The sequence below is a fragment of the Methylobacterium sp. FW102-HT35C08 genome (genome assembly GCF_058790235.1).
Genome location: NZ_JBYTCL010000002.1, coordinates 4,922,499 through 4,978,707, shown reverse-complemented (window position 1 = coordinate 4,978,707; position 56,209 = coordinate 4,922,499). Strand labels below are relative to the sequence as shown.

Genomic DNA, 56,209 nt, shown 5'->3' with positions numbered 1-56,209 from the left:
GGCGCGGCCTTCGCGCGCCGCGTCTCGGACTGGTTCCTGCACACCGCCGTGGGCGCCGCGGACGACCCGCAGCGCGCGTCCGCGGCGGAGCGGTATGGCGTCCACCACCCGGCCCTGCTGACAATCCTCGAGACGATGGAGAAGACGGTCGAGGCGCCGCTGAGCCGTCAAGCCATGGCCCGCCTCGCCTCGGTCAGCGCGCGTCACCTCGACCGGCTCTTCCTCGACAAGCGGGGCCTGCGTTTCTCGGCGCAGTACCGTGCCATCCGCCTGGCCCACGGCCGGCGCCTGTTGCGCCAGAGCCCCCTGGCGATCGGAGAGATCGCGACGGCCTGCGGGTTCTCGAGCGCGGCGCATTTTTCCCGCAGCTACCGGTCCCAGTTCGGGTGCAGCCCCTCCGCCGACCGAGTCCTGTCGGCCAAGACTGTCGACCGCGCGTGTTGATCGGCCGGAGCCGCGCGTGGGGTTGCGGGCGTCCGGAATCCGGGCGCGGCGTCAGGCCAGAGGCGCTGAGGGCCCGAGCCCTCCGCTCAGGCCGCCCGGACCCAGACCGCGGTGTCGTGGAAGGCGGCGCCGTCGTTGGGCGCGGCCGGTGCGGAGCCGATCAGGGTGTTGATCCCGCTGCCGCCCGCGAAGGAGGCGCTCGGCCACAGGCTCTCGACCACCACGACGCCCGGCTGCTGCCCCTCGGCGAGGCGCGCGTGCAGCCGGACCCGGCCGCGGGTATTGCCGATCTCGACGGTGTCGCCCGTGCCGATCCCGAGCCGCGCGCCGTCCTCCGGGTGGAGCAGGCAGGTCGGCCGCCCCTCGCGGCGGAGCGACTCGGCCACGTTGGTGAAGGTCGCGTTGAGGAACTGGCGGGCCGGCGGCGCGATCATCCGGAACGGGTGCTCCGCGTCGGCGGGCTCGGCCGTCGGCCAGTGATCGGGCAGGCTTGGCATCCCGGCCGCACGGGGGCCGAGCGCCGCCCAGTCGGGGGCGAAGCGGAAGCGCCCGTCCGGATGGCCGAACCCGTTCAGGAAATGGCTCTCGGCGAAATCCGGCTGCGCGTCGATCCAGCCGGCCGCCTCCAGCCTTTCGAGGCCGCCCCAGCCCGAACGCGCCAGGGTCGCGTCGGCGAGATCCCGGGCGCTCAGTCGGAAGCCGGCATGGTCCGCGCCGAGCCGGGCAGCGAGCGCGCCGAGCAGCGCGTGGTTCGACCGGCACTCGCCCGGGGGCTCCAGGATCGCCGGCCCCGCCTGGATGTGGCTGTGGCCGCCGGCCCCGTAGATGTCGTCGTGCTCCAGGAAGGTGGTGGCCGGCAGGACGAGGTCGGCCAGCGCCGCGGTCTCGGTCATGAACTGCTCGTGCACGGCCACGAACACGTCAGGCCGCGCCAATCCGGCGCGCACCCGGGCGCTGTCGGGGGCCGAGACGGCGGGATTGGCCGACTGGATCAGCATGGCGCGCACCGGCGGCCCGCCCTGCAGGGGGTCGGGATCGTCGGCGAGGATGGCGCCGATCCGGCTCATGTCGAGCTCGCGCACGCCTGGCGCCTTGACGTCGAGCCCCTCCGTCAGGGTCTTGTCCCAGTTGAAGATCGCGGCCTGCTGCCAGAGGGCGCCGCCGCCTTCGTGCTGCCAGGCGCCGGTCACCGTCGGCAGGCAGGTCACCGCGTGGAGGTTCACGGCGCCGTTGCGGCTCCGGGTGAAGCCGAAGCCGCAGCGGATGTAGCTGCGCGGCGTCCGGCCGTAGAGGGCCGCGAAGGCCTCGATCGTGGCGGGCTCGAGCCCCGTGATCGACGCCGCCCATTCGGGGGTGCGCGACGCGAGATGCGCCTCCAGCGCCGCCGTGTCCTCGGCATGGGCAGCGAGGTAGGCCCGGTCCGCGTAGCCGTCGCGGAACAGGACGTGGAGCACCGCGCAGGCGAGCGCCCCGTCGGTGCCCGGCCGGAGTGCGAGGTGGAGGTCGGCGGCCGCCGCGGTGCCGGTGCGGTAGGGATCGACCACCACCAGCTTGGCGCCCCGGCTCTTCCGGGCGCGGCTGATGTGGGTCATCGCGTTGACCTGGGTGCTCACCGGGTTGCCGCCCCAGACCACGATCAGGTCGGACGACGCCATCTCGCGGGGATCCGGCCCGGCGATCCGGCCGATTCCGGCGCTCCAGCCCGCGATCGCGATCGCCGTGCAGATCGTGCGCTTGCGCCGGGAATAGCCCATCGCGTGGGTCAGCCGGTGGATACCGTCGCGCTGGACGAGGCCCATCGTGCCGCCCGAATTGTACGGCCAGACCGCCTCCGGTCCCCAATGTTCCGCCGCCGCCGAGAAGGCTGCGGCCAGCCGGTCGAGCGCCGCGTCCCAGGCGATCCGCCGCCACTGCCCGCTGCCTTTCGGGCCGACGCGCTCGAGCGGGTGGAGGATCCGGTCGGGATGGTGGACGCGCTCGCCGTAGCGGCTGACCTTCGCGCAGATCACCCCCGCCGTGTAGGGGTTGTCGCCGCCCCGGACCGAGACGACGCGGCCATCCGCCACCTGCACGTCGAGGCTGCAGGCGGAGGGGCAATCATGCGGGCAGACGGTCCGGACCAAGCGACGAACTCCCGTGGCGCCGGCAGGGATGATGCAAAGCTCGTGCGTTTTTGAGGCGCGCACGGTCCAGCATAGCAAATGGCTTCGGCAGGCGGACGGATTTCACGGGCATGGCGGTGAAGGCGCTGTCGCGGCGCCTGGCCCGTCCCCCGCGCACGGCAGGCTTGCCGGCGCGGGGAAAGCCCGGCCGGGCGGCCGTGTTAGACGGAGAGGCGCGCCGCGCGGCGGGCGTGATCGCAGAGAGGTCCCGATGGAATACAGGCAGTTCGGACGATCCGGCCTCACCGTGCCGGTGCTCAGCTTCGGCACCGGCACCTTCGGCGGGACGAACGCGTTCTTCCAGCGCTGGGGACAGACTGATGTCGCGGAGGCGACCCGCATGGTCGACCTCTGCCTCGATTCCGGGCTCAATTTCTTCGACACGGCCGACATCTACTCGGCGGGCGCCTCGGAGGAGATCCTGGGACAGGCGCTCAAGGGCAAGCGCGACCGGGCGCTGATCTCCACCAAGGCGACGTTCCGCAACAACGACGACCTGAATCAGGTCGGCTCGTCGCGCCATCACTTGGTTCGCGCCTGCGAGGCCAGCCTCAAGCGGCTCGGCACCGACCATATCGACGTCTACTTCATGCACGGCTTCGACGCGCTGACCCCCGTCGACGAGACCCTGCGCGCCCTCGACGATCTCACCCGCTCGGGCAAGATCGGCTATATCGGCGCGTCGAACTTCTCCGGCTGGCAGCTCATGAAGGCGCTCGCCACGTCCGAGCGGTACGGGCTCGCCCGCTATGTCGCCTACCAGGGCTACTATTCCCTGATCGGCCGGCACTACGAGTGGGAGCTGATGCCCCTCGGGATCGACCAGGGCGTCGGCCTGATGGTCTGGAGCCCGCTGGGATGGGGCCGTCTCACCGGCAAGATCCGCCGCGGCCAGCCGAACCAGAGCGGCCGCATCGCGGCGGGCGGCGCCGAGGGCGGTCCGCCGGTCTCCGATGCGTATCTGTTCGGCGTCGTGGATGCGCTCGACGCCGTGGCGGCCGAGACCGGCAAGACGGTGGCACAGGTGGCGCTCAACTGGCTGCTGACCCGGCCGACCGTCTGCAACATCGTGATCGGCGCCCGGACCGAAGACCAGCTGAAGCAGAATCTCGGCGCGCTCGGCTGGACGCTGGCGCCCGAGCAGGTCGCGCGGCTCGACGCGGCGAGCCAGGAGACCCCGATCTACCCCTACTGGCACCAGAAGGGCTTCGACGAGCGCAACCCGAAGCCGACGACCTGGTAGGCGCCAGCCCCGATGGCGCCCGCGCGGGACGCGGGCCGATCGCGAGCCGTGCGCCGCCATTGGCGGCCAAGCCGGCGTGGCGGGTGGGACGTGGCGTGCGGTGGCGGTGAGCGGCCGCGCAGGCCGCAACACGCGCCACCGCGAGCCTGGGCTGTCGGAGAGGTCGCGTCGGCGGCCATTCCGCGCCCGGATCCGTCGGACCGGCAGACCGGCCGCGGCGGCGGAGGTCGGCTATTCGGTGATGAGGGGCATCCTCTCTACCCGCGCGCACCGACCGATCGCGCTTCCAGGCGACGCGGATGTCGTCTGGCCGTCGGCACCCAGGCGTCCGGCGCTGCTCCCGATCGCTCCTGCCGGCCCCGCCGGCAACGCGCCACATCCAGGTCCTATGGTCTTCGATTGCCGCCGATGAAGGCGATCGCGCAATGAGTATTGACCCGAGCAGCGGCGGTCCTTCGCATCTCTGTCGCGAATCCATGCTGCTGTGTTACAGGCCATTCCGTTGAGGATTCGCATCGCATCGAAACTGATGATTTCGGCTTATGATCGATCAAGTCTTTTGTGCATAATGATACGTAATCCTCGACGACTTTCCTGACTTGAACATTCGCGGCGGCAGGGGCCGCAGAAATTGCCGATGCAGACACTGTTCTCGACCGAGGGCCTCCCGCCGAGGAACGGCTTCAAGCTGTGGCGCGAGCTCCTGGGCGAGCGGCTCGTGCCGATCGAGGTTGAGCGCCTCGACGACGATGGCCCGTTCCAGGGCAGGCTTGACGTCGCCGAGATCGGCCCCCTCCACATCTCGCGTCTGACGCAGAGCGCCCTGCGGTGCGAGACGACGCCCAGTGCGGCGCGGCGCCACGACCGGTCCGGGATGGTCGTGGTGCTGTTCAAGCTCGCGGGCCTGTCGACGAGTCTCCAGGACGGGCGGGAGGCGGTGCAGCGACCCGGCGATATGGTCGTGCTCGACCATCGGCCCTCCGTGCTGACGACCCACGTGAACAGCCAGGCCCTGTTTCTGGAGCTGCCGCGCGAACGCCTGGAGCGCGTGCTCGGCTCGACGCGCCTCTACACGGGGCTGTCCGTGGGGGCGGATCTCGCGTCCACCAAGCTGACGACGACCTTCCTGCATGAGCTGATCCGGGTGCGCCACCAGCTTACACCCGATGCCGCGGAGCGCATGGCGGCGGTCGGCGTCGATCTGATCCTGGCCAGTCTGGCCGAGCGGCTGGCGCGGGAGGCGCCCCGGCCGCTCCACGGCAGCGTCGTGGTCCAGCGCGCCAAGGCCTATGTCGAGGCCAACCTGCAGGACCCAACCCTCGACCCGCCACAGCTCGCGGTCGCGACGGGCGTGTCGCTGCGCCGGCTGCAGGAGCTGTTCCACGAGCGCGGGCAGCACATCTCCGACTGGATCTGGGAACGCCGGCTGGCGATGGCGGCCAAGCGCCTGGCCGATCCGGCCTGTCTTCACCTGCCGATCGGCACGCTCGCGTATGGCTGCGGCTTCACCAGCCAGGCTCACTTCGCGCGCCGCTTCAGGAAGCGCCACGGTCTGACCCCGCGGGAATACAGGGATGCCTCCGCTCTGAAGGGAGCCGGCACCCTGTCGCATCCGTGAGCGCTGAGAGGACCGGCAAGGATCAGTCCGAACGCCGCAAGCCGCTCACGTTTTGCGTGTCCGACGCCGGGATCCGACAGGCCGGGGGCTGCCGGCCTCTGCTTCACCGCGGCGAACGGCCAGGGAACGGGACGGCGGAAGACGGCCGCAGTCCGAATCGACCGGCCATGTCTCTGGCCCCGCGCCAGATCCCCGAGGCGGCCGACCTCCGCGGCGTCCGGGAACAAGGGCTGGCGACCCCGGTAGGGCTCGAACCTACGACCTGCCGCTTAGAAGGCGGCTGCTCTATCCAGCTGAGCTACGGAGTCAGGAGGTCAGGAAGCCCCAAAAGCCACGGGTTCCGCCCTCGGTCAAGCGTTTCCGCCACCACGCACTTTCCGTCTTGGAGAGAGGCTGAAAATGCCAAGCTCATAGCGGTAAACCGGTTTTGGCGGTGGATCCCCGTTTTGCCGGTGAACGATGTCCCTGGCCGTCCGAATACCGTCCGAGTTACGCATTGGCCGGAAGCGGCAAACTCGGACGGTCAGGGCCATAGGTTAGGAAAAGGAAGAGCTCGTCGGTCTGGGGCGGAGGACCTCCACTGGCGCCGGTCCCCGTGGAGGATGCGCTCGCCGGGACGGTCTGGGAACCCGCGCCCCCGAAGCCCAACGCGAAGCACCGCTCGCTCAGGATGCCGCTCTTCGACAAGGGCGTCGCCGACCTCATAGAGGCGTGGAAGCTCGGCGACCTTCAGGGGACCGCGGAGATCACGGACACCCTGCACCAGGGGCTCAGGCTCCGCGTACAACCTCGCGGGCCGACCTACTTCGCCCGCGTCCAGCACGCCGGGCGGGAGTACCGTGTTCGTATCGGGCGCGTCGACGCCTGGAGCCTAGCGCACGCCCGGCTGGCCTGCACCGCCATCCTCTCGCATGTCGCGACGGGGAACGGGCCGCCCTCGGACGTGTGGATCGACATCACCCCTGCCAGCGTCGCGCAGGAAGTCGAGGAGCTCCGGAAGGCGGGCAAGCGCACGTAGGCCGCCGACGTCGTCAGGAAGGTCCGCATGCTCTGGCGCTGGATGCGCACGCCAGACCGGGAGCGAGCCTCAGGCATCAAGACGACCGACATGGACAGATTGAAGGGTCCGAAGTTGGTTGGGGTGAAGGGGCGGCGGCATTTCCCACCCCTGGAAGAATGCGCCCTCATCCTGGCCACGGCACGGTGCGGCGTATTGAATCCCGCCGTAGGCGCGGCGGTGCAGCTAACGGCCTGGACGGGGCAGCGCCGCATGTCCATCGTGACGGCCTACCGTGACGACTTCGAGCCATGGGAGGACAGCCCGGGCTGGGGGCTGTGGCGGTGCTGGCACCGGACGGCAACGGGGAAGAAGGGCCGCGAGCACGTCATTCCCTTGCCACCGACGGCCTGGGCGCCGCTCTCGGCCTACTTGGCCTGGCACCGGCTGGGGTACGGCGAATCGACGGTTTGGGCCTTCCCGCAGCAGCGGCCGGCGGTGGTGGGCTCGGAGCGCCCTATGCGCCATATCGCCGAAGATACCCTCACGCACACCGTAACCACTCTCCCACGCTCGAAGAGCTCGCCGCACGACCTGCGTCGTGGTCTGTCGTCCACCGTCCAGGAGAAGGGTGGCGTGCACGTGGCCCTGGTCGGCTACATCCTCGACCACAGCGACGAGACCGCGACCGTCCGCCAGGCAAACGGCATGACGCGTCGCTATACCGAGGCCGAGCTATTGAACTTCAAGCGTCCGGTCATGGAGGCCTGGGAGCGTTTCCTAGAGCCGGCCGCGCAGGCCGCTGTCCTCCTGCCCCGAGAGGAGCTCAAGGCCGAGCTCGTCCGGCGCCGGGCCGAGCAGCGCAAGGTCGACCTGAAAGCGGACCGAGAGCGGTTACGAGAAGTCGCAGCAGCGCAGTACGCGGAGGGCCGCACGCACCGCCAGCGAAAGCGGGCCGCGCAGAATGCTCCGACGCCGACAGGCCAGGGATAACCTGCCGCCCTCCATTGCCCCCGAAATCCCGAGCTGCGATCGCTGAGCGCAGCCGCACTTACCCAGTGACTTGAGCGAACGGCGATATCGCCCAAATGGAAGGGTTTTCCTGATCTTTCTGCGAGGCCCCGTGAAACGTGTAGCGCGCCCCACCCCGAGCCAGAGACTAATCCCGGGGGCGTGACGCCACGCGCGCAGCCCCCCGCCACGGAGGCTGCCATGACGATCTACTTCACCGCCGACACCCACTTCGGCCACCAGGGCATCCTGAGGAAGTCCATCTTCGAGGGGGAAATCCTTCTAATGCCTCCGCGTTTTCACACAGCCTCGGTGGTGAGCCGTCGTTGGGTTGCCGCCCGAAAGCCGACATTCCGTTTGGCGCCCATTGCCGCCGTACAGCCTCACTTCAGCGCATCTCGGAAGCAGACGCCTCTTCAGCCGTCGACACGCCGCGGGTTTGGAAGCCGCGTGCACGTACGCACTCTGGTCGAGACCATGAATGTGAAGGTGGCAATGGCCGACTGCGAAGAGCGCGTCATCGGTGAGTGAGCATCAGCGGTTGTGAGGCGAGGCGCCGATGATCCGACGCAAAACCCGGCCAACCTGCGCGGCCGAATAGGGCTTGTGGATTAACTCGAAGCCGTGGCTGTCCTCCTGGGCCAGGACATGGCTGTAGCCCGAGGCCAGGATCACCGGCAGGGTCGGAATGCGCATGCGCAACGCTCTGGCGAGCTCGATCCCGCCCATACCTGGCATGACGACGTCGGAGAAAACGGCCTGAAAGCCTGCACCGTCCGTCCCGAGACGCTCGAGCGCCTCTTCGGCGTTGACGACCCACTCGGGTGCGTATCCGAGATCCTCCAAGATCTGGGTGCAGAAGCCTCCGACCTCCAGGTTATCTTCCACGAGCAGGATGCGCTGACCGAGACCGGCCGGCGACAGAGCGGCGTCGGGGTCAGAGACAGGGGCTTCGGCAGCCCGGGTCGAGACTTCGGGCAGGTAGAGGGTGAATACCGTCCCCTGGCCGCTCTCGCTTGTCACGTCCACGTCGCCGCCGGACTGCTTGGTAAACCCGAACACTTGGGAGAGCCCGAGACCCGTGCCGCGCCCGACATCCTTGGTCGTGAAGAACGGCTCGAAGATGCGCCCGAGCACCTCCAGGGGGATGCCAGAGCCGGTGTCGGCGAGCGAGACCGCCACGAACGGCCCCCGCGAGCCGGCGTGCCCCCGGATCATCGGCATGGCCCGCCCGGCCGCCACCCGCATCGTCAGCGTACCGCTGCCGTCCATGGCGTCGCGGGCGTTGACGGCGATGTTCACCAGGGCCGTCTCGAACTGGTTGAGGTCGGCGCGTACCAGGGCGGGTCTGTCCGACATCTCGACCCTGACTTGGATGCGCGCGCCTGTGATGGTGTCGAGCATCTCGGCCACGCCGCGCAGGCGTTCGCCGACCTCGAACACCTCGGGCTTCAGGGACTGGCGACGTGCGAAGGCCAGGAGCTGTCCGGTAAGCTTGGCGGCGCGGTCGACGGTGTCGGAGACGGCGTCCATGTAACGCTTGCGCCGGTCTTCCGGCAGATCCGGGCGACGGAGGAAGTCGACGGACGAGCGGATGATAGTCAGCAGGTTGTTGAAGTCGTGCGCGACGCCGCCGGTCAATTGCCCGACCGCTTCGAGCTTCTGGGATTGCCGCAGGTCCTGCTCCATCCGCTCGCGCTCGACCGCCTCGGCCAGGAGCCGGTCGTTTGCCTCAGCAAGCTCGGCCGTGCGGGCCGCCACTTGGCTTTCCAGGAGAACGCCTGCCTCGCGCAGGAGCACGGCTTGCGCCTCCAACTCGGCATGGAGCGCGACCACGCCCCGGTTCGTCTCGGAGAGTTCCTGATTCAGGCGCTGGGTTTCCTCCTCGCGCTCGGCCAGCGCGGCGAGGCTGCGCAGAAGCTCCCGGTTCTGCTCGCGCAACGCGACCAGCGGTTCCTCAGTCCTGGCTCGGGCGACATCCTCGGCCAGGGTCGCGAGACTCGGTCCCGTGAAACGTCCGGTCCCGGATGGGAGCCGCTTCCCGAACGTCACGACAGTGCCGTTGCCGGCCACCGTGTCGACCTCGAAGCGGTCCATCAGCCGCCGTGAGCCGGTGATGCCGATGCCGAGGCCCGTCGTCGAGCGGAAGCGACCTTCAAGGATGGCGTCGAGTTCGGCGATGCCCGGTCCCTTGTCGCTCACCCTGATGACCAGGAACTGCTCGCCTCTGTCCCGATCGAGCTGGTCGAGGCCGTACTCGATGCGACCGCCCCCAGCGTAGCCGTAGGCGTTGCGCGCGATCTCGGACACTGCCGTGGCGATGCGGGTCTGGTCCTGGATCTCGAAGCCCAGGCGCTCGGCCAGCCGGCGCACGCGCTGGCGCACCGTCGCGATGTCGTCCTCGTGCTGGATGGCGCTGGTGAGGAGCGGCCACCTCATCGCGCGCCCTCCCGCACGACGAGCACGGTGGCATCGTCCCGGGCCCTGGCGAAATCGCGATAGATCACCCCGGCCACGAGCGCCGGATGGGCGGCCGCGAGGCCGGGGTGGGCGTCCAGCGACCAAGCCGTGGCGATCCCGTCCGAGCACAGCACGAACAGGTCGTCCGGGCGCATAGGGTACTCGAACTCCTGGATGCGCCGAGCCGCGTGCCCCGCCGTCCCGGCGAGGCTGACCGTCCGCTTGGTCACGGTGCCGGAGACGACCGCACCCAGCACGTTGCCGATGCCCGCAAACGCGAGAGTGCCCCGGTTCCGCTCATACCGCGCGACGGAGATCGCACCGCCTCGCGTGTGCGACAGGCCTGCATGGATGGCGGACAGGATCGCGGCGGGCGGCTTGTCCTGGTGTCTCCGGAACAGCTTCAGCGCCTCCTCGGAAGCCTTGGCGGCCTCCGGCCCGTGGCCGAGGCCGTCCGACACCACGGCGGTCCAGCCGTCGGCGCGCTCGCGCACGGCGTAGGCGTCGCCGTTGGCGGTCTCACCCTTCAGGGGGACCGCCACCGCCCCATAGCCCGGCACGGCGTCCGAAACGGTCTTCCTATCGATTGACAAGCGCGCCAACACCGCCGTGCCCAGCCCGGGGCGGGACACGATGTCGAAGGCGTCGGAGATGCGGCGCACCGCGCCGAGGCCCTCGCCCGCGCTGCCGCCCGTGGAGTGTCCGTCCGTCAGGGCCAGGCCGAGATTTGAGAATCCTTCGCCCTTGTCGAGCACGAGGATCTCGACGCCCGAGCCGGTCCCGTCCTCGTAGGTGCCGACCAAGACCTCGCCCGGCACGCCGTACTTGACCACGTTGGTGGCGAGTTCGGTCACCACGAGCGCGATGCGGCCGGCCGCGGTCTCGTCGAAGCCGATGGACTGAGCCACGGCCACTGCTCGTCGTCGGGCCTCGGCCACCTGGCTCGCTTCCGTGACGGTAACCCGGTCCATGTCATTTCCACCGGGCGATCATGACGCGCGTGCCGACGCCGGGCGTCGACTCGATATGGAACTCGTTCGAGAGGCGCTTGGCCCCGCCCAGGCCGAGGCCGAGGCCCTTGCCGGAGGTGTAGTGGTCCGTCATCGCCTGCTCGATGTCGGCGATGCCGGGGCCCTGGTCCTTGAAGGTCAGGCGCAGGCCCTTGCGCGTCCCGGCCTGGACGCTCTCCGCTCGGACCTCGCCGCCCCCGCCGTAATCGAGGGTGTTGCGCGCGAGCTCGCTCGCAGCGGTGACGATCTTCGTCTGATCGACGAGCCCGAGGCCGATGTCGATGGCGAGCGCACGCACGCGCTGCCTCACGCGAACGACGTCGTCACCGGACCGGACGGGGATGGTCTCAGTCTTCGAGACCGTCACGGTCGCTCCCATACCCAGCGCCGTCCCCGGCCAAGCGCGCCTTCAGCAAGGCCATGCCGCGCTCGACGTTGAGGGCCGTCCTGATGCCGGTGAGCTCCAAGCCGAGCTCGACCAACGTGATGGCGACCGCCGGCCGCATACCGGCCAGGACCGTTTCCGCGTCGAGGACGCGCGAGACGGCCGCGATGCTCACCAACATGCGCCCGATGAAGGAATCGACGATTTCCAGCGCCGAGATCTCGATGAGCACGCCGCGCGCGCCGGTGCGCGCGATCATCGCCGTCAAGTCCTCCTCCAGGGCCAGCGCGAGGCGGTCGTGCATGTCGACTTGGATGGTGACGATCAGCGTGCCGCCGAGCTTGAGGATCGGGATGCGGTCCATGGCCTCAGCGGCGCTCCTCAGCCGCCTGCTGGCGCATAACCTTGCGCCCGGTCCGCCTCAGGGCGAGCGCGAAGGCGTCGGCCAGCGTCGCCTTCGAGATGACGTTCAGCTCCACGCCGAGATGGACCATGGTCTGCGCGATCTGCGGCCGGATGCCGGAGACGATGCAGTCGGCGCCCATCAGGCGGGCGGCCGCCACGGTCTTGAGCAGGTGCTGCGCCACCAGGGTGTCGACGGTCGGCACGCCGGTGATGTCGATGATGGCGATCTCGGCCTCTTCGTCGACGATGGCCTGGAGCAGGTTCTCCATCACGACACCGGTGCGGGCACTGTCGAGGGTGCCGATGAGCGGCAGCGCCAGGATACCGTCCCAGAGGCGAACCACGGGCGTGGAGAGTTCGGCGATCTCCTGCCCCTGGCGCCCGATGACCTCTTCGCGGCTGGCCAGGAACACCTCCATCGTGAGCAGCCCGAGCCGGTCGAGCACCTTCCCCGCCGCCCATACGCCGGCGGCCAAGGCCGAGGCGTCCGCGGCCGACTTGCGCCGCAGCGCCTCGAAAATCGGCTCTTTGAGCGAGAAGACGAAGTTGGCGGTGTCGGTCGGCGTGAACCCCTGGATCGCCCGCGAGCGGGAGATATCGGCGAGGTTCTCACGCAGCGGGGTATAACTTTCCGCGTCCGCGTCGACCCCACCGGACGAAAGTCCGTCCCGAAGCTGACCGAACACGGCCTTGGCCTGGGTCTGGAGCTCTGCCTCTCGGATCCGACCGCTCTGCAGGGAGGTCCCTTCCCGGAGAGATATGTTCCAGGCTTCGAGGATGGCGGCCTCGTCTTCCGTGAGCGTCCTTTTCAGGACCTCGGCGCCGTCCATTCGCATCAGGTTTTTCCCATCGTTATGATGCAGTCTCTATCCCGATATTGAGCCTCTCGATAGGCGGCATCGCTACAAAGGAGCTGACCGCGGCAAGTTATTTCCCGCCTTCGGCTCTACTTCTTGTCTCGTTGATTTCGGCAACAGGGATCGCTGCATTGCCGCCGCGGACGCCTCATGTCCCCTGGGCGCGGGTCCCAGACCAAGATAACTTACACAAAGGTGAGGCCTGACCGGTTATCGAAGATTTTATCGATGCGGCGGAAGCGGCGGCGACAGGACAGCGCCAGCATATGAGAAGGCGGCTTCCTGGATCGACAGGGACTATCCAAATCGAAGCGGTTGCTTGTGGAGCAGCGCCTCTGCTCTCCCGTCCGACCTCCTCCGGAACTTTCCAGCGGCTGACGCCAACTTCAGGCGATCAGATAACCCGCGGACGGCCGTCTCCAAGAGCTACTTCCGGTCGCGAAAGACTCTCGCATCAGGTACGAAACGCCAGGTTCGGAAGACTACGTTCTCAACTGTTTCGGGTGTCTCTCGTCCGGCAGTGTTTTGCGGACATGATGCCGGACGATCTCGGCGCTGAACGGTTTGCCGATGAACGTCGCGCCCTCCGGCAGGTCGCCGGGCTCAGGCGCGGCCCGGCCCGAGGCGACCACGACCGCGATGTGTGGCCAACGCTCGTTTGTCTGCCTTGCCAAGTCGAAGCCGTCAGCGCTCCCCGGCATGTGCACGTCAGTAAATAGAAGTTGAACCGCGTCGTGATGCTGATCTAATATTCGCAGAGCCTGAACGACGTTCATCGCCTCTAGTACCTGAAACCCCGCATCCTCAAGGATACTGGTCGCCTCCATCAGGATCAGGGCGTCGTCATCGACGACGAGGGCGTGGGGCGCATCGCCCTTAGAATCATGGGTCACACAGCTAAAGCCCGCTCGGGAGTGGAAGGTTGCCTCCCGATGGAACCGGGATCTGGCCAAATCGACCGATTTTCAGGTCCAGGACGTGGCAGGATCCATGCTAAGCTGCCTCGGGGCAGCCTGCGTCCCCTGCACAGCCGGGCCGGACCGAAGGGATAGATCTTTGATCGACCTGCGTATCCGCCACCGGACGACGTACCGCTATCGCCAGCCCGTCAATCTCGGACCGCACCGGCTGATGATGCGGCCGCGGGAGAGCCGCGACCTGCGCCTGCTGTCGAATGCCGTTACTCTGTGGCCTGACGCCACCGTCACCTGGGCCTACGACGTCGCCGGCAACGCCGTGGCGACGGCCACGTTCGGGGCCTCGACCGATCGCCTCGTCGTGGAGAGCGTATCTCGGGTCGAACTCTCGGCCGAGCCTTATCCCGTCTTCGCCATCGCCGCCGGCGCCATCGCGTTCCCGTTCCAGTACACCGATGACGAGTGGACGGACCTCGGCGCCCTGACGATCCCGCAATATCCGGAGGGGGAGCCGAGCCTGCGGGCCTGGGCGCAGGGGTTCATGGCGTCCTGCCCAACCGATACCCTGTCGCTCCTCAAGGATCTGAACGCCGAGGTCGGTGGCACCATCGCCTACCAAGGTCGAGAAGACGAGGGCACGCAGTCGCCGAGCGAGACCCTATCCCTGGGGATGGGGTCGTGCCGGGACTTGGCGACGCTCTTCGTCGAGGCGGTGCGCAGCCTCGGCTTCGGAGCCCGGGTCGTGTCCGGCTACCTCCACGACCCGTCGCGAACGCTGCTCGGCTCCGCCGATGCGGGAGCCACGCATGCCTGGGCGGAGACCTTCCTGCCGGGTGCCGGGTGAATCACCTTCGATCCGACGAACCGCAGCGTCGGCGGCGCGAACCTGATCCCGGTCGCGGTCGCACGCGACATCAGACAGGCCATGCCGCTGGTCGGAAGCTTCGCCGGGTCGGCGGACGCCTTTCTGGACATGTCCGTGGAGGTCAGCGTCGGCGTGTAGGCTTGATGCAGCCAGAATTCGTCGCCTCAGGCAGCGGTCCGTCTGAGCCGGGTCCCCGGCATGGGGATCGACATCGCAACGCTCCGGCGATCCAGAGGCTGGCACGCCGGACGGGGCGCATGCGTACGGGAGACGGTTCGACCCGTCACAGCGCCCTGGCCCGGCGACGGCTCGGCTCGTGCGGCACCAAGTTCGGGTGTACCCGCGCGGGCGAACGATGCCGTCGGTGCCCCCTTCGACCAGGGTCCCCTACATCGTGAGCAGTCCGCTGTGTGGGCGATCGCGACCGCACCCGTAAGGTCAGAGATGCGGATCGTCGGCCGCTCGAAGCCTGACCGCCGCGATGGCGTCCCGAAAGGTCCGATAATCCTCCGCGTTCCGTTCTCCGTAGGCCATGGCCCAGTCGGCCAGGGCCTCGCGCAGATCGGCGCGGCCGTCATGACCGCAGTAACCCGCGATCGCGGCCGCATCCCCGGTTCGTGCGTGCGCCTTGGCGAGCAGCGCTCCGTACGCGTGCGAGAATTACAGGAGTGACCGACCTGTCATGCGCGAGACCGGGATCTCGCCCTTCATGTTTTTTATCTGCCGCACGTAGAACGGCCGCCCTTCGATTTTCGTCCATCCCAGCAGCGGATCACCTACGACCACCGCTGGTGCGGTCGCGTTGCCATCACCCGGAGATTACCTGCCCCGCCTTCACGAGCCGGCGCCCGGTCTGCTCATCGACCTCGGCGGCCAAGGCCGCGGCGTCGGTCTTCAGTCAGCGCTGGGACGCGCTATGGCGGCGTATATCGCTACCGGCGATGCTCACAGCCTTCCGCTGCCGCTGCATGCCCTTCATCGCCTGTACGTCTCGGCGATCATCGCTTGGTATCGCCTGAGCGACGGCGGTGTTCGCTGACAGGTCGGGGTTATCCAAGAAAAAGACGTTTGGCCGGAGTCGGCCGACCGTGGACCTGCCGCAGTAAGGCGAATCCGGCAAGGGCTCGATCCAAACTCAGGAGCTTCGACACTGCCGCGCCCGCTTCCGGAATGCGCCCATATCAGCCATCGGGCACGTCATCGGTTGAACCCAGAAGCGGACATGGCAGCGGACGACAACCAAGGCCGCGAGGATCTGCTCCGGATGATCGAGACCGCTTATCGAGTGCCGAGCAGCGGCAGCTAGCCGAACACGCGCAACTCCTGTCCACGCTCTGCTGCTTCGAGTTGGCTCTACGCCGCCGCACGAAGCTCGGCGTCGACGGTCGCCAAGGCGGCCTCTCGCTCGTTGAGTTTGAAAGCAGTGCGGTTGAGCGCCTTGATCCGCTCCTCGACCACCTTCAACGCATCGAGGCGCTCGGTTCGGGCAACGAGGTCCGGATCTTCGCGGGCCGGCTCGCAGTCAAGGATCTGCTCCAAGACGTAGTGGTGTTCGACCTTGGGCAGGTTGCCGACGACGAGCCAGATTAGCCCGATCAGGAATGCCGCGAAGAATAGGGCGACGAGCCACAAGCGGCGTTGAACCAGCGCGTGGAAGGACGTTTGCCGGTGCCCAAGCGATCAGATCCCTGTATGCGCCGCTGACAGGTGCACGCGGGCGCGAGAGGCCGCGAGGTAGCGTCCGACCAGCACGGCGAAGGCGTCGGGCTTCAGGCCGCGCGCGCCCAGAGACTGCACGCTGACGTGACGTCGCCGTCGGCTAACACGCGCCTGCGAGAACAGGTGCTTGGCCCTCGGCAGCGCGGCGTCTGGCGCGAGTGCCAGCGTCAAGGTGAGCCGCTTGCCGTGCGTGACCTGGAAGTCCGCCACATCCTGCCACGCGACCGCGCCGTCGAGCAGCGGCGAGCGCAGCACGTCCGGCGTCAACACCAGCAACGGCGTCCGGCCGCGTCGATGCACGTGTGCGGCGACGATGCCTGCCAAAGCGACACCCGCCGCGGCGACGGCGGCGAGGATCTGCTGGGCCAGCGCATCGTGCGCGATGCCGAGTGCGCGGGGGTACAGCAGCAGGCCGGCGCCGGCCCCGGCGGAGAGGAGCGCTAGGATGCCCATCGTCCAGACCATCGGCGCACCATTCTCGTGCACCAGCGTCTCCTCGACTGGCACTGCCGCCGCGGTCTCCTCCAAGTATAGCCGCTCGGCAGCCCGGTGCTCCCGTGCCCCGGTGAGGAAGTCCGCGCTGAGCCAGCGGCACAGGCCAGCCCAGTCCGCGACCAGGGCGGCCGGCCAGGCGCGGTCCCCTACGGTGAGCGGCCGGGCGGCGCGGGCGAGTAGCTCGGCGTCGAGCGGAACGCCGAGCGCCGCGATACGCTGCCGATCGGGCGGGTGGGTGTCGGTGGGGTGCGCCTGCCGGTCGTCGAGGTGCGCCCCCGGGTCGGGGAAGCCGGCAGCGGGGATTGCGTCGAGTACGCCCGCGACAAGATCGTCGGGCGCCGCGTCAGGCTCGCCGTAGGCGGATCCGAGCGTCTCGCCCACCACCGGGCCGAGGACGCCGACGCGCAGCAGGGCGGAGGCAGCGGGCGGTGCTCCAGAGACCTGGGCACCGCGCCGGTCGGCCTCGAGCTCGCGCGCCCGGCTCCAACGCGCCACCGCCGCGTCGAAGGTGCCGAGGCTGCGGTGGCCGACATAGGCGGCTGGGCGGGTAAGCAGGTCTCCGGGACCGACATTGCCCAGCGCGGTCAGCGCGCGATGTAGGCCGGCGTAGATCGGGGTGAAGCGCCGACTATAGGCGGTGTCTTCGCCCGAGAAGTGCGCGAGTTCGTGCCCGATCACCGCGGAAAGCTCGCGCCCGTCAAGCACGCCGAGATAGGGGGCCGGCAGGTACAGCGTGCGCCCAGTCAGCGTCCGCCCGTCTGGACTCAGGCGCACGGCGGACTCTGTGACGAAGAAGCCACCGGTCAAGCCGACGACCGCCGCGTCGGGGACCAGCGCTTCTCCGCGCCCGGCGAGCTCGCGCACAAGGCGCCACAGACCCGGTGCATCGGCCTCGTCGAGGACGCGGCCGCGTACGTCGATGGGCTCGGGGGTGAACAGCGCGAACACCCCGCGCAGGCTGCGTACCGCCGCGACCGCGGCCCAGGCCGCCAAGGCGGCGATGACCAGCGCGCCGAGCAGCAGCTTGGCTTCGCCGGCCGAGAACCGCTGCGTGAACCACAGCCCGGTGGCCTCGAACAGAGCGGCCGCGAGCACCGCGAGGCTCAAGCCCACGATCTGCAGTCCAAGCAGCACCGGCAGCACGCGGCGCACGAGGCCAAAACTGGCGAGCAAGGCGTCGCGCGAGCGCCGCGCCCACAGGCCCGCGGCTCCGCCGCCGGCCAGCGCGACGAGACCGGTCAGCAGTGCGAGCAGCGCGCCGCCGAGCGTCGCGTACGGCACCCACGCGCGAGACCGGGCCAGCGGCAGGTCGCGTGTGGCCGCGGCCAGCGCCTCCTGAGCTTTGTCGGCGGCCAGTGCCGCCCCGTAGGCGGTGCGCCCGCCTTCGAAACGGACTGAGGCGTAGGGATCTGTCGCCGCCAGCAGCCGCAGTTGGACGACGGAGACCGGCAGCTCAACCAGTCGCCGCGTATAGCTCTCGGCGCTCGCCAGCCCGCGCTCGACCTCCCAAGCCCCGAGCCCGCCGAGCAATGCCGGAACGCCGACGACCCAGGCGACGAGCCAGACGACGGGAGGAAGCCGGCGATTGCCGCGGCGGTCCTGATGAAGCGGCATGATCATCTGCCCCTCGGCGTTCGATTGTCGGTGGCTGCCAGCCTGCGCTGTGCCAGCGTCGGTCAGCTCGGCCGCACCCTATTCTCGTACCGCTGGCAGGATTCGAGATCGCGCACCGAGCGGTTGTAGGCGTCGTTGAACAGCCGCGCCGGCTGGCTCGGGTCACCTTTCGCCTTGATGTCTCGCGCGACGTCGCGGCCGTGGCCGATCACGCTCGCCACCGTGTCCGCGTATCCGGTGCACGACGAATTCGCTTTGGGGTTCATGCCGTCGAACGCTGCCCCGAGCTGTCGATTCGCGGTCGACACGTCGCTGAGAGCGGCCAGGAACAGGGCGGTATCGGACCTTGGCGCCAGGGCCTCGAAGCGCTGCACTGCCCGGCGTAGCGCCAAGCTGGTGGCGAGCAGTCGGCGTGCTGGGGCGTCCTCCGCCAGCGACGCCATCCGCCGCTCGTCCCGGGCGAGCTCGCGCTCGAACAGGGCGGTGCCGTAGGCGTCCATCGCCTTAGCGGCGGCTTCGACCTTGGGCACGAGGATCGGATGCTGTTCGCGGGCGAACTTGTAGCCGTCCTCCTTGAACTCTCGCGTGGTCTGATAGCGGGTCAGCGCCTTCAGTACCGGGTTGAGCTCGCGCAAGGCTGCGAGCAGCCGGGTGGCCTGGGAGTCGACCTCGGGAATGGTCCCCGGCAGGGCGGTCGCTTTGTCCAGTTCGTCGATCACCCCGTCAAAGTCCACGATGCCGAAATGGTACCAGGCGTTGGCACCCAGCTTCGTGCCGAGCTTGAGCACGCGCTCGTTGTCGCGTCGGTATTCGGCGAGCTGTCGTTCCAGGGGATGGGAACGCACGAGGTGGTTCTGCACCTCGGTGTAGGCGTTCACCTTGGCCACCTCCTGCATCTCGGGGCTTGGCGGGGGTGGGGTGGCGCGCACGGCCCCCCGGGCCGGCGCTTGTGCCGAGGCCGCGGGTGGCGCGGCCTGCAGCAGAGCCTGGGAGGCCGGCGGCGGAGCGGGGAAGTCGCACCTGAAGGCGTCGACCATGCTCTTACGCACGGCCTCATGGGCCTGCGCGCACTGGTAGGCGACCGTCGGGCGGGCGGCCGTGTTGCGGCTGATGGCGTCGCGGAAGCTCTCGCGCAGCGTGCCGATCCCTTGCCGGATGTTGGGGCGGGCGGCCTCCGGCACGCCAGGGCTTGCTGCACACTGAGCGTAGGCATCTAGAAAGGCGTCGCAGCTCTCAACACCCACAGGCGTCACCGGTGTCACGGCCGTGGCGGGCGTAGCCATCACTACGGTGAGACAGGCCACGAGGAACCGACGGGGTCTCTCCGCACGCTCACAGCTGCCACGCGGCATGCTCATCTCCTCAACTGTATGGCTGGTTGGGGGCGTCAGACTCAGAGATTGCGCAGGGCAAGCAATGGGACGAGCGCGGCAAGCGCGACTGGCACGGACCAGTACTGCACCGGTACCCAGAACAGCGCGTGTCGACGGCGGAGAAGAACGCGTTCGCTCGTGGCCGGATCAATGAGTTCGCGCGGCGCCCTGCCGTTCAGGCGCCGGCCGACGATCCAATTGGCGGCTGCGGCCGCGAACAACCCGAGGCTGATGGCGAGAAAGGTGAGTTCGGGCTGACCGAGGGCCCGAAGCGCCAACCCGCCCACCGCCCCGACCGCGATCGCCGTGCCGACCACGACGGGGATGACCACGATCCCCCAGCCTGACCAGATGAACAGCATCAACACCGCCTAAGTTCTACCCGAAGCCGCCAGCCGAGGGGGCGAAGAGACATGCATCGCACGGGACGGCGATGCGGCAGCGCCTTGTGGGGGCGCTCGGCTTCTTCTTGGGCGTGGGAATGAGGCGCCGCTGTGTTCACGGCGTCGTGAACTGATCAGAATAAGCGTTGCGCGTGATTTCTGGTCTGCAGGATTAGGCTGTGCTGTTTTTCCCATCACGGCGTGCGGGTACGGTGGCCACGGCGGTGTGGTTCATCTGCGTCGGCTTCGCGCCGCTCATCGCCATGCTGGTGGCGAGCACCTTAGGGTTGATTGCAGTGGGTGCTTCCCTCCTCCCCCGGTGCAGTCTGCACGCTTGTAGCGCAGGCGCTTAACCGTTGGGTCTGTGCATCGTATTGGCTCGAAAGCTCCTGCTACGTGACAGTACCATCTTGGCGTGGCAGCATATGATGCACAGGCCATCTACCCTGTCTGCTTCACACCACCGATCGCCAGAAACCAGACGGACAGCTTTCGGCCAAGTGCTGTCGTCCAGGCTGCCGCGGCTGCCAGCACGCGGTCGTTCCGAAAGCCCACGTTAGGTCGAGCTTCGGCCTTAAGGCTGCGAGGACTGGACGGCGGCCCCCGCCGCCATGCGGAACTGGTGCACTTGGGCTTGGTTGCTAAGCTATGTCCTCTCCGGCCCCGCAGTCCGGTCTTCGCGTAAGCGTCGATCTCAACCTCTGCCAAGCCTACGCTCAGTGCTGCTACGCAGCGCCACAGAACTTCCGTATCGAGGGGCACGAGGCACTGTTCTACGACCCCGCGCCCGCCGCGCGGAATCGCGCCGACATCGAGCGGGCAAAGATCGCCTGTCCCGTTCAGGCGATCCGGGTCGAAGACAAAAGCCATGAAGGCGTATGACATGGGACGTGGCCAGCCCAGCCGTGCGGTGGTGGTCGGTGCCGGCCTTGCAGCCCTGCGCGCGGCCGAGGCGATGCGCGATGCAGGCTTCACTGGCATCCTCACGATCATCGGGGCCGAGCCCTATCGTCCCTACGACCGGCCGCCGCTCTCTAAGCACGTCCTGACCGGCGAGATCGCCCCGGACGCCACCACCCTGCCGAGCAGCCTCGGTGGGGACGTTGACTGGCACCTCGGAAGCCCGGCTGTACGCCTCGATCGCGCAGGCCGCCTGGTTCACCTCGCTGACGGCACTGCGCTGCCCTACGACCGCCTGCTGATCGCCACCGGCACTCGCGCGCGGCCCTGGCCGAACCCACACGAGAGCAGGCTCGCGGGCGTCTACACTCTGCGCAGCCGGGACGACGCGGCTGCCTTGCACAAGGCCCTCAGTTCCAGCCCAAAGCGCGTGCTGGTGATCGGCGGTGGCCTCATCGGCTGCGAGGTGGCGAGCGCATGCCGGCAGCTCAGCCTACCGGTGACCCTGGTCCAGCCCGGCCCGGCGCCGCTCGCGCGTGTGCTCGGCCGGTATATCGGAGCGATCGTCGGCGTGATGCACGAGGCTCGCGGCGTCGATCTGCGCCTGGGTGCCGAGGTCGAGTGGCTAGAGGAGGCAAATGGCCGGCTCGTGCGCGCGCACCTCGTCGATGGCACGGCAATCGAGGCGGACATCGCCGTGCTGGCGCTCGGTGCAGTGCGCAACACCGAGTGGCTCAACGGATCCGGTCTGTCGTTCGACGCGGGCGGCGTCGACTGTGACGCGGATGGTTACGTGCTCGACGAGGATGGCCGCCCCGACACTGCGATCGCGGCGGCGGGCGACGTGGCGCGCTTCCCCCACCCGCTCTACGCCGGGCGCCGCATCGCCGTGGAGCACTGGGGCCACGCGGTCACGCAGGGTGTGCATGCCGGGCGCCTGCTCGCCGGGGATAAGCCCGAGCGGAGCTACGCCGCGCTGCCGGCTTTCTGGTCAGGGCAGGCGGGCGTCACGCTCAAGTCGGTCGGCCTGACCGAGGGGGCGGACGCAATGACGATCGCCCAGGGCGATCCGGCCACAGGCCGCTTCCTCGCCCTCTACGGCCGAGAGGGAAGGTGTATCGCGGCCGTGTCGGTCGATTGCGGGCGCTGGCTGCCAGCCTACGCGGAGCGGATCGCAGCAGCCGCACCCTTCCCGCCCGAGGCGACGGTGATCGACCGAGGTGGCGCACACGCCATCCTGGCGCCTGGCTTTTCCTGAAGCGCAGGCACCGGACCCGACATGGCCGACGCAACTCTCCTCAGCCAGATCAGGGACTTCTCCAACCGCGCCGACCCGTACCCGCTGTACGCCCGCCTGCGGCAGACCTCGGTCTCATGCCAGCACGACGTGGGTCAGGGGGAACGGGCTTCGGGCGACGAAGCACGGGGCGTGTGGGTGGCAGCGAGCCACGATGCCATCATGCGCTTGCAGAACGACCCGCGTCTCAGCGTCGAGACCCAGCCGCCGACGAAGCGCCCGTCCACCGGCAACCCGGTCACGGACTACCTCGTCAACCCGGTCAAGAACCGAATCACCGACAGTCACCAGCCCTTCCTGTTCCGCGACCCGCCCGCGCACGATCTCCTGCGCGCGGCCACCGTTCATCAGTTCACCCCTGCGCGCGTCCAGGCGATGCGCGCCCGCTCGGAGCGGCTGGTCGGCGAGATGCTCGACCGCAAGATGGGCTCGCACGAGATCGACGTCGTCGCCGACCTCGCCTACCCCCTGCCTGTCGCGGTGATCTGCGAGCTGTTCGGCGTACCGGAGGGGGACGAGGCGAGATTCCACGACTGGTCGAGCCAACTGGCTACAGCGGTCGAGCCCGGTGTTGTCGTCAGCGAAGAGACCCGCATCGCGAACGCCCGGACCTTCGACGCCATCTCGGATTACCTCGCCGACCTCGTAGCTGAGAAGCGTCGCCAGCCACGCGACGACCTACTCTCAGGGTTGGCCAATCACGCCACGCCTGACGGCTACCGGATGGGCGATTTCGACCTGATCTCGACCGCGATCCTGATCCTCGTCGCTGGCCACGAGACCGCGGTGAACTTGATCGGCAACGCTTGGCTGACGCTGATGCGCCACCCGAACGAATTGGAGCGCCTGCGCGCCGACCCGGGCCGCGCCCCGCGCGTGGTCGAGGAGGTGATGCGCTACGATCCCCCGGTGCAACTCGTCAGCCGCAAGACCATCAGCGCCATCGATATCGCCGGCACTACGATCCCCGAAGGTGAGGCCGTCGTCTTGATGCTCGCCGCCGGCAATCGCGACCCGGCCGCGTTTCCCGACCCTGATAGGTTTGATCCGGATCGAATTGGAACGCGCCACCTCGGCTTCGGCGGGGGGCTGCACTACTGCGTCGGCGCCCCCTTAGGCCGGTTCGAGGCTGAGGTCGCGCTCACTGCGCTAGCATGCCGCCTGAAGGCTCCGCGCTTGATCGAGGATCCTCCGCCCTATCGGCGCCCAGCAACCCTGCGTGGACCGGAGCGTCTGCAGGTGGGGATAGAGGAGATCCGTTAGCGGGCGTCAGTGTCTCGGATCAACGGACGCCATCGTCATCGGAGATACCTCTTGCGATGCTGAGGCTACGAGGATGGCCAGTGTGCGCACAATCGGCTGCTCAATGGCGGCTGGTCGGCCGAGGAGCTGAAGCAGGGAGGATGCATCGCCACGTACCGGGATCCGGCAGATCTGCTCGCCCACTACGATGGTTTGCCTTTAGCGGGGTGAAAGACCTAGCGCGTCGACGAGGGGGGGTGTGGCTCATGAGTGATCAAATCCCGAACGTCCCTGGTGGTCCGCACCTACGCACCATCGCAATGCCACGCGATACGAACGCGAGCGGCGCCATCTTCGGAGGGTGGACCGTGTCGCAGATGGATCTCGCCGGGGGCACCTTCGTGGCCCAGCGCGCTCAGGGTCGCGTCGTCACGGTCAGCATCGATGCGATGCGCTTCCTGCGTCCAATCTCAGTCGGCGATGAAGTCAGCTGCTTTTGTACGGTGCATGAAGAGGGTGAGACGTCACTGGCGGTTAAGGTCGAGACCTGGGTTCGGGAACGAAGCGGCAGAAACCCGGAGAAGGTCACCGAAGGCGTGCTCACCTACGTGGCTCTGGATGATGACGGCAAACCTCGTTCTCTGCGCGGAACAAACCAGAGCTAGGTCAGCGCGCACATCCTGGTGGCATGCTGATTGTGACAGCCGCTATCTCTCGCCCATCGCTACCCTGATCTGCTGCTCTTCGAGATCGAGCTCGGCCATGAGGACGGACATTTCCTCGTGCTCAAGGTCATCCCTGTGATCGGCCAATAGCTTCGTCCGCGCCGCCTCGATGGCCGTCAGTCGCAAGTCCAGCCGCGCAGATAGACGTTCCACGCCAATACCGCTCTCCTCGCTCGCATGAGCGGCACGCTTGGCACGCTGACGCAACTCGCGGAGCAGGTCCTCGGCGGCCGCGGCCTGCTCCGGACCGAGGTCCTCCAGCTTGTCGGTGACGGCAGCCATCGCGGCGACCGTGGTCTTGCTGCGCGCGTCGATTGCCTGCGGCGTGACTGCCGGATTGGTCACACGGTCCTCTGGCTCGCTCATACCGAAATAGCGGATCAGGGGGCCGAGGGTCGTGCCCTGGATCACCAGCGTGGCGAGGATGGCGCAGAAAGCTAGGAACAGGATGAGGTCGCGTCCGGGGAAGTTGACCGGAAGCGCCAAGCCGGCAGCCAAGCTCACGACGCCACGCATTCCAGCCCACGACAGGATTGTGGCGTGGCTCCACGGGGGCATCGGATCTCGCTCCCGCAGGCTTCGCGACAATGCACGCGGCAGCCAGAGTGCCGGGAAGACCCAGATAAAACGACTGACGATGAGGGCAGTGGATACCGCCAAGCCGAGGATCGCGAGATGGCGGAACTCGTACTGCCCGAGACGTTCCCCGATGCCGCGCAACTGCAAGCCGATGAGTACAAAGACCAGGGCGGTCAGGACGAACTCGACAAAGCCCCAGACCGCACCCGACTCAAGGCGGGTCCGGGCGGTGAAAGCCGCATGCTGCTTCTGGCCAAGTACGAGGCCGCAGGTCACCGCCGCAAGGACGCCCGAGGCATGAACCTGCTCTGCCGCGAGGTAGGCCGCGAAGCCCGCCAGAAACGAGACGAGGATGTCGAGCAGGGTGTCCTCAAGATGGCTAAAGATCCACATCGCGATGCGGCCGACGACGTAGCCGATCAACGTGCCGCCCGCGGCCGCGAATAGGAACGAAAGGGAGGCTTGGCCAAGCGAGACTTCGCCAGCCAGGGTCGCGGCGACGGCGAAACGGTAGAGGACGAGCGACGATGCGTCGTTGAGCAGGCTCTCGCCTTCCAGAATGACGACGAGCCGCTTTGGTATCCGGAAGTTCTTCAGCACTGAAGCGGCCGCAACCGCATCGGGCGGGGCTACGATGGCCCCCAGCGCGATGGCGGCAGCCCAGGGCAGGTCCGGCACCAGGAACTTCGCGGTGACCGCCACGGCCGCGGCCGTGAACAGGACGGCGCCGAGCGCGAGGAACAGGATTGGACGCAGGTTGAAGCGGAAGGCCGGCCAGTCGGTCCTGTAGGCACTTGCCTGAAGCAAGGGAGGCAAGAACAGGACGAGCGCCAGTTGTGGGTCGAGGGTGACGGTGGGCAAGCCCGGGATCAGGGCGAGCGCCATCCCGCCGAGGACGAGGACCACCGCGAGAGGAACCTGAAGACGGCGTGCAACGAGGGCTAGAACGACGCAGGCCGCGAGCAGGGCCAGCAGGGTCTCGAAAATCTCCACACGAGCGTCTCCCCGCGAGGAAGCTCACTTCCCCTCGCGGGGTTCAACCGTTCGACTTGCTCGATGTTCGCGTCCGCACGAGGCAATGTGCAGCAACTCCTCGGAGCACTCCGTCGCGCATCGAGCAGTTTGCCGCGAGTGATCATCAACTGGCGCTACAGCAAATGCGAAAGACGGGTGGGTCGGTAGGTGGCTGCCTGAGCGCTTCGAGCCAACATCAGCTGCCGGCGCGTATTGATGACCGGGATGACACGTTGGCTGGCCAACGGAGGTATGTCCGCATCCAAGGACCGGCCTGCCGAGCTTCAAAGTCCAGCATGCGTTGAAAGTCGCGCGTCCGCTTTTCCGATATGCCTTCACCGAAGCGGATCGGCGGCTCTCGGCCAGATTCCGACATTCATGGCCGCCCAGATTGTCGGTTAGCCGACCTTCCGGTAGCCCGAGGAGGGCCCTACGCGGCAGCAAACGCTTCCCAGCATCATCGGGGGCAGCTCGGCCGTAGATCCGTGAGAGCCGTAAACATCATAAAATACAACTTTTATGATGTTCGGGGCTAAGCTGCTTGGATTGTTGAACTAATATCGGCGCTCGCTTCGTGCTCAATCTGGAAACATCATGCTTTGCTGCGATGGCGCACAAAGTGTGAGGTTTCGGTGAAGCAGGCGCGCGTACCCACGGAGGCTGAGTTCAAACGCTTGGTAGCGGTGGTAGGGCAGGGAGGCACGGCCGAAGAAATCGAGCCGCGCTGATGCTCAGCTACCTTGCTGGCCTACGCGTCGGCGAGATCGCGGCGCTCCGTTGGGGCGATCTCCTCGATGCCCAGGGGAGGGCGCGCGAGCAGCTCCGGCTGAGCGCGGCCGTGACGAAGGGCGGGCACGCGCGGGTGGTGTTCATGAACGCTCGACTGCGACGTGAGATCGAGCAATTCCGGTCCACGCTGCCGGCACCGCCCCCGCGCACCAGCCCGTGCTCGTCACCCAGAAGCGCACGGCCTTCAGCCCGAACACGCTGAGTCAGCTCATGCGCGGGTTCTACGATCAGGCCGGCCTGGATGGCGGCTCAAGCCACAGCGGCCGGAGATGGTTCATCACCCGCCTCGCACATGCCGGGATTTCGCCTAAGGCTATCATGATGCTCGCAAGTCACCGCCATCTCTCGACCACGCAGCGCTACATCGACGTCAACGACGAGATGATGCGTGCGGCTGTCGAGGTGCTCTGACCACGACCGCGGTATCAGCCCATCGCGGTTGCGACCACCGTCAGCCGCCTGCGGTACGAGACAGGAATCGGCGCGTTTAGGACCGTAGGTGGAAGTCGAGTAGCGCTCCCTGCTCGTCGCGCAGATCGCCGCTGCTAAGCTCCCGATACCACTTTGTCAGACCGTGCCCGGAACCTTGGCTATAAGGGCCGATTATCCCAACACGGCCACGCTTGGTGTTTCAGCCGGAGAAAAACGATGCGCGTTGTTCAGCTGCTGATCGCATCGTGCATACTCATGACGGCCGGCGCGAACCTGGCCTCCGCCCAGTTCGTCGATCCCTTCAAGGTTCTTGAAGAGGCAAAACGTGATCGCCTGGAGCTAGATAAGCGGCTCGCACGGGAAGCGGCGGAACGACGGCAAAAGGAGAAGGCGGAGCAAGCTGAGAAGCTGAACGCGCAGCGCAAGCTCGATCAACAAAGAGCTGCGGCCGTGAGCGCTTCCCCTCCAGTCGCGTCAGCAGAACAGGCTTCGGCTTCCCAGAAGCCTGCACCCAGCCCCGAACTGCGAAACCCGCTCACTGTCTCCGGCGATGCTGCAGGAGGGTCCTTAGAAGCTACCAAGACAAGTGCCCCAGCGGCTCCTGGGACCGTAGCGGTTGTAGATCCATCACCGGAGCGGTCGAACAGCACCACCCACGCGGCTCCCGTCGCGAACTCCACCACAGCTCCACCGATCACGACAGGCGCTCCGGATGTGCCACTCTCAGCAACCCTGCCTCCCGATCCTTCGAGCGCTCCCCCTGTTGCCTCTGAACCCCCGCCAGGAACGCCGCTGGTTGGCGAGGTCACGAGGCCCGTTGTTGCGGCTCCTGCACGCGTACTGATCACGGTCGACAAGGCCACCCAGCGCATGCGGGTGACGGTAGATGGGAAGCTGCGCTACTCGTGGGCGGTCTCAACGGCACGAGCGCCCTACAGGACCCCGGCAGGCACGTTCCACCCTTTGTGGCTGGCAAAGGTGCACTACTCCAAGGAGTGGGATGACGCCCCGATGCCCTATTCGATCTTCTTCACAGCAGCCGGGCACGCCATCCATAGCAGCCGCGCCACACGCCAGCTCGGTCGACCGGCTTCGCACGGATGCGTCCGACTTGCGCCGTCCCATGCTGCCGCGCTGTTCACGCTCGTGCGGGCTGAGGGTGCGGGCACGACCAAGGTCGTGGTCACCAACGGTGCGGCGGCAGGAAGAGCAGCACGGGGCCGCACGGCCGACGCGCGTGCTCATCATACACGGCGCGCATCGTCTGACATTTAGCCGATGGGATCTGGCGGTGGCTGGACCCGGTAAAGCGGCTCTGGGCACGCCCGCGCGGCTGTAGAGCACGTCAACACGTAACGGATCGCAATTCCGGCGGGACGCGTTACAGCCGCGTCCTGATCATGCCGAAGCTGCTCCTCACACCAGCGGCGGCGCTCAGCGCCGTCGTTCTCGCGACGCCCGCCTGGGCTGCGCCCTCTGAGAGCTCGACCGAGACCGTGGAGCAGGCGCTCTGCCGTCTCATCGAGGGCTCAGCCAAAGCTCGCAACCTGCCGGTGCCCTTCTTAACCCGGCTGATCTGGCGCGAGAGCAGTTTCCGCGTCGGTGTCGTGAGCTCGGCCGGTGCGCAGGGGGTGGCGCAATTCATGCCCGGTACTGCACAGGAGCGTGGCCTTCTCGATCCATTCGACCCCGAACAGGCGATCCCGCACGCAGCGCATCTCCTTGCTGACCTCAAGCGACGGTTCGGCAATCTCGGGCTCGCAGCTGCGGCCTACAACGGTGGCGCGCAACGCGTGACGAACTGGCTGGCGGGCAGCGGCGACCTGCCGGCTGAGACCCGCGCCTACGTGCACTGGATCACCGGCAGCCCGGCCGAGGAATGGCGTGGCGACAAAAGTGATGAGATTGGCCCACCGGAGGCTAATCACGCGAGTGAACAGAACAAGCTCAGCAAGCCCACCGGAGATTCGCGAAAGGCCGGTCCCCCGGAGATAGCTGCCGCGAAAGCGAACGATGCAGAACGCAAGGTCGAAGCTGCGGGGAAACCGAGAGCCGCGCGGCAGGAAACGCCACAAACCTGCATGCAAGTGACCGCGGCTCTGCAGATCCCGTCCCGAGCTGATCGCCTCGCCGAGCGTCCACCGTCGGGCGAGAACCGGTATGCCCGCGATCACGGTACCAGCCCTGTCGAGAAGCCGGTCCCACCGCCCTGGGGACCCTGGGGCATTCAGCTCGCCGCGAACTTCTCGAAGGCGCTCGCCCTGCGGAGCTTCTCACAAGCGCAGGCAACCTACGCCAAGGTCATTGGGCAGACGCGCCCGATGGTCATCGGCACGCGAATGCGCAGCCGTGGTACACAAGCGTTCTACCGGATCCGCATTCCGGCTCAGAGCCGGGAGCAGGCTGATGCGCTATGCGCTAAAATCCAAACCGTGGGTGGTGCCTGCCTCGTTCTGAAGACCTGAGTACCCGGTCTCTGTTCAGCGCGGAAGCTTAACCTGGGCTGCCGTATTGACCAGCTTTTGCTCACGCAGCCATCAAGAATCCAACCTGCTACACGGAACGAGATTGGTGCTCCGCGGCAGGGGTTCATCCGCCGCAGGTACTCAGTTTGTCAGCAGCATCGATGCTGACGCCCATCGTCCTCGATGAGCTCGCCGCCCATGCTATCCTCAGGCTCGGACCAGGAGGCATTCCATGTTCCCGAACTTCAGTGTCTACGCTGCCGCGATTATTCTTGCCTTCGGAGTCTCGAAAGCAGATCCAGCCTGTGCCGAACAAGTCGAAATGGTGACCCCCAAGTTTGAGCAGGTGGTTCCAACCTACCGGGCAAGTCGCTGGTCGTCGTGGAGGTAGATTATGCGCCCGGCGCAGCCTCTCCGCCGCACAAGCACGCGCAATCGGCGTTCGTCTACGCCTACGTGATCTCCGGTGAGATAGAGTCGCAGGTAAACGGTGGCCCGGCCCGACAGCACCTTCGGCACCTTCAACGACGACATTCTGGCGTACAAGGATTCGCACTTCCACCGAACGGACCTGTGCAGCGTCATCCTCTCCTCAAGATGGTGCAGCCAACCTCAAACCTGATGCAAGTCGAAAGCAGCCAGCATGTGTTCGGCGCCGATCTGGCCGGCAGTAATAGGCCGTATGCAGTTGTGGGAGACCGAGCCGCGCGTCGCCTGAGCAGGACAACCGCTTGTTCGGCTCGTCTGATTCACGGCACGAATGACGGCAATCGGCGAGCGATAAACTGCGGGCCCTTGGCCTGAGCTGGGGGTATGGGCCGCACAAGGGAGAGGAAGCGATCACTCGCTTGGGGCCAGCCTGACGGCCGGCCGCACCTCGATTTCACGATGAGGTACTAGCTATGACCTACGAAAGCTCGATCCCGACCACGCCTCCGATGACCGCGGCGCGGGTCCATGCCTTCGGCGACATCAATGCCATCGTCGTGGAAAAGATCGACCGCCCGGTCCCCGCCGAAGGCGAGGTGCTCGTGCGCGTCCAGGCTGCTGGTGTCGGTCCGTGGGACGGCTGGATCCGGGCGGGAAAAAGCGTGCTCCCTCAGCCCTTGCCGCTCACGCTTGGCTCCGACATCGCCGGCGTTGTTGAGGCGGCCGGGCCTGGGGTGAAGGATTTTCAGACAGGAGACGCGGTGTTCGGCGTGACGAACCCACAGTTCACTGGCGGCTATGCTGAATACGCCGTCGCTTCGGCGAACATGATTGCTCTGCGCCCAGCGTCGCTTGAGGCGGTCGAGGCTGCAGCCCTACCCGTAGTTGCGGTGACTGCCTGGCAGGCTCTGTTCGACCAAGCGAAGGTCGATCCCGCTGATGTGGTGGTCGTCCACGGTGGGGCCGGTGCTGTCGGCGCCTATGCCGTGCAGTTCGCGAAGCAGGCCGGCGCGATGGTCATCGCCACAGCCGGCGCGCGCGACAGAGGCTTCGTTGAAAGTCTCGGTGCAGACAGGTTCGTGGATTATCGGTCCGAGCGTTTCGAGGACGTCGCGGCCAATGTCGACGTTGTCATTGATCTCGTCGGGGGAGCGACGCAAGACCGATCCTTTGCAGTTCTCAAAGCCGGCGGCGTGCTGATCTCGGCGGTGTCGCAGCCTGATCAAAATCTCGCAAAGGTCCATGGCGTTCGAGCCGCGTTTTTCCTCGTCGAGGTGACCAAGACCGAATTGGAGGCGCTCGCGACATTGATCGGCGAACGTAAGTTGTCGGTCGACGTGGGTTTGGTGCTCCCGCTCTCAGAGGCTCGGAGGGCTCACGAGATGCTGGAGGGAAGGTCCGCCAAGCCACGCGGCAAGATCGTTCTCACTGTCAGCTAGACTGCTACGGCGATGTCGTAGCTTTTGCAGCAATCGCCTTCAGCGCGGCCGACATGGGCATAACAACGGCATCAGCGGACGGACCTAGGCCATGGCGGCCGGCCAAATTGGCTGGTTCGTTGTAGGACAGGAAAGTCGTTCCGGCCTCATCCTGCCAAACCAGCGCTTTCAGAGGTAGATCGATTCCAATGGTCTGAGCCGCTTGCATCAATGGCGTGCCGCTCTTAGCAGCACCGAAGATCAGCAGATCCGTCGGTCGCAAAGGTAAGCTCACGGTGGCGGCGCCGGCCGCATGGTCGATACGCGCGAATACCGTCAACCCTTTGGCCTTCACCTCGCTCTCGAGACGGCTCATTGTCTCAGCCGGTCCGAAGGCGCTTTTGATCGTCACGAGTCCATCAGCAGCCATGGTATTCGCTCCGAACACGCTGAGAGTTGCCAGTACCATGATTGCGGCGAATTACGCCAAGCGTCCCATCGCACGTGCCCTGAAAGGGCGAGTCACTGTGATTCGGTTGAGGTGCGAGTTTTAGAAAGCATCCAAGCCGGATGATATCACGTGCAGCGATCAAGCAGCGTTCGGGAATGGGTCGCGAGAACGCGTCACAACGGCGTCCGCTTGTCCGCCTTCCTGTCCAGAAGCGGACGGGCCGCTTTCGGCCAGACTACGCCACGCCGGATCGCCTGGCCGGGCAGAACCGGACATTCGGCTTGGCGCCCAATGCAGTCGTACTCGCGTGGCCGCGCGACCTTCGAAAGCAGACAAGTATCCCGCCGCCACTCTGGCGGTGACGCGCCCCTCCAAGGAATTCTCGGGCCCTGGGAGACGCCTCCAGAGCGGGCGTGGAGCGTAACAGCTGGCCGCGGTGCTTTGGACATAAACCCGTGGTCGCCACCGTGCAGCAGCCTCGCAATTGGCCGGGTTTAAAGTCTCGGCCAGCTCACCCATCGACTAGGTGTTTGATCCCGCGGTGTGGTGGTACGGTTGACCACCATGCTGCGAGGGATGCGCTATGGGCCAGGTTCTTCATGGAAGCGCCACCACGACGGAGGCAGTCCGTCGCGCGATCCAGCTACGTGAAGAGAGCGTAAGAGCGCTGGCCAAGCGCTACGGCGTCAGCCCGACGACGGTGCAGAAGTGGCGCAAACGGACGAGCACAGCGGATGCCCGGATGGGCCCCAAGGAACCGCGCTCCACCGTGCTCACCGTCGAGGAGGAAGCGATCATTGTCGCCTTCCGCCGGCATACCCTGCTGCCGCTTGACGACTGCCTCTATGGCTTGCAGCCGACCATCCCGCACCTGACGCGATCCTCGCTGCATCGCTGCCTGGAACGGCACTGCATCAGCCGACTACCCGAGATCGAAGGCGACAAACCCAAGAAGCAGCGCTTTGCGACCTACGCCATTGGCTACGTCCACATCGACATCGCCGAGGTGAGCACGGCCGAAGGTAAGCTCAGGCTGTTCGTAGCCATCGATCGAACCAGCAAATTTGCCTTCGTGCGGCTCGTGGAGAGCGCCGGCAAGATGGAGGCCGCCCAGTTTCTGCGCGACTTCATTGAGGCGGTGCCTTACCGCATCCACACCGTGCTCACAGATAACGGCGTTCAGTTCACATCACGTCGACAGGACATCTACGATAGTAAGCACATCTTCGACCGCGTCTGCGACGAGCACAACATCGAGCATCGGCTGACCAAGGTGAACCATCCTTGGACCAACGGGCAGGTCGAGCGGATGAACCGCACCATCAAGGATGCGACGGTCAAGCGCTACCACTACGACAGCCACGACCAGCTTCGAACGCATCTGCACCTGTTCGTCGATGCCTACAATCACGCTCGTCGGCTCAAGACCCTGCGGGGCCTGACACCCACCGAGTTCATCCTGAACGCCTGGACGAAAGAGCCCAATCGCTTCAGGATCGACCCGTCACACCTCATCCCGGGACCATACAACTAGGCACGCGTCGCTTAAGCTTTAGCCCGGTCGGAAACCAACCGAACACCGGCAGGCCGGCGCGCCGCGAGCACGCCCGCAACCTTGCGTTCGAGTTCGCCGTCTCGGAACGGCTTCAACACGACCGCATCGGATCCACTGGCGCCGGCCTGACGAAGGGCTGCAGTGTCGGCAAAGCCTGTCACGAACACGACCGGCATTGCTGGCCAGCGTTTGCGAAGCTCAGCTGCCGCCTCCGCCCCGTTCATGCCGGGCATCGCGAAGTCCAGGACGACAAGGTCGACGCAAGGATTGCCTTCGAGGCTGGCCAGCGCCTGCAGGCCAGAGGCCGCTTCGCGTACGGCATAGCCGGCCTCACTCAGCCGGGTTGCAGTTACCTCGCGCACCCCTTCATCGTCGTCGACCACCAGCAGAACGGGCTTGCTGCCAGGCGGACGAGCCCGCACACAATCGATGGGAGGCGCCGCGATGAGAGTGGCGGCGCTCTCTACCCGCGGCAGGTAGACCTTGAACGAGGTGCCCTCACCCAGGGCGGTATCGACGCGGAGGCCGCCGCCGGACTGCTTCACGAACCCGAAGACCTGGGCGAGCCCGAGGCCGGAGCCCTTGCCTGTCTCTTTGGTGGTGAAGAACGGCTCGAATATGCGCGCCAGCACCTCTGGCGGCATGCCGGTCCCGGTGTCGCTCACCGAGATCATAACGTACTCGCCCGGTTGTGGCTGCTCCGGTCGGGCCGGGATGCCATTTACCGTGACGTTGGCGGTCTCGATGGTCAGCCGCCCGCCGACCGCCATGGCGTCGCGAGCATTGATGGCGAGGTTGAGGATTACGAGCTCAATCTGAGTGGCGTCGACCAGCGCCGGCCATAGCCCGTCCTGCAGCGTCGTCTCGATCTGGATCGCGCCTCCGATGGAACTCTGCAGCAGGTCACGCATCGATACAACGGTCGTGTTCAGGCTGACCGGAGTGGGTTCAAGGCGCTGCCTCCGCGAGAAGGCGAGAAGTTGCGCGGTCAGGTTGGCGCCGCGCGCGGCCGCGCCCCGCATCATGTCAAGTCGCCGCTTCGACCGCTCGTCCGTGACAGCGCGTTCCAGGAACTCGATGTTGCCGGCGATGACAGTGAGGAGGTTATTGAAGTCATGCGCCACACCGCTGGTCAACTGCCCGACCGCCTCCAGGCGTTGGGCCAGTCGCAGGGCCTCCTCGACCCGCTCACGCTCGGCAATCTGCTCCTGAAGGGCTGCGTTGGCCTCTGCGAGTTCGCGAGTGCGCTCGGCGATGCGCGCCTCCAGCGTCTCGTTGAGCGCCTGCAGGGCGGCTTCGGCCGCACGCTTGTCCTCCCGCGCCCGGGTTTCCGCCAACGCCCGCACGATGGTGCGGCTCATGCGGTCAAGCCGCTGCTTGGTCACGTAGTCGGTGGCACCGTTCTTCAGGGCCTCAACAGCCACCTCCTCGCCAAGCGTACCCGAGCAGAAGATGAAGGGCGTGTCCGGGCACTGCTGCCGGGCGATGCCGAGCGCGCTGACGCCGTCGAAGGTCGGCAGCACGTAATCCGCCAGGATGAGGTCGTGGCGGCCCGCGACCGCCGCGGCGGCGAACTCGCTACGGGTCATGACCCGCTCAACCGTCACCGGGTGACCGAGGGTCTCCAACTCGGCCTCAATGAGTTCCGCGTCGAGGTCGCTGTCCTCCAGGTGGAGGATGCGCAGGGGGCCGGTCCCGGCTCCGATCACCCGTTCGATGGCCAGCCTCCCCGGTGCGGTGGCGGTTCATTAAGGAGCGCCCAGAACACGCCGATATCCTTGATCGCCGCGAAGAATTCGTCAAACGCGACCGGCTTCACCACGAAGGCGTTGACCCCGAGATTGTAGGAGCGGACGACGTCAGTCTCCTCGCGGGACGACGTCAGCATGACCACCGGGATGCCGCGGGTGTCGGGGTCTCCCTTGATCTTGGCGAGCACCTCCAGGCCATCGACCTTGGGCAGCTTCAGGTCGAGCAGCACCACCGCCGGGTCCTGGGCCTGGCGCTTCTCGTGCGCCCCGCGCCGGTAAAGGAAGTCGAGCGCCTCGGCCCCGTCGCGGCAGATGACGATCTCGTTGGCGAGCTGGCTCGATTCGAGGGCCGCCAGGGTCAGCTCGATGTCATTCGGGTTGTCCTCGACCAGCAGGATCGGTTTCAGTCCGGCCATCTCAGCGCGCCTCCTCCCGGATGGGTAGGGTGAAGTAGAAGGTGGCGCCTTTACCTAAGTCGCCCTCGGCCCAGGTTCGGCCGCCATGACGCTCGACGATGCGGCGGACGTTGGCCAGCCCGATACCGGTGCCCTCGAACTCCTCGACCCGGTGCAGGCGCTGGAACACGCCGAACAGCTTGCCGACGTAGGCCATGTCGAAGCCGACGCCGTTGTCGCGCACGAAGAACACCGCCTCGCCGTCCTGCGGTGGCAGACGCCCGATCTCGATGACCGCCTCCGGCCTGTCGCGGCTGTACTTCACCGCGTTCGAGAGCAGGTTCTCGATGACGAGGCGCAACATGACCGGGTCGGCGTGCACCCGGCCGAGGGGTCCGACCTCCCACCGCACGGTCCGGTCGGGGGTGACATCGCGCTCGACCTTGCGCCGAACCTCCTCGACCAAGGCGTTCAGGTCGCCGGACACCTTGTTCAACGCATGCCGGCCCATCTGCGAGAAGGTCAGGAGGTTGTCGACGAGGGTGCCGGCCGAGAGCGCCGCCTCGATGATGGTCTCGACGTAGTGCCGGCCTTTCTCGGAGAGGTTCGGCGCCTCGCGGGTCTTCAGCAGGTTGGAGTAACCCACGATGTGCCGGAACGGCGCGCGCAGGTCGTGGCTGACCGAGTAGGAGAAGGCCTCCAGCTCCTTGTTCGAGCGCTGGAGCTCCTCGCTCATCGCGGCGAGCTCCTCCGCCCGGCGCAGCACGATGCCGAGCACCGAGGCGCGCAGGTCCTTGGCCGCCTCAACCTCCGGGACGGACCACGGCAGGGAGCGGCCCTTCACGGTCTCCTTCCAGGTCTCGAAGGACTTGCGGGGGTGCAGCCGGTCGGGTCCGCCACCGGGATCCGGCCGCGCGGCCTTCACCGGATTGCCGCCCCACTTCACGGTGCGCACCACCTCCGGCCTGAACCAGAGGACGTAACTGGCGTACTTCTTCGAGACGGAGATCGCCAGGACACCGCTGGCGCGGTCCGCGACTGCCGCGGCCTGCGGGAAGCCTTCCGCCAGCGCGTCGGTCACGAAGACGTCGTCGGCGTCACCGCGGGCTGACAGCCAGTCGTACAGCGCACGGACCTCGCCCTCCGGGGGCGTCGACCCGAGCAGCCGGCAGCGATCGGCCGTCACGACGGCTGCGCCCGAGGCGTTCACCAGAGCCAGGACGTCGTCGGGATGGTTGAGGAGGCCGTCGACGAAGCTCTCCTCCTCAGCCATGTAGCCGAGCAGCCTCACCTGCACGGCACCGAGCGCCAGCCGTTGCTCGGCCTGCTCGCCGCGAACCTTGGCGGAGAGTTGCAGCGCGAAGATCTGGGTGAGGACGTCGCAGGCATTGCGGGCCTGGAGCGGCACCCGCTTGGGATCCCGGTTGTGGCAGGAGACGAGGCCCCAGAGCGCACCGTCGACCAGGATCGAGACCGACATGGACGCCATCGTGCCCATGTTGCGCATATACTCGACGTGGACCGGCGAGACCGAGCGCAGCACCGACTGGCTGAGGTCGAGGGGCTCGCCCTCCGGTGTCGTTGTCGGCCGTACCGGCACCGGGACGTAGTTGGCGTCGGGAATGATGCGCAGGCGGTTGCGGCGGTAGAGCTCGCGCGCTTGCGCCGGGATGTCGGAGGCCGGGAAGCGCAGGTCGAGATAGCTCGGCAGGACGCCGTTGCTGTCCTCGGCCAGCACCGTGCCGTGCCAGTCTCGGTCGAACCGATAGACCAGGGCTCGGTCGAAGCCAGTCACGTGGCGAATGTCTTGTGCCAAGAGTTGGCAGAGGTCCTCGACGGAGCGAGCAGCGTGAAGGCGCTCGACGAAGGCGCGCAGACGCGGCGTGAGCGCATCGAGACCGGCGTCTCCGGAGGAGTCAGCCGTCTCTTCCAGCTCCAGCACGACGAGGTCGTCGACCCGGTGCGCGGCGACCTCGTAAGCTTGGCGCATACTCCCGGATCCGAGCGTGACCGTGCGCAGGTATGTTGCACCGTCCTGCTGCCTGTGGCCGTCGAGGTAGTGCCGGACGATGGCGTCGAGCTCGGGAAAGGCGCTGGAGAGCGTGGCGCCGACTTGGGCAGCTGCCGGGGCGTTGGCACTGGCTTGGACGATGCGCAGCACAGGCGGGTCGAGGGCGAGCAGGAAGCCGTGCGGCTGGACACTGCCCACGATATGGATCGGCTCGCGGTCGCAGGCCGTCAGGTCGACGTCATTCTGGGCCGCATCGCTGCGCTGGTACAAGCCTGGATCCCGTTAAAGCGTGGGCCGTCGGCGGCCCCGACCGTCCTGTTACCAGCCCGACGCGGATGCCGATATGGGTCGAAAGCGCCGGTGCCGCGGGCTGTACCTGGGCTAATCGTGCCGAAACGCCCGTCTGACGGTCATCAGGTCGAGAAGTGAGCCAGAGGACGAGTTGCCGGCCGGCCAGCGCCTCCTCCCAGTGGAACGTCGATAGTGCAGCTCGCACCGGCTGGTTTGTAGGTGAGGCGGACTTCTGCTCCAAGCTCGCCGGCAAGGCTGCGCTCGATGAGGCGAGATCCAAAGCCTCTTCGCCTCGGAGGCACAACCGTCGGACCGCCGGTCTCGCGCCATTCCAAACTAAGGTGCGGGCCGCCGTTTGGCTCCTCAACTTTCCAGACGATCTCGACCCAGCCCGTCTCGTTCGAGAGCGCCCCGTACTTCACCGCGTTGGTTGCGAGTTCGTGAAGCGCCAGCGTCAATGCCAGCGCGATCCTGGGCTCCAGCCGAACCGGCGGACCTTGTGTCTTGAAGCGCGTCGGTCCTGAGGATTGGTGCAGGTCGACCGCGGAGCCGACGATGTCCCACAGGTCAGCACCCTCCCAAGTCTCGCGCGTGAGAATGTCGTGCGCCCGCGCGAGGGTTAGCAGGCGCGGCTCTAAAGCTTGGCGTACGTCCTCAGGCGTGGCGGCATTCCGCACGCTCTGCGCTGCTATAGCTTGCACCGTGGCCAGCGTGTTCTTCACGCGGTGGTTCAGCTCATTGACCAGAAGGCGCTGGTGCTCCTCGGCGCGGCGGCGCTCCGTGATGTCGTGAGCAACTTGGACACTACCGATGACCTCGCTGTCGGCGAGAATAGGCGCCGCCGAGCACAGGACCTCGACCGGGCTGCCGTCCTTACAGAAGAACGTTGTCTCGTGTCCTTCAAGGACAGATCCAGAGGCGTGCGCCTGAGACAGCGGGCACTCGCAAGCGGGGTACGGCCTTCCATCCACGTGGTGGTGATGCGCAACGTCGTGCAGGATTCGACCGATCAGCTCGCTTGGTTCCCAGCCGAGCAGGCGCGAGGCGGCCGGGTTGGCGACGGTGACGCGCCCCTTAGCGTCGAGCAGGAACAGCGCGTCGGGCGCGTGCTCTGTGATGGCGCGGTTGAGCGCTTCGCTCCGCTGCAGAGCCTCCTGTCGTAGGCGCTCTTGCTCAACGTCCTCGATCAGCGTCACGGCGGCGATGATCTCGCCCGCGTCGTTCCGAACCGGAGCGCTGTTGAACGACAACCGCCGACATGGTCCGGTTCCGTCGCGGCCACCGTGACAGTACACGACCTCTTCATCGACGACGGTCTCGCCGCGCAGCAGCGCGCGCACGCTGGGGTATTCATCGACGGAATATGGCCGGCCGTCCGGGTGGCGAGCACCGTATGCAAGGTAGCGCTCGACGCTGTGGCCCATTTCGGTATGGCCGGTGATCTCGACGGCCTTGTCGTTCAGAATGAGTGAGCGTCCGCTCGGAGCCTCCGAGATGGAGATGCCAACCGGCGCCTGCCGGATGATGGCGGAGAGCACCTCGCGCTCGCGGGCCAGCTGAGCTTCGCTGGCCACCAATTCCTGCTCGGCGAGTTTGCGGTCATGGACGTCTTCAACGACGCCATACCAGCGGATGATCATCCCCGCATCGTTCCGGCGCGGGTAGGCGCGGGCGCGCATCCACCGATACACACCGGCGGCCGCGACGTAGATGCGGTAGTCGACATCCACCGGCTCGCCTGAGATCAAGCTGGCGGAGAAGACAGCGAGCGTTGGATCAAGATCGTCTGGGTGCAGGACCTTGAGCCAGCCCGTGCCGTCCGGCTCGCCTGGAACCTGACCCGTCAGGTCGAGCCAGCGCTGCGAGTAGGAAGTTATGTTACCTTGCGGGTCACAGGTCCAGGGCACCTGCGGATTGAGCTCGACTGTGTGTCGAAGGTGGTCCTCGCTTTCGCGCAGACGCTCCTCTGAACGCTTCCACTCAGTCTGATCGCGAAGAATTTTAACGAAACCGCCAGGCGCAGCCCGGATTCGAATGAGCTCTCCCGTGGCCCAGAACCGGGAGCCGTCTTTGCGCAGATGCCAGCGTTCGTCGCGGGCTCGCCCCCTGGCGCGGGCGTTCTGCTCCTCCGCGTCGGGCGCACCGGCCTCGCGGTCCTCCGGCGTGAAGATGAGGTCGGCAGACCGGCCGAGGATCTCGTCTTCCGTCCAGCCCATCAGGGTTTCGGCACCGGAGCTCCAGCCGGTGACTCGGCGATCCTGGTCCATGCCGATGAAGGCATAGTCGGTGGTGCTCTCCAAAACCGCGTGCAGGTGCGCGGCATGGAACCCGCGTCCATGCGACCGTTCATTCTTAGCCTGCGTCGAAGCCGACCCGCTCACCGATGTCCCGCCTCGCGATAGAGGCGCGCCTTGACTGCGGCCACGACGGCACGCCTGTCCGTGAGCTCTTCGTCGGCGATGCCGGAGATGCCTGCATCGCGCAACGCCCGCAGCAGAAGCGTACGGACGGTGATCCCCTCTTTCCTAGCCGCTTGGCGAATCGCTTCTTGAACGGGAGCAGGAAGCGTCACGCAGAGCTGCACGTCAGAGCGCGTCGCACTGAGCGGGTCAGTCATCATGAAACCTTATGCAAGAGCGCCTTTCTATATGAGCGAAGCCTAGGTGTTACAAGCTTAGTATTAGCTAAGGCTTCGCTTGGCTTTTTGAGCGGTCTAGGACTCTCGGCGCCCGTGTGCTGGTTTTGGCGGTGCGAGGGCGCCGATAGTGTTCCAGTTGCCTAGCCGGATGCTGGCTACCCACCCCAAACCGAAGTTATTGAATGGCCACCGAATGACTGCTCTCGGGAAGCGCCGAAGGCTGTCGGAACGGCTGGCATGGGTCGATAGGTGGCCGTCCGCTTTTCCAGCAGACCATCTCAGAAGCAGCCATTCCGCTTTCGGCCACTACCGGCAACGCTCGCTGGCGCCACTGAACGCCTAGGTTGGGTGGAAAGGGGAAGGTCGGCTTGGAGGCTCGCCTTGGCTTAAACCGACATGATCCTCGAAGCATCGCGCTCACCGCGGCGGCTCATAGTCTGGACGGCTTTGATGCCGCGCTGCGATGTGGTCGAGGAGAATGTGCGGGACGGTCAGGGCCGACAACATTTGGAGCGTCACGGTCAGAAGATTGGCCGACACATCAGATGAGCCAGAGGCATAGAGCGGCCAGAGGCCAGCGCCCAGTAGGAGGGTCAGGGCGAAGATCGGCAGCGACGTGCGGACGGCCCGCTGTATCGTATCAACGCCAGGAGCCTTGATCGGGTCTCGCACCAGAGCGAGCATGTGCCTGGGCGCATGAAGGCCGACGAAGTACAGGGTGAATGCCGTTAGGGGTGGTAGCGCCAGGAAGGTCGCAGCCAAGCCAATGATCTCACCGAGCACGTTCCACCGTGCTTGGCGCGTCAGAAGCCAAGCCACTGTCAAGGCAAGCCAGAGCCACGCTGCGGCTGACCACCAAGTGGGGAGCTGCAGCATCGGCATACGCGCAACGACCGAGAAGATCTGCGCCGTTTCCTCCGGGCGTAGCAGCGCTGGCAGTGCGATCGGTAGGCCCCCGCGCACGAGCGCCTCGATCGGTCTGCCCGGGCCCGCGTCCTCCTCGCCGAAATGCAGAACCGATACAGCCAGGAACCCCGCCAGGGTTGCAAGAGGCAGGACCTGCCAAGCCGAGAGAACCAGCGCGGAGAGACCGAGATACGGGATGGCAAAGACCCCGAACCATGCACGCCCGTATCGGGGGCGCAGCAGCGGCGCCGCCACCGCGCCGTCCAGGGCACCGTGGGGAACCCCAAGAACGATCACCGCGGTTAGGGCCACGAGCCAAGAGAGTTCACGCGGCAGAAAGGCAGAGGCGACCAGCCCGAGCACAGCCAGCACGCTGGCGCCTTGCAGCAGCCGAGGCCACAGTGAAGGCATGCGGTGGCGGCTCGCGCCGGCGGCATCCCCGAGGAGGGAGAAAGACGACGGAGCCGCCATCCGCTTCAGGCCGCCCGGCGCAGCGGCGTGGTAGCGACAGATCCATCCTTCAGGTCGCGATCGACGGCGCGCGTCGTCTCCAGGGTCGCCATGATCCCGTAGACGACCTTGGCGGTCAGATCGAGGATGGCGATCACCGCCAGGGCCGCAGTCGGCGATAGGATGCCGAGGCCGTCCTGACCGACAAGCAGGACGATCGGGTAGGCCGACCACACTCCCGTGAGGAACACGGCGTTACGCCCGAAGGCTTTGCGCACATCGGCGCGCTCAGAGGCGTTCTCCTCACGCAATTGCACGAAGATCCCGTAGAACACGGCGAGAAACGCGCCGCAGGAGATGGCGAACCACGTCCACTTGACCGCGGCGACGTCGGACAGGCCAAAGGCCAGGGCCGTCACGATCATGATCAGGTCAGAGCCGATCAGCCCCCAGACAACTGCCGGCCGGCGCATGCCAGAGTGCATCGCCGTGCGCGAGAGCCCGACGAGCAGCAGAGGCGTGGTGAACGTCCAGTCGATGTAGCGCGCGAAGTAGAACTGGCGCGCAGCCTCTGCCGCGTCGGGACCGGCGGGGAGGACGAGACTTCCCTGTCCCGTGGCCATAGCGAAGTAGGAGCAGGCTGCGATGATCGGCACGATCCCGTGGATGATCCCATCGGCCTCTTCGGCGGGTGTCCGCCGCTTTGCCATGAATAGGATCGCGGCAGCTCCTGCCGCCATGCCTGCGAAGCCGAGCCACAGCCAGAATTGAGGCGTCATCGATGTCTCATTGGGATAGGGATGAAAGAGCCGTGCACGAACGTGGCGGCACCCTGCCCAAGAGGCTTGGAACGAGATCGTTGCGTAGGATGATTGTCGCAGTTGCGCCAAATCTGAGCCGCAGCCTTTGCCAAAGGCTTGGCAGCGTGTTTTCCGCTTAGGGAAGTCGCGGGTTCGTGATCCGACGACTTACAGCCGGGGCGCATCGGACGTCCGCTTCAGGGTGGGCGAATGGGCTCCAAGTACGGCCGCTATGGGTCGATGGGAGGCCGTCCGCTTTTCCCGCGGACAATCTCCGAAGCGGACAGGCCGCTTACGGCCAACTTCGGTCGGTCAGCTTCAAATCCGACCACCCGACAGCGGACTTTCTGAAGCCGGCTTTGGGTTGTGAGCTCGCGCCGTTAGGGCAGCTCCGGGTCAAAGGTTTGCGCGCCGTTAGATGGCGAAATGAAAACTCGATTTTGGGAGCTTCGCACACGCGTGCGAACCTCGCAGCTCACCGGTCCGGCGGAAATACCCTCCTGAAAACGGGATCGACCTCTTTCCAAGACCGTCCGGCCATACGGCCTCGGATCACAGCTGTCGAAAGACGTCTGACCCCCTACCAGAGGCTAGGCCCTCTGGCCCGATTTGGCCGGTTCACCCACGTCCGGGGACTTACAGCTTGAGGGCATGAGCCGCCCAGGGCACGCTCGCGATACAGCCGTCTGACAGCGCCACCACATACCGTTTGATCGCCATGTAGCGCGGAAATGGCCGTCCGAATACCGTCCGAGTCGGGCTTAGGCGTCTGTCCAGAGACTGCTCTGCAAAGGACAAAGCGTGCCGGCGGAGCTTGCAATCGGCCGCTTAGAAGGCGGCTGCTCTATCCAGCTGAGCTACGGAGTCAGGAGGCCCCAGAAGCCACGGGCTCGCCCGAGGGTCAAGCACTCGCGCGGGCGCACGCACCGGCCGGCGGACGGATCGGCGGCCGGCACGGATCCCGCCTGCGCGCGGCGGGGGCCTTGCGAAACGGGACGGATCCGGACAGGTCCGGATGCGGTTCATGCCGGGGCGCCGCGCCCGTGTCCGGAGACCGAGCTTGACCGCGCCGAGTCCCACAGAACCACCGTCCGCGCGCGCCCGGAGCCGCCGACGCGACGCGGGCCGGGGCAGCCTGAACCGGCCCGGCGCGGATCTGCGGCGCCTGCCGACTGGCCTCGATCTCCGGGGCCTGCGGCTCGTGGAGGGCGTGCGCGCCGCCTTCGCGTTCGGCGTCGTCATCCTGCTCAATATCTGGGTGCAGTGGCCGCCGCTGCTGACCATGGCGCTCGCCGCCAACCTCGCCTGCTTCTGCGACAATGGCGGGCCGATGCGGGCGCGCCTGCGCGTGCTCACCGCCTTCTCGCTGCTCGGCGGCCTCCTCTGGGCCGGACTCGGCCTGCTCAAGCCCCTGGGCCTGCCCGTGGTCGTGCCGGTCGCCTGTGCGCTGATCTTCGCCTGCGCGTACGCGCGGGTCTGGAGCGTGCAGGCGCAGTCGGCCGGCAACGTCCTCGTGGTGGTGCTGTGCATCGCCCTCGACCGGCCGCTCACCCCCGAACAGGCCGGCATCACCGTGCTGATGTTCGCCGCCGGCGGTCTCTGGGCGACCTTCCTGGCCCTCGTGATCTGGCGCCTGCATCCCTACCGGCCGGCCCACCGGGCGGTGGCGGAGGTCTGGCACGACCTCGCGCGGCTCTGCGGCGATCTCGAGCGGCTCGTCGCCCTGCCGGAGCCCGACAATGCCGCCTTCGACGGCCATGCCCGCGGCCATCGGCGGGGCGTGCGGGCGCGCATCGAGACCGCGCGGACCATGATCCTCGACCTCGCCCGCTCCCGCGAGCGCGTCTCGGACCGCACCGCCCAGGCGCTGCTGCGCCTGGAGAGCGCCGAGCAGATCTTTTCCGCCTTGATCGCCGTCGGTGAGCTGATCGACAGCCGGCCCGACCCGCGCCGCCGTGCTCTGGCAAAAACTTTCCTGCGCCGCCTGCGCCCCCTGCTGGTGACCATCGCCCGGGCGATCCGCGACGATGTCGACCTCGATCTCGCCCGCCTGGAGCACTCGATCACCCGGGTGGCCGAGGGGCTCTCGGCCGACCCGATCCTGGCGGGGCTCGCCGACCGGATCGTCGGGCGCGTGCGCATCGGCGCCAAGCTCTCGGCGCCGGAGGGTTACCGGCCCGGCGGCACCCTCACCGAGGGCGGCCGACTCGACCGATGGACCCGCTATGTCGGGCCGCTGCAGCAGAACTTCACCCTGGCCTCGCCGAACCTGCGCCATGCCCTGCGGGCGAGCGCGGTCGCGGCGCCGGCGCTCGCCGCCACCCTGAGCTACGCGGGCGCCTTCACCCACTGGCTGGTGATGACCGTGGTGCTGACCATGCAGCCCTTCTACGCGGCGACGTGGCAGCGGGCCCTGGAGCGGATCGGCGGCACGGTGCTGGGCGGGCTCGCGGGCGCGGTCCTCGCCTATTACGCCACGACCCCGCTGATGGAGGCCGGCCTGATCCTCGTGCTCAGCGTGGTCGGCTTCGCGGCACGCCAGATCTCGTACGGCTTCTTCGTCACCTGCCTGACCCCGCTCGTGGTCCTGCTGGTCGAGCTGCTGGAGCCGGGCCATAGCTCCTGGGAGATCGTCGCCATGCGGGCGGGCTTCACGGTGCTCGGCGGGCTGATCGCGGTGGCGAGCTGCCTGGTGCTCTGGCCGATCTGGGAGCCCGACCAGGTCCGCCAGGAATTGCGCCGGGCGCTGAAGGCCCATGCGGATTTCGCCGAGGCCGTGCTGCGCGCCGCCCCCGGGCCGGAGCGGGAGGCCGCGCTCCTGGCCAGCACCCGCGCGGCCGGCCTCGCCCTCAACGATCTGGAGGCGGCGCTGTCGCGCGCCCTGCAGCAGCCCCGGGCCGGCCACCACCCGGAGGTGGAATCCGCCCTGGTGGCCGACGCGACCCTGCGCCGGATCAGCGCCCGGCTGACGGTGCTGCGGCACGCCCCCGAGGCCGCGGACCCGAGGACCGGGATCTGGCGGAACTGGATCACCACGACGCTGGCGGCGCTCGGCGCCGATCGGCCGCTTCCGGAGCGGCCCGACCTGAACCAGGGCCAGTCCCTCACCCGTCTGGTGAGCCAAGTCGATCTCCTGGCCGGGACGCTGCGTCCCGGCCAGATCCGCGCGGCGGCCGTGGCCGGGATGGCCACGCCGTCCGGGCCGCCGACCGTGTCGGTGACCCGGTAGCCCGGCGCGGCGGGACCCCGGACGATCCGGGAATCCGCGGCGTCAGTAGCGCGGCAGGGCGTTGGCCGGGCCGCCGGCATGCGGGCCGGCGTAGCGGTAGGCGAGCGGCCGGCCGTAATCGGCGGGGGCCTGCGTCACCACCGGGGCGTTGCCGATCCAGCCCGAATAGGCGGAGGCCGGGTAGGGCGAGTGCTTCGAGTCCAGGCCCTGCGCGAGGGCCGGCGTGGCGGCCGCGGCGACCAGGGCGGCGGCAGCGAGCATGCGGATCGTCATGATGATCTCCTGGTGTTTCGTATGACTTCAACGGGAAGTCATCCGGTCAACCGGGTCGGGTGAGGAAGATCGTCGGTGCGGCGGTCTTGATCACTCGGGCTTTGCTTGGCCGAATGTGACCTCTCAACGGAGATGTACTGCTTCGGGTTCGCCCGACGCCGTGCGCTGGCGCACGGGGGATGCGCCGCGCGCGGAAGCGTGCCAGAGACCGCGGCCTGACAGGGATGCAACCACCATGCGGCTGATCGTCGGCCTTGGAAACCCGGGCGCGCGCTACGCGGGCAACCGGCACAATATCGGCTTCCTCGCCGTCGACGCCATCGCCCGGCAGCACCGGGCCAGCCCGTTCCGGCACCGCTTCCAGGGCGAGGCCGCCGAGGTGGTGCTGGGCACGGAGCGGGCGATCCTCCTGAAGCCTACGACCTTCATGAACGAGTCGGGCCGCTCGGTCTCGGAGGCGCAGCGCTTCTACAAGATCCCGCTCGGCGACGTGATCGTGCTCCACGACGAGCTCGACCTCGCCCCGGCCAAGCTGCGGGTGAAGGTCGGCGGCGGCAATGCCGGCCATAACGGCCTGCGCTCGATCACCGCGCAATGCGGCAACGATTATCGCCGGGTCCGGCTCGGCATCGGCCATCCCGGCGACAAGGCGCTGGTGCATTCTTACGTGCTCAACGATTTCGGCAAGGCCGAGCAGCCCTGGGTCGAGGATCTCTGCCGGGCGGTGGCCGACCACGCCGCGCTGCTCGCCGCCGGTGAGGATGCGAGCTTCCAGAACAAGGTCCACCTCGCCATGGCCGGCCGCGGCTGGGACGACGTGAAGACGCTCGGCGCGAAAAATTGACACGAAAACACGGGGGCACGATATGGATCGGCCGTGGAGGCTGCCATGAAGAACGTCACCGTGACGATGAGCGAGGCCCTGCTGCAGCGGGCGCGCGTCGCCGCCGCACGCGACGGCAAGAGCCTGTCGCGCTTCGTGGCCGAGGCCGTCGAGCAGCGGGTCGGCCGGCCCCTAACGCAGCGGGAGGCGCTCGAGCGCTTCCTGGCCGGTCCTCTCATGAATCTGACGGACGAGAACGGCAAAGCACCGTCGCGCGATGAACTTTACGATTGAGCCGATCTTCATCGATACGAATGTGCTGGTTTACGCACGCGACAACCGGAACGCCGACAAGCGTGAGCGGGCACGGGCCTGGCTGGCCGCCATCACCGATGTGGGCGGCGCCCGCACGAATCTTCAGGTTCTCAACGAACTGACGCGCTGGATCCTTAAGAACGAGCCGGGGCGCTCGCTGGGCGACGTTCAGGCCGAGGTCGAGACGATCGGGGCCTGGGGAGCGCGCCCGATCGACCAAGACGACGCGGAACTGGCATGGCTCGTCCGCAAGAATCTCGGCTATCAGTGGTTCGACTGTCTTCTGGTGGCTGCGGCCCAGCTCGCCGGATGCCGCTACTTTCTGACCGAGGATATGGCGCATGGCGCCGTGTTCGACGGCCTTACCCTTATCAACCCTTTCCGCACGTCGCCCGACGATGTGCTGCGACGAACCTAATCACGGAACGGACCTATGGGCTTCAAATGCGGCATCGTCGGCCTGCCGAACGTCGGCAAGTCGACCCTCTTCAACGCGCTGACGCAGACGGCGGCCGCCCAGGCGGCGAACTACCCGTTCTGCACCATCGAGCCGAATGTCGGCGAGGTGGCGGTGCCGGACCCACGGCTGACGGATCTCGCCCGGATCGCATCGTCGAAGGAGATCATCCCGACGCGGCTGACCTTCGTGGACATCGCCGGCCTCGTGCGCGGCGCCTCCAAGGGTGAGGGCCTGGGCAACCAGTTCCTGGCCAATATCCGCGAGGTCGACGCCATCGCCCACGTGGTCCGCTGCTTCACGGACGGCGACGTCACCCACGTGGAGGGCAAGGTCGATCCGGCCGCCGACATCGAGACGATCGAGACCGAGCTGATGCTCGCCGACCTCGACAGCCTGGAGCGCCGCGCCGTCGCCCTGGAGAAGAAGGCCAAGGGCGCCGACAAGGAGGCCAAGGAAACCCTCGACCTCGTCAACCGCGCGCTCCCGCTCCTGCGCGACGGCAAGCCCGCTCGCCTCGTGGAGCGCAAGCCCGACGAGGAGAAGCTGTTCCAGTCGCTCGGCCTGATGACCGCCAAGCCCGTCCTCTACGTCTGCAACGTCGACGAGGGCGACGCCGACAAGGGCAACGCCTACTCGGACGCGGTCGTCGCCCGCGCCAAGGAAGAGGGCGCCGTGGCGGTGGTGGTCTCGGCCAAGATCGAGAGCGAGATCGCCGTGATGCCGGAGGCCGACCAAGCCGAGTTCCTGGAGGCGGTGGGGCTCACCGAGCCGGGCCTCAACCGGGTGATCCGCGCCGGCTACGACCTCCTCGGCCTCGTGACCTACTTCACGGTCGGCCCCAAGGAGGCGCGGGCCTGGACGATCACCAAGGGCACCCGCGCCCCCGGGGCGGCCGGGGTGATCCACTCGGATTTCGAGAAGGGCTTCATCCGCGCCGAGACCATCGCGTTCAAGGATTACACGGCGCTCAACGGCGAGGCCGGGGCCCGGGATGCCGGCAAGCTCCGGCTTGAGGGCAAGGAGTACGTGGTGCAGGACGGCGACGTGCTGCATTTCCGCTTCGCCAACTGAGGTCGGCCCCACCCCGTCATCGCGAGCGCAGCGAAGCGACCCAGGGCAGCGGGACCGCCCGACAGCGTGGTGCCACTGGATTGCTTCGCTCCGCTCGCAAAGACGGCGTATCCCGATCCCCGCTGATCAACGAGACGAGCCCGCCATGCCGGATCCCGCCCTCGAAGACTTCTCTGTCGGCGACGTGATTGTCGGGGAGCCGCTGACGGTGACTCGCGACGCCATCGTGGGCTTCGCGACGGCGTTCGACTTCCAGCCGTTCCATATCGACGAGACGGCCGCCGAGACGACCTTCGCGGGCCGGCTGATCGGCTCGGGCTGGCACACGGCGGCGCTCGGAATGCGGCTGCTCCAGCAGGGACCGTTCAAGGGCGGCTCGTCGCTCGGCGCCCCGGGCATCGACGAGCTGCGCTGGCTCGCCCCGGTCCTGCCCGGCGACGCCCTGACGCTGACCTTCCGGGTCGTGGGGATGCGCGATTCAGCGACGAAGCCCGGCCTCGGCTTCGTGACCGCCGAGGTCGCCCTCGACAACCAGCGGGCTGAGACGGTGCTCACCCAGCGCTTCACCTTCATGCTGGCCCGCCGCGGCACCGATCCCCTGCCCCCGCGGCCCGTCGCGATCGGGGAGCCCGGCCCGGTCACCGAGCCGGACGATGCCGAGATCCTGCCGTTCCTGCGGGATGCCGAGATCGGCGCCGTGCGCGAGCTCGGCGCCTACGCGTTCACCGCCGAGGCGATCGTGGCCTTCGCGCGGGCCTACGACCCGCAGGCCTTCCACCTCGACCCCGAGGCGGCGAAGCGCAGCCATTTCGGCGGCCTCTGCGCCTCCGGCTGGCACACGGCCGCCGCCTACATGAACCGGATGCTCACGACCCGCGCCCGCGACGCCGGCTACACGGCAACCCGGGGTCCCGTCCCGGAGGCGGGCCCCTCCCCCGGGTTCAAGAATCTGCGCTGGCTGAAGCCGGTCTACGCGGGCGACACGGTCCGGTTCAGCGCCAGGCTCACCGACAAGCGCGCCTCGGCCTCGCGGCCGGGCTGGGGGCTGGCGTTTGCCCGCAACACCGGGGTGAACCAGCGCGGCGAGCCGGTCTTCGCCTTCGACAGCGCCGTGTTCCACCGCTGGGAGCCCTGAGCGCACCGGGCCCGGTGCCGCGCGTTGTCGCCAGGGAAACGGACGGGATCAGGCATGTACCAGAAGAAGCTCGGCAACACGGGGCTGTTCGTCTCGGAACTCTGCCTCGGCACCATGACCTTCGGGGGCGGAGCCGGGATGTGGCGCCAGATCGGCGCCCTCGACCAGGCGGAGGCCGGGCGCCTCGTCGGGCGGGCGCTCGAGGCCGGGATCAACTTCATCGACACTGCCGACGTCTATGCCGAAGGGCTCTCGGAGCAGATCACCGGCCAGGCTCTGCGCGACCTCAAGGTCCCGCGCGACAGCGTCGTCGTCGCCACCAAGGGCTACGGGCCGACCGGCCCGGGCGCCAACGCCAAGGGCGCCTCGCGCCTGCACCTGATCGACGCCTGCAAGGCGAGCCTCAAGCGGCTCCAGCTCGACCATATCGACCTCTACCAGATCCATGGCTTCGACCCGGCGACCCCGATCGAGGAGCAGGTGCGGGCGCTCGACATCCTCGTGCAGCACGGCCACGTCCGCTACGTCGGCGTCTCGAACTGGGCGGCGTGGCAGATCGTGAAGGCGCTGGGGATCAGCGCGCGGGCCGGGCTCGCCCGCTTCGAGACCCTGCAGGCCTACTATTCCATCGCGGGCCGTGACTTGGAGCGGGAGATCGTCCCGATGCTGCACTCGGAGGGGCTCGGCCTCCTGGTCTGGAGCCCGCTGGCCGGCGGCCTGCTCAGCGGCAAGTATTCTGGCGGCAAGGATTCCGGCGGCGCAGGCGAGGGCCGGCGCGCGAGCTTCGATTTCCCGCCGGTCGACCGGCCCCGGGCCGAAGCCTGCATCGACGCGATGCGCAATGTGGCGGAGGCCCGCGGCGTCTCGGTGGCCCAGGTGGCGCTGGCCTGGCTCCTGCACCGCAAGGCGGTGACCAGCGTCATCGTGGGGGCCAAGCGCCTCGACCAGCTGGAGGACAACATCGCGGCGACCGAACTCAGCCTCACCGGCGAGGAACTCGACGCCCTCGACGCGGTGAGCGCGCTGCCGGCCGAGTATCCGGGCTGGATGTTCGAGCGCCAGGGCGTCCGGGCGCAGCAGCTCGCGGAATCGGGCCGGCCCGGCGTGCGCTGAGGCGGCCGGATCGCGCGGGCCCATCCGACCCGCATCCTCATCCTGAGGTGCCGGAGCGTAGCGGAGGCCTCAGGATGAGGGCACGGGTTGGGGTCAGCGGAGTCCAAGGCGATGACGGCTCAGCGGTCGAGGGCCTATGGAACCGCCGGTGTCGACGAGAGCCCTCGTCGCGCCGCGTGACGCCCCTCAGGGCGCCGCCAGATCCGGATCCTGCCCGCTGGCCTCCAGGCCGCGCCGCACCAGCCCGTCGCGCTTCGCCTGCGCGATGAAATCCGCCAGATAGGCCGCCCCCGCCGCGCGTCCCACCGGCAAGCCCATCGCCTGCGGGATCGCCATGAAGTGCCCCGGCAGCAGCCGCACCTCCGGATGCGACGCCGCGTAGGCGGCGAGCGGCTGATCCACGCCGGCCGCGACCTCGAGACCGTCGCGCGCGAACGCCGTCACCGCCTCGGCCGAGGTCGGCGCCCGCACCAGGGTCGCGTGCCTCAGGGCGCGGGTCAGGAACAGGTCGTAGGCGCTGCCGCGGCCCACCGAGACGCGCACGCCGTCGCGGTCGACCTCCTCCGGGCTCCGGATCGCCGAAGCGGCCGGCACGAGGTAGCGGCCGGCGATCCGCACGTAGGGCTCCGTGAAGGCGATGCTCTCGGCCCGCTTCGGATCGATCGCCAGGAAGCAGATGTCCCAGGCGCCCGTTCCCGCCGAGCCCGAGACCGCGCCCGCCCCGGAATAGGTCACGAACGCCACCGGCACGCCGAGCCGGGCGGCGAGCGCCCGGGCGAGATCCACCGAAACCCCCGCGGGCTCGTCCAGGCCCGCCTGCGCGAGGACCGGATTGCCGAGATTGATCGCCGCCCGGAGCGTGCCGGTGGGGGCGAGGTCGTGCCGCACGGCCGCGTCCGGCCCCATCTGTCGCGTCTCCGCTTGGGCGAGGGCCGGCTGGGCGAGGGCGGGGAGCAGGAGCAGGCCGAGGGCCGCGCGCCGCCGCATGAGCATCGGTCTCGGCCTCAGGCGCGCCGCGTCTGCCCGGCGGGCACCCGCGCCTCGCCCTGCGCGGACCGCCGTCGCCGCCGGGCCAGCATATTGAGGCCCTCCACGCCCGCCGAGAACGCCATGGCGGTGTAGATGTAGCCCTTCGGCACATGCGCCCCGAACCCTTCGGCGATCAGCGTCATGCCGATCATGATCAGGAAGCCGAGGGCCAGCATCACCACGGTGGGGTTGCGGGCGATGAAGGCCGAGAGCGGCTCGGCGGCGACCAGCATCACCACCACGGCGATCACCACGGCGATCATCATCACCGGCACGTGCTCGGTCATGCCCACCGCGGTGATGATCGAGTCGATCGAGAAGACGAGATCGAGGAGCAGGATCTGGCCGATCGCCGCGCCGAAGCCGAGGCTGCCGCCGGCCGCTCCCGCCGCCTCGGGCTCCGGATCCACCGTGTGGTGGATCTCCTTGGTGGCCTTCCAGAGCAGGAACAGGCCGCCGCCGATCAGGATCAGGTCGCGCCACGAGAAGGCTTGGCCGAACACCGAGAAGACCGGCTCGGTCAGATGGACGATGAACGCCACGGTGCCGAGCAGCCCCAGCCGCAGGACCAGGGCGAGCCCGATCCCGATGCGCCGGGCCCGGGTCTGCTGATCGGCCGGCAGCTTGTTGGTCAGGATCGAGATGAAGATCAGGTTGTCGACCCCGAGCACCACCTCCATCACCACCAGGGTGGCGAGGGCGGCCCAGACGGCGGGCTGGCTGGCGAGCTGGATCAGGTCGGTCACTGGCGGGGGGCCTCGCTGGTCGGGAACAGGCTTTTGCCCAGGGTGGTGAGATCGAAGGGGGTGGGCCCACGCACCGGTTCGGGGGCGAAGACCCGCAGGATCTTCGGGACGACCTTGAAATGGGCGGGCGTGTGCGTGGTCAGCTCGCCGTCGGTGTTCACCGGCCGGGGCTTGCGGGTCGAGAGCCGGATCTCCTGCGCGTGGAAGGCCCGCACGTCGGCCGCGCGCCCATGCGTGCCCCGGCGCAGGGCCGGCAGCAGCGCGAGCAGCCGCCACCAGTGGTTGATCTCCAGGCTGTAGAAATCCAGCTTGCCGTCGTCGACCGCGGCACTCTCCGCCACGGTCATGCCGCCGCCGTAGTGCCGGCCGTTGCCCACCGAGACCTGGATGGTGGTGACCTTCTCGACCACCCCGTCATGCTCGATCGTCACCGTGAAGGGCCGGACCCGGCGCAGCACGCGGATGGCCGCGACCGCGTAGCCCAGCACGCCCCAGGTCTTCTTCGATTCCGCCGTGAGCTCGCCGGCGAGCTCGGCCGAGAAGCCGACGCTGGCCACGTTGAAATAATAGTGGCCGTTGACCCAGCCGAGATCCACCGGGCGTGCCTCGGCGGTCGGGATGAAGCGGGCCGCCGCGAGCGGGTCGAGCGGCAGGTTCAGGGACCGGGCGAGGTCGTTCGCCGTGCCGAGCGGCAGGATCGCGAGCGGCAGGCCGCTCTCCACCAGGGCCGGCGCGGCGTAGTTCATGGTGCCGTCGCCGCCGCCCAGGATCACCATGTCGACCGCGCCGGCCCGGTCACGGATCACGTCGCAGCAATCGGCCTCCGGCGGCGGCTCCTCCGGCTCGATGCCGCCCGCGCGTAGGATCCCCCGGACCTCGTCCAGATCGAGGGCGCCGTTGCGGGCCTTGGCGTTGCAGAGCAGCAGGGCCCGGCGCGGGTTGATGCTCATCGGGCGTTCCCGGGATGCGGGCCTGGGGGCGAAGCGGTCTCGGGACGGGCCAAGGGATCCTCGATGCGCGGCGGAGGCGGGCGGTATGGGAGCCTGGGACTGGCCGAAGGCCAAGACTGTCCCCGACTTGGTACCCAAACGCACGAACGCAACCCCATCATCCCCGCAATCCAGGGCTGGTCGCCGCCGTCCCATACGTCAGGATGGGGGCGCGCCCGAAACGATCGTGGAACCCCTTCGACGGGCGGGCGCATTCTCCCCATTGATCGCTCCGGCCGCCAGGAAGGCACCGATGTCCGCCACCCGTCCCGCTCGACCCCAAACCCTCGTGCTCGGCCTGCTCCTGCCTCTGGCCTTCACGGGCGCCGCGTCGGCTCAGCAGCAGGGGGCGGATGCCCGGTCGGCCTGGGTGGATCCGCCGCCGCGGGCCGCCACGCCGGCCGCGGGGGCCGTGAAGGAATCCCCCAGGGTGGCGGATCAGGCCAGGACCGTGCCGGCGGACAAGCCCGCGGAGCAGCAGGCCACCCAGCAGGCGAAGAGACGGCCTGCCGGCACGCGCGACGCGGAACCCGTCCGCCAGGCCGCCAGGCCGGAGCCCGCCGAGGACGCTTTGCCGAAGGCCGCCGGAACGCGGGCGCCGAGCTCGAAGCGGGCCGCCGCCCTGGAGCGGCCGCCGGCCCGCGAGGCGCTGCGCCGCCCCGCGCATCACCCGCACCGCCTCGCCGCGACGCCGGCGGCCTTCGCCCCGGTCTCCGCACCCGCCTCGGCCGAGCGCGCGGCCGCGGCCCGGGCCCTAACCGCCAGCTACCTCGACACCGTCTCGGCCTCCGGCGACACCATGGTGGGGGCCGCGACCCGGTATTACGCGACGCGCGTGCGCTTCTACGGACGGCCGATCACGACGGCCGGCCTCGTCGCCGAGAAGCGCAGCTTCGTCCAGCGCTGGCCCGAACGGCGCTACGAGCCGCGGGCGATGCACGCCGCCTGCGATGCCGAAACCTGCACGATCCGCGCGCTCGTCGATTTCCGCACGGCCAATCCCGGCCGCGGTGCGGTCTCCAGCGGCGAGGCCGAGCTGGTCCTGGAGGTGGGTTTCGCGGGCACGCGGCCTTACATCCTGGGCGAGACCGGGCGCGTCCTGCGTCGGAGCATCCAGGCCGGCACCCTGGCTCCCTCGCCCGGCAAGGCGTAAGAGCCTCGCGTGGCGGCCTGCGGCGCCGTCGCGTGCGGCGCGTGGTGATGCCGGGATCGGGTGTATGACGTCTTCAACGGTGGTGGCGAAGCAGGAAGCGGGGCCGGCGCGTCCGGCGCTCGACGATCCCGGTCGCACTGCCCTCCGCGCGGCGATCCGGGCCGAGATCGCCCGCGCGCGCCCGCGCCCGGTGGCCGTGCGGACCCTTGAACTCCTGGCGGAAGCCGCGACCGTGACCGACGCGGCCGGAAACGGCCTGCGCGTGCTCGACCGGCACGGCGCCGTGCGCCTGCGCGGCGACACGTCCGAGCCGATGACGCTGGCCGATCTCGTCGCGGAGCTGCAGGAGCGGCATCCGGCCCTGTTCCTGCCGCCCGAGCCCGAGCCTGAGGCGGCCCCGGTCGAGGAATCCCGGGATTCGCCGCTGCTCAGCGGCGCCTACGAGATGAAGGCGGCGACGGCGCGCTTCGTCGAGACCCAGTCGGAGCGCGCCCGCTCGCTGGCCGAGCGCTCCTCCGTGCAGGGCCGGGCGCTGGCCCAGAACGCCGCCGGCCGGTTCGCGACCCTGCGGACAAGCCTGCGCGGCCGGTTGGCCCGTCCCGCCGGCGAGCCCGAGGGGCATGCCGCGGCCGCGGCCCCCGGATCGGACCCGGTGGCGGCCTGGAATGCCGGAGCCGGCCGCTTCGGCGAGACGGTGCGCGACGGCGTCGAGCGGCTGCGCGACCGCCTGCGTTTCGGCCGGGACGATCTGGACGAAGGCGCCCGCCGGCAGCGCCGCTGGCTCGCGGGCGCGAGCGCGGCCGCCCTGGTGGCGGTCGTCGCGGCCGGGCTCGTCCTGGAGAGCCGCCCGCCCGAGACGGCGCGGCCCGCCGCGCCCGAGCCGGCCGCGTCCTCGTCCGCCGCCCCGGCCGGCACGCCGAGCGGCGCATCCCGGGGCGCGCCCGCGGCCGCCCCTGTTCCCGACACGGTGACCCCACCCCCCGAGACCGGCGGCGATCCCGAGCCCGACACGCCGCCGCCATCGCCCAACGCTGTGACCGGGCCGGTCCAGGTGATCGATACCGCCACCCTCAAGGTCGGCGGCAAGGTCGTCCATCTGTTCGGCGTCGAGTGGGTGCGGGGCGGTCAGGCGGACGAGCTGGCCCGCTACATTGGCGGCCGGACGGTGACCTGCCAGCCCGCGCCGGGCAGCGAGACCATGAACTGCCTCGTGGACGGGCGCGACCTCTCCGAGGTGGTGCTGTTCAACGGCGGCGGCCGCGCCTCCCCGGAGGCGAGCCCGGAGCTGGTCGCGGCCGAGGACCATGCCCGGAGCGAGCGGCTCGGCGTTTGGAAGCGCTAGCCGGATGCCGGTCGAACCGTTCGGCACAACGGCGG

At 68.0% G+C, this 56,209-nt stretch carries 52 protein-coding genes, 1 tRNA gene and 2 pseudogenes (2 of these 55 only partly in view); 29 read left to right on the top strand and 26 right to left on the bottom strand.

Going from position 1 to position 56,209, the window contains the following annotated elements; all coding sequences use genetic code 11:
• Positions 1-444, top strand: the 3' portion of a protein-coding gene (locus tag AC3WSN_RS23545; RefSeq protein ID WP_492541258.1) for a GlxA family transcriptional regulator. It extends 576 nt beyond the left edge of the window; the window shows 444 of its 1,020 coding nt (coding positions 577-1,020); its start codon lies off the left edge, out of view; its stop codon occupies positions 442-444.
• 86 nt (positions 445-530) lie between these two features.
• Here the strand turns inward: AC3WSN_RS23545 and AC3WSN_RS23540 are convergent, their stop codons facing one another.
• Complete coding sequence (locus AC3WSN_RS23540) at positions 531-2,567, bottom strand: molybdopterin oxidoreductase family protein (RefSeq protein ID WP_492541256.1); 2,037 nt, start codon at positions 2,565-2,567, stop codon at positions 531-533.
• A 250-nt stretch (positions 2,568-2,817) separates the two neighbouring features.
• Here AC3WSN_RS23540 and AC3WSN_RS23535 point away from each other — a divergent pair, with 250 nt between their 5' ends.
• Both AC3WSN_RS23535 and AC3WSN_RS23530 read left to right on the top strand, forming a co-directional pair.
• Positions 2,818-3,849 (top strand): aldo/keto reductase, encoded by a 1,032-nt coding sequence (locus AC3WSN_RS23535; RefSeq protein WP_492541254.1) that lies wholly within the window; start codon positions 2,818-2,820, stop codon positions 3,847-3,849.
• Between the two features lie 637 nt (positions 3,850-4,486).
• A complete protein-coding gene (locus AC3WSN_RS23530) occupies positions 4,487-5,467 on the top strand; it encodes a helix-turn-helix domain-containing protein (RefSeq protein WP_492541252.1) in 981 nt (326 codons plus the stop codon).
• A gap of 231 nt (positions 5,468-5,698) precedes the next feature.
• Here AC3WSN_RS23530 and AC3WSN_RS23525 read toward each other — a convergent pair.
• Positions 5,699-5,775, bottom strand: a tRNA-Arg gene (locus tag AC3WSN_RS23525).
• Between the two features lie 287 nt (positions 5,776-6,062).
• On the opposite strand from AC3WSN_RS23525, the gene AC3WSN_RS23520 reads away from it, so the two are divergent.
• From AC3WSN_RS23520 to AC3WSN_RS23510, 3 genes are all read left to right on the top strand, one after another.
• Complete coding sequence (locus AC3WSN_RS23520; protein WP_492541250.1) at positions 6,063-6,485, top strand: Arm DNA-binding domain-containing protein; 423 nt, start codon at positions 6,063-6,065, stop codon at positions 6,483-6,485.
• A 27-nt stretch (positions 6,486-6,512) separates the two neighbouring features.
• The gene (locus tag AC3WSN_RS23515) at positions 6,513-7,457 is read left to right on the top strand and encodes a site-specific integrase (RefSeq protein WP_492541248.1); all 945 of its coding nucleotides are present in this window, start codon (positions 6,513-6,515) and stop codon (positions 7,455-7,457) included.
• A 219-nt stretch (positions 7,458-7,676) separates the two neighbouring features.
• Positions 7,677-8,006, top strand: a complete 330-nt coding sequence (locus tag AC3WSN_RS23510) for a hypothetical protein (RefSeq protein WP_492541246.1) — start codon at positions 7,677-7,679, stop codon at positions 8,004-8,006.
• Between the two features lie 3 nt (positions 8,007-8,009).
• Here AC3WSN_RS23510 and AC3WSN_RS23505 read toward each other — a convergent pair whose 3' ends face one another.
• The 6 genes from AC3WSN_RS23505 to AC3WSN_RS23480 form a co-directional block, all read right to left on the bottom strand.
• On the bottom strand, positions 8,010-9,914 hold the full coding sequence (locus tag AC3WSN_RS23505) for an ATP-binding protein (RefSeq protein WP_492541244.1): 1,905 nt from the start codon (positions 9,912-9,914) through the stop codon (positions 8,010-8,012).
• Positions 9,911-10,906 (bottom strand): ATP-binding protein, encoded by a 996-nt coding sequence (locus AC3WSN_RS23500; protein WP_192711558.1) that lies wholly within the window; start codon positions 10,904-10,906, stop codon positions 9,911-9,913. The genes AC3WSN_RS23505 and AC3WSN_RS23500 overlap by 4 nt, the downstream gene beginning before the upstream one ends.
• Position 10,907: 1 nt before the next feature.
• Entirely contained in the window at positions 10,908-11,255 is a 348-nt protein-coding gene (locus AC3WSN_RS23495) for an anti-sigma regulatory factor (RefSeq protein WP_492541242.1), read from the bottom strand.
• A gap of 37 nt (positions 11,256-11,292) precedes the next feature.
• The gene (locus tag AC3WSN_RS23490; protein WP_147029161.1) at positions 11,293-11,694 is read right to left on the bottom strand and encodes an STAS domain-containing protein; all 402 of its coding nucleotides are present in this window, start codon (positions 11,692-11,694) and stop codon (positions 11,293-11,295) included.
• Between the two features lie 4 nt (positions 11,695-11,698).
• Positions 11,699-12,571: an STAS domain-containing protein gene (locus AC3WSN_RS23485; protein ID WP_492541239.1), complete on the bottom strand. Its 873-nt coding sequence runs from the start codon at positions 12,569-12,571 to the stop codon at positions 11,699-11,701.
• 503 nt (positions 12,572-13,074) lie between these two features.
• Positions 13,075-13,485: a response regulator gene (locus tag AC3WSN_RS23480; protein WP_492541237.1), complete on the bottom strand. Its 411-nt coding sequence runs from the start codon at positions 13,483-13,485 to the stop codon at positions 13,075-13,077.
• A 163-nt stretch (positions 13,486-13,648) separates the two neighbouring features.
• Here AC3WSN_RS23480 and AC3WSN_RS23475 point away from each other — a divergent pair.
• Positions 13,649-14,512: pseudogene (locus tag AC3WSN_RS23475) on the top strand (transglutaminase family protein).
• Between the two features lie 300 nt (positions 14,513-14,812).
• Here the strand turns inward: AC3WSN_RS23475 and AC3WSN_RS23470 are convergent.
• Positions 14,813-15,103 (bottom strand): annotated as a pseudogene (locus tag AC3WSN_RS23470) (DUF2252 family protein).
• 187 nt (positions 15,104-15,290) lie between these two features.
• On the opposite strand from AC3WSN_RS23470, the gene AC3WSN_RS23465 reads away from it, so the two are divergent.
• Positions 15,291-15,413: a hypothetical protein gene (locus tag AC3WSN_RS23465; protein WP_373622166.1), complete on the top strand. Its 123-nt coding sequence runs from the start codon at positions 15,291-15,293 to the stop codon at positions 15,411-15,413.
• A gap of 314 nt (positions 15,414-15,727) precedes the next feature.
• Here AC3WSN_RS23465 and AC3WSN_RS23460 read toward each other — a convergent pair whose 3' ends face one another.
• From AC3WSN_RS23460 to AC3WSN_RS23445, 4 genes are all read right to left on the bottom strand, one after another.
• Positions 15,728-16,006, bottom strand: coding sequence for a hypothetical protein (locus tag AC3WSN_RS23460; RefSeq protein WP_492541235.1), 279 nt, complete (start codon positions 16,004-16,006; stop codon positions 15,728-15,730).
• 48 nt (positions 16,007-16,054) lie between these two features.
• Positions 16,055-18,208 carry a M48 family metalloprotease gene (locus AC3WSN_RS23455; protein ID WP_492541232.1) on the bottom strand — a complete coding sequence of 718 codons (2,154 nt, stop codon included), beginning with the start codon at positions 18,206-18,208 and terminating at the stop codon, positions 16,055-16,057.
• A gap of 56 nt (positions 18,209-18,264) precedes the next feature.
• Entirely contained in the window at positions 18,265-19,383 is a 1,119-nt protein-coding gene (locus AC3WSN_RS23450; RefSeq protein ID WP_492541230.1) for a DUF3829 domain-containing protein, read from the bottom strand.
• A gap of 212 nt (positions 19,384-19,595) precedes the next feature.
• Entirely contained in the window at positions 19,596-19,937 is a 342-nt protein-coding gene (locus AC3WSN_RS23445; RefSeq protein ID WP_492541229.1) for a hypothetical protein, read from the bottom strand.
• 669 nt (positions 19,938-20,606) lie between these two features.
• Here AC3WSN_RS23445 and AC3WSN_RS23440 point away from each other — a divergent pair.
• From AC3WSN_RS23440 to AC3WSN_RS23425, 4 genes are all read left to right on the top strand, one after another.
• Positions 20,607-20,840, top strand: coding sequence for a ferredoxin (locus AC3WSN_RS23440; RefSeq protein ID WP_492541227.1), 234 nt, complete (start codon positions 20,607-20,609; stop codon positions 20,838-20,840).
• Positions 20,827-22,116 carry an NAD(P)/FAD-dependent oxidoreductase gene (locus AC3WSN_RS23435; protein WP_492541225.1) on the top strand — a complete coding sequence of 430 codons (1,290 nt, stop codon included), beginning with the start codon at positions 20,827-20,829 and terminating at the stop codon, positions 22,114-22,116. The genes AC3WSN_RS23440 and AC3WSN_RS23435 overlap by 14 nt, the downstream gene beginning before the upstream one ends.
• A gap of 21 nt (positions 22,117-22,137) precedes the next feature.
• A complete protein-coding gene (locus tag AC3WSN_RS23430; protein WP_492541223.1) occupies positions 22,138-23,418 on the top strand; it encodes a cytochrome P450 in 1,281 nt (426 codons plus the stop codon).
• Positions 23,419-23,663: 245 nt separating this feature from the next.
• Positions 23,664-24,062, top strand: coding sequence for an acyl-CoA thioesterase (locus tag AC3WSN_RS23425; protein ID WP_492541221.1), 399 nt, complete (start codon positions 23,664-23,666; stop codon positions 24,060-24,062).
• 42 nt (positions 24,063-24,104) lie between these two features.
• Here the strand turns inward: AC3WSN_RS23425 and AC3WSN_RS23420 are convergent, their stop codons facing one another.
• Entirely contained in the window at positions 24,105-25,694 is a 1,590-nt protein-coding gene (locus AC3WSN_RS23420) for a Na+/H+ antiporter (RefSeq protein ID WP_492541219.1), read from the bottom strand.
• Positions 25,695-26,442: 748 nt separating this feature from the next.
• Here AC3WSN_RS23420 and AC3WSN_RS23415 point away from each other — a divergent pair.
• The 6 genes from AC3WSN_RS23415 to AC3WSN_RS23390 all read left to right on the top strand — a co-directional run bounded on the left by AC3WSN_RS23415 (position 26,443) and on the right by AC3WSN_RS23390 (position 31,269).
• Positions 26,443-26,706, top strand: coding sequence for a site-specific integrase (locus tag AC3WSN_RS23415; protein ID WP_373622172.1), 264 nt, complete (start codon positions 26,443-26,445; stop codon positions 26,704-26,706).
• A complete protein-coding gene (locus AC3WSN_RS23410; RefSeq protein WP_373622171.1) occupies positions 26,661-26,915 on the top strand; it encodes a tyrosine-type recombinase/integrase in 255 nt (84 codons plus the stop codon). Before AC3WSN_RS23415 ends, AC3WSN_RS23410 begins: the two co-directional genes overlap by 46 nt.
• 237 nt (positions 26,916-27,152) lie before the next feature.
• Complete coding sequence (locus AC3WSN_RS23405; protein ID WP_492541216.1) at positions 27,153-28,211, top strand: L,D-transpeptidase family protein; 1,059 nt, start codon at positions 27,153-27,155, stop codon at positions 28,209-28,211.
• Positions 28,212-28,336: 125 nt separating this feature from the next.
• Complete coding sequence (locus AC3WSN_RS23400) at positions 28,337-29,401, top strand: lytic transglycosylase domain-containing protein (protein ID WP_492541214.1); 1,065 nt, start codon at positions 28,337-28,339, stop codon at positions 29,399-29,401.
• Positions 29,402-29,782: 381 nt separating this feature from the next.
• The gene (locus AC3WSN_RS23395; RefSeq protein ID WP_492541212.1) at positions 29,783-30,205 is read left to right on the top strand and encodes a cupin domain-containing protein; all 423 of its coding nucleotides are present in this window, start codon (positions 29,783-29,785) and stop codon (positions 30,203-30,205) included.
• Between the two features lie 98 nt (positions 30,206-30,303).
• The gene (locus AC3WSN_RS23390) at positions 30,304-31,269 is read left to right on the top strand and encodes an NADP-dependent oxidoreductase (RefSeq protein WP_492541210.1); all 966 of its coding nucleotides are present in this window, start codon (positions 30,304-30,306) and stop codon (positions 31,267-31,269) included.
• A 4-nt stretch (positions 31,270-31,273) separates the two neighbouring features.
• On the opposite strand, the gene AC3WSN_RS23385 is transcribed toward AC3WSN_RS23390, so the two are convergent.
• Positions 31,274-31,678: a DUF302 domain-containing protein gene (locus AC3WSN_RS23385; protein ID WP_192711754.1), complete on the bottom strand. Its 405-nt coding sequence runs from the start codon at positions 31,676-31,678 to the stop codon at positions 31,274-31,276.
• Positions 31,679-32,282: 604 nt separating this feature from the next.
• Between AC3WSN_RS23385 and AC3WSN_RS23380 the strand changes: the two genes are divergently transcribed.
• Positions 32,283-33,233 (top strand): IS481 family transposase, encoded by a 951-nt coding sequence (locus AC3WSN_RS23380; RefSeq protein ID WP_492541208.1) that lies wholly within the window; start codon positions 32,283-32,285, stop codon positions 33,231-33,233.
• A gap of 11 nt (positions 33,234-33,244) precedes the next feature.
• On the opposite strand, the gene AC3WSN_RS23375 is transcribed toward AC3WSN_RS23380, so the two are convergent.
• From AC3WSN_RS23375 to AC3WSN_RS23345, 7 genes are all read right to left on the bottom strand, one after another.
• A complete protein-coding gene (locus tag AC3WSN_RS23375; RefSeq protein WP_192710368.1) occupies positions 33,245-34,963 on the bottom strand; it encodes a response regulator in 1,719 nt (572 codons plus the stop codon).
• On the bottom strand, positions 34,960-35,421 hold the full coding sequence (locus AC3WSN_RS23370) for a response regulator (protein ID WP_192710369.1): 462 nt from the start codon (positions 35,419-35,421) through the stop codon (positions 34,960-34,962). Before AC3WSN_RS23370 ends, AC3WSN_RS23375 begins: the two co-directional genes overlap by 4 nt.
• Position 35,422: 1 nt before the next feature.
• The gene (locus AC3WSN_RS23365) at positions 35,423-37,681 is read right to left on the bottom strand and encodes an ATP-binding protein (RefSeq protein ID WP_492541206.1); all 2,259 of its coding nucleotides are present in this window, start codon (positions 37,679-37,681) and stop codon (positions 35,423-35,425) included.
• Between the two features lie 143 nt (positions 37,682-37,824).
• On the bottom strand, positions 37,825-40,083 hold the full coding sequence (locus AC3WSN_RS23360; protein WP_492541204.1) for a PAS domain-containing sensor histidine kinase: 2,259 nt from the start codon (positions 40,081-40,083) through the stop codon (positions 37,825-37,827).
• On the bottom strand, positions 40,080-40,322 hold the full coding sequence (locus AC3WSN_RS23355) for a hypothetical protein (RefSeq protein ID WP_492541202.1): 243 nt from the start codon (positions 40,320-40,322) through the stop codon (positions 40,080-40,082). The genes AC3WSN_RS23360 and AC3WSN_RS23355 overlap by 4 nt, the downstream gene beginning before the upstream one ends.
• 435 nt (positions 40,323-40,757) lie before the next feature.
• Complete coding sequence (locus AC3WSN_RS23350; RefSeq protein WP_492541200.1) at positions 40,758-41,657, bottom strand: Brp/Blh family beta-carotene 15,15'-dioxygenase; 900 nt, start codon at positions 41,655-41,657, stop codon at positions 40,758-40,760.
• A 65-nt stretch (positions 41,658-41,722) separates the two neighbouring features.
• Positions 41,723-42,475, bottom strand: a complete 753-nt coding sequence (locus tag AC3WSN_RS23345; RefSeq protein ID WP_492541198.1) for a bacteriorhodopsin — start codon at positions 42,473-42,475, stop codon at positions 41,723-41,725.
• Between the two features lie 1,081 nt (positions 42,476-43,556).
• On the opposite strand from AC3WSN_RS23345, the gene AC3WSN_RS23340 reads away from it, so the two are divergent.
• The gene (locus AC3WSN_RS23340; RefSeq protein WP_492541196.1) at positions 43,557-45,725 is read left to right on the top strand and encodes an FUSC family protein; all 2,169 of its coding nucleotides are present in this window, start codon (positions 43,557-43,559) and stop codon (positions 45,723-45,725) included.
• A gap of 42 nt (positions 45,726-45,767) precedes the next feature.
• Here the strand turns inward: AC3WSN_RS23340 and AC3WSN_RS23335 are convergent, their stop codons facing one another.
• Entirely contained in the window at positions 45,768-45,998 is a 231-nt protein-coding gene (locus AC3WSN_RS23335) for a hypothetical protein (RefSeq protein WP_192710376.1), read from the bottom strand.
• A 235-nt stretch (positions 45,999-46,233) separates the two neighbouring features.
• Between AC3WSN_RS23335 and pth the strand changes: the two genes are divergently transcribed.
• The 6 genes from pth (at position 46,234) to AC3WSN_RS23305 (ending at position 50,915) form a co-directional block, all read left to right on the top strand.
• Complete coding sequence (gene pth / locus AC3WSN_RS23330; RefSeq protein ID WP_192710377.1) at positions 46,234-46,842, top strand: aminoacyl-tRNA hydrolase; 609 nt, start codon at positions 46,234-46,236, stop codon at positions 46,840-46,842.
• A 45-nt stretch (positions 46,843-46,887) separates the two neighbouring features.
• On the top strand, positions 46,888-47,115 hold the full coding sequence (locus AC3WSN_RS23325) for a hypothetical protein (RefSeq protein ID WP_058191611.1): 228 nt from the start codon (positions 46,888-46,890) through the stop codon (positions 47,113-47,115).
• Positions 47,099-47,554 carry a PIN domain-containing protein gene (locus tag AC3WSN_RS23320; protein ID WP_492541193.1) on the top strand — a complete coding sequence of 152 codons (456 nt, stop codon included), beginning with the start codon at positions 47,099-47,101 and terminating at the stop codon, positions 47,552-47,554. Before AC3WSN_RS23325 ends, AC3WSN_RS23320 begins: the two co-directional genes overlap by 17 nt.
• Before the next feature lie 15 nt (positions 47,555-47,569).
• On the top strand, positions 47,570-48,667 hold the full coding sequence (gene ychF / locus AC3WSN_RS23315) for a redox-regulated ATPase YchF (protein WP_192710380.1): 1,098 nt from the start codon (positions 47,570-47,572) through the stop codon (positions 48,665-48,667).
• A gap of 145 nt (positions 48,668-48,812) precedes the next feature.
• On the top strand, positions 48,813-49,802 hold the full coding sequence (locus AC3WSN_RS23310; RefSeq protein WP_492541191.1) for a MaoC/PaaZ C-terminal domain-containing protein: 990 nt from the start codon (positions 48,813-48,815) through the stop codon (positions 49,800-49,802).
• A 54-nt stretch (positions 49,803-49,856) separates the two neighbouring features.
• Positions 49,857-50,915, top strand: coding sequence for an aldo/keto reductase (locus AC3WSN_RS23305; protein WP_492541189.1), 1,059 nt, complete (start codon positions 49,857-49,859; stop codon positions 50,913-50,915).
• A gap of 186 nt (positions 50,916-51,101) precedes the next feature.
• Here the strand turns inward: AC3WSN_RS23305 and AC3WSN_RS23300 are convergent, their stop codons facing one another.
• Genes AC3WSN_RS23300 through AC3WSN_RS23290 form a run of 3 tightly spaced genes read right to left on the bottom strand, consistent with a single transcriptional unit; the run spans position 51,102 to position 53,640 of the window.
• On the bottom strand, positions 51,102-51,902 hold the full coding sequence (locus AC3WSN_RS23300; protein WP_492541187.1) for an ABC transporter substrate-binding protein: 801 nt from the start codon (positions 51,900-51,902) through the stop codon (positions 51,102-51,104).
• 17 nt (positions 51,903-51,919) lie between these two features.
• Positions 51,920-52,690, bottom strand: coding sequence for a TerC family protein (locus AC3WSN_RS23295; RefSeq protein ID WP_192710384.1), 771 nt, complete (start codon positions 52,688-52,690; stop codon positions 51,920-51,922).
• Positions 52,687-53,640 carry a lipid kinase gene (locus AC3WSN_RS23290; RefSeq protein ID WP_192710385.1) on the bottom strand — a complete coding sequence of 318 codons (954 nt, stop codon included), beginning with the start codon at positions 53,638-53,640 and terminating at the stop codon, positions 52,687-52,689. Before AC3WSN_RS23290 ends, AC3WSN_RS23295 begins: the two co-directional genes overlap by 4 nt.
• Before the next feature lie 292 nt (positions 53,641-53,932).
• Here AC3WSN_RS23290 and AC3WSN_RS23285 point away from each other — a divergent pair, with 292 nt between their 5' ends.
• From AC3WSN_RS23285 to AC3WSN_RS23275, 3 genes are all read left to right on the top strand, one after another.
• Positions 53,933-54,832, top strand: a complete 900-nt coding sequence (locus tag AC3WSN_RS23285; protein ID WP_492541185.1) for a hypothetical protein — start codon at positions 53,933-53,935, stop codon at positions 54,830-54,832.
• A gap of 64 nt (positions 54,833-54,896) precedes the next feature.
• On the top strand, positions 54,897-56,174 hold the full coding sequence (locus tag AC3WSN_RS23280) for a thermonuclease family protein (protein WP_492541183.1): 1,278 nt from the start codon (positions 54,897-54,899) through the stop codon (positions 56,172-56,174).
• A 4-nt stretch (positions 56,175-56,178) separates the two neighbouring features.
• Positions 56,179-56,209 carry the beginning of an aldose epimerase family protein gene (locus AC3WSN_RS23275; RefSeq protein ID WP_492541181.1) on the top strand. 1,010 nt of this gene lie beyond the right edge of the window, so the window shows 31 of its 1,041 coding nt (coding positions 1-31); it begins with the start codon at positions 56,179-56,181; its stop codon lies off the right edge, out of view.

Excerpts from the sequence above, each read along its gene's own strand:
- AC3WSN_RS23535 (WP_492541254.1), top strand. The coding sequence starts at position 2,818 with ATGGAATACAGGCAGTTCGGACGATCCGGCCTCACCGTGCCGGTGCTC.
- AC3WSN_RS23300 (WP_492541187.1), bottom strand. The coding sequence starts at position 51,902 with ATGCGGCGGCGCGCGGCCCTCGGCCTGCTCCTGCTCCCCGCCCTCGCC.
- AC3WSN_RS23280 (WP_492541183.1), top strand. The coding sequence starts at position 54,897 with ATGACGTCTTCAACGGTGGTGGCGAAGCAGGAAGCGGGGCCGGCGCGT.
- AC3WSN_RS23290 (WP_192710385.1), bottom strand. The coding sequence starts at position 53,640 with ATGAGCATCAACCCGCGCCGGGCCCTGCTGCTCTGCAACGCCAAGGCC.
- AC3WSN_RS23355 (WP_492541202.1), bottom strand. The coding sequence starts at position 40,322 with ATGATGACTGACCCGCTCAGTGCGACGCGCTCTGACGTGCAGCTCTGC.
- AC3WSN_RS23285 (WP_492541185.1), top strand. The coding sequence starts at position 53,933 with ATGTCCGCCACCCGTCCCGCTCGACCCCAAACCCTCGTGCTCGGCCTG.
- AC3WSN_RS23510 (WP_492541246.1), top strand. The coding sequence starts at position 7,677 with ATGACGATCTACTTCACCGCCGACACCCACTTCGGCCACCAGGGCATC.
- AC3WSN_RS23425 (WP_492541221.1), top strand. The coding sequence starts at position 23,664 with ATGAGTGATCAAATCCCGAACGTCCCTGGTGGTCCGCACCTACGCACC.
- AC3WSN_RS23390 (WP_492541210.1), top strand. The coding sequence starts at position 30,304 with ATGACCTACGAAAGCTCGATCCCGACCACGCCTCCGATGACCGCGGCG.
- AC3WSN_RS23385 (WP_192711754.1), bottom strand. The coding sequence starts at position 31,678 with ATGGCTGCTGATGGACTCGTGACGATCAAAAGCGCCTTCGGACCGGCT.
- AC3WSN_RS23380 (WP_492541208.1), top strand. The coding sequence starts at position 32,283 with ATGGGCCAGGTTCTTCATGGAAGCGCCACCACGACGGAGGCAGTCCGT.
- AC3WSN_RS23445 (WP_492541229.1), bottom strand. The coding sequence starts at position 19,937 with ATGCTGTTCATCTGGTCAGGCTGGGGGATCGTGGTCATCCCCGTCGTG.
- AC3WSN_RS23370 (WP_192710369.1), bottom strand. The coding sequence starts at position 35,421 with ATGGCCGGACTGAAACCGATCCTGCTGGTCGAGGACAACCCGAATGAC.
- AC3WSN_RS23515 (WP_492541248.1), top strand. The coding sequence starts at position 6,513 with ATGCTCTGGCGCTGGATGCGCACGCCAGACCGGGAGCGAGCCTCAGGC.
- AC3WSN_RS23350 (WP_492541200.1), bottom strand. The coding sequence starts at position 41,657 with ATGCCTTCACTGTGGCCTCGGCTGCTGCAAGGCGCCAGCGTGCTGGCT.
- AC3WSN_RS23320 (WP_492541193.1), top strand. The coding sequence starts at position 47,099 with ATGAACTTTACGATTGAGCCGATCTTCATCGATACGAATGTGCTGGTT.
- AC3WSN_RS23465 (WP_373622166.1), top strand. The coding sequence starts at position 15,291 with ATGGCGGCGTATATCGCTACCGGCGATGCTCACAGCCTTCCGCTGCCG.
- AC3WSN_RS23325 (WP_058191611.1), top strand. The coding sequence starts at position 46,888 with ATGAAGAACGTCACCGTGACGATGAGCGAGGCCCTGCTGCAGCGGGCG.
- AC3WSN_RS23530 (WP_492541252.1), top strand. The coding sequence starts at position 4,487 with ATGCAGACACTGTTCTCGACCGAGGGCCTCCCGCCGAGGAACGGCTTC.
- AC3WSN_RS23430 (WP_492541223.1), top strand. The coding sequence starts at position 22,138 with ATGGCCGACGCAACTCTCCTCAGCCAGATCAGGGACTTCTCCAACCGC.
- AC3WSN_RS23500 (WP_192711558.1), bottom strand. The coding sequence starts at position 10,906 with ATGGACCGGGTTACCGTCACGGAAGCGAGCCAGGTGGCCGAGGCCCGA.
- AC3WSN_RS23415 (WP_373622172.1), top strand. The coding sequence starts at position 26,443 with ATGCTCAGCTACCTTGCTGGCCTACGCGTCGGCGAGATCGCGGCGCTC.
- AC3WSN_RS23485 (WP_492541239.1), bottom strand. The coding sequence starts at position 12,571 with ATGCGAATGGACGGCGCCGAGGTCCTGAAAAGGACGCTCACGGAAGAC.
- AC3WSN_RS23440 (WP_492541227.1), top strand. The coding sequence starts at position 20,607 with ATGTCCTCTCCGGCCCCGCAGTCCGGTCTTCGCGTAAGCGTCGATCTC.
- AC3WSN_RS23490 (WP_147029161.1), bottom strand. The coding sequence starts at position 11,694 with ATGGACCGCATCCCGATCCTCAAGCTCGGCGGCACGCTGATCGTCACC.
- pth (WP_192710377.1), top strand. The coding sequence starts at position 46,234 with ATGCGGCTGATCGTCGGCCTTGGAAACCCGGGCGCGCGCTACGCGGGC.
- AC3WSN_RS23400 (WP_492541214.1), top strand. The coding sequence starts at position 28,337 with ATGCCGAAGCTGCTCCTCACACCAGCGGCGGCGCTCAGCGCCGTCGTT.
- AC3WSN_RS23505 (WP_492541244.1), bottom strand. The coding sequence starts at position 9,914 with ATGAGGTGGCCGCTCCTCACCAGCGCCATCCAGCACGAGGACGACATC.
- AC3WSN_RS23310 (WP_492541191.1), top strand. The coding sequence starts at position 48,813 with ATGCCGGATCCCGCCCTCGAAGACTTCTCTGTCGGCGACGTGATTGTC.
- AC3WSN_RS23305 (WP_492541189.1), top strand. The coding sequence starts at position 49,857 with ATGTACCAGAAGAAGCTCGGCAACACGGGGCTGTTCGTCTCGGAACTC.
- ychF (WP_192710380.1), top strand. The coding sequence starts at position 47,570 with ATGGGCTTCAAATGCGGCATCGTCGGCCTGCCGAACGTCGGCAAGTCG.
- AC3WSN_RS23435 (WP_492541225.1), top strand. The coding sequence starts at position 20,827 with ATGAAGGCGTATGACATGGGACGTGGCCAGCCCAGCCGTGCGGTGGTG.
- AC3WSN_RS23405 (WP_492541216.1), top strand. The coding sequence starts at position 27,153 with ATGCGCGTTGTTCAGCTGCTGATCGCATCGTGCATACTCATGACGGCC.
- AC3WSN_RS23455 (WP_492541232.1), bottom strand. The coding sequence starts at position 18,208 with ATGATCATGCCGCTTCATCAGGACCGCCGCGGCAATCGCCGGCTTCCT.
- AC3WSN_RS23345 (WP_492541198.1), bottom strand. The coding sequence starts at position 42,475 with ATGACGCCTCAATTCTGGCTGTGGCTCGGCTTCGCAGGCATGGCGGCA.
- AC3WSN_RS23335 (WP_192710376.1), bottom strand. The coding sequence starts at position 45,998 with ATGACGATCCGCATGCTCGCTGCCGCCGCCCTGGTCGCCGCGGCCGCC.